General features: G+C 40.2%; 43 protein-coding genes, 1 pseudogene and 1 riboswitch. Of the genes and pseudogenes, 25 read left to right on the top strand and 19 right to left on the bottom strand.

All coding sequences use genetic code 11. The features are described from left to right. Nucleotides 1-506 precede the first annotated feature (506 nt). The 6 genes from AM629_RS09325 to AM629_RS09300 all read left to right on the top strand — a co-directional run bounded on the left by AM629_RS09325 (nucleotide 507) and on the right by AM629_RS09300 (nucleotide 10,487). Nucleotides 507-1,730, top strand: coding sequence for an MdtA/MuxA family multidrug efflux RND transporter periplasmic adaptor subunit (locus tag AM629_RS09325; RefSeq protein ID WP_054478293.1), 1,224 nt, complete (start codon nucleotides 507-509; stop codon nucleotides 1,728-1,730). Continuing rightward, nucleotides 1,730-4,876: an MdtB/MuxB family multidrug efflux RND transporter permease subunit gene (locus AM629_RS09320; protein ID WP_054478291.1), complete on the top strand. Its 3,147-nt coding sequence runs from the start codon at nucleotides 1,730-1,732 to the stop codon at nucleotides 4,874-4,876. Before AM629_RS09325 ends, AM629_RS09320 begins: the two co-directional genes overlap by 1 nt. Beyond that, nucleotides 4,873-7,959: a multidrug efflux RND transporter permease subunit MdtC gene (gene mdtC, locus AM629_RS09315; protein WP_054478289.1), complete on the top strand. Its 3,087-nt coding sequence runs from the start codon at nucleotides 4,873-4,875 to the stop codon at nucleotides 7,957-7,959. Before AM629_RS09320 ends, mdtC begins: the two co-directional genes overlap by 4 nt. Beyond that, nucleotides 7,956-9,344, top strand: coding sequence for an envelope stress sensor histidine kinase BaeS (baeS, locus tag AM629_RS09310; protein WP_054478288.1), 1,389 nt, complete (start codon nucleotides 7,956-7,958; stop codon nucleotides 9,342-9,344). The genes mdtC and baeS overlap by 4 nt, the downstream gene beginning before the upstream one ends. After that, nucleotides 9,341-10,045 carry an envelope stress response regulator BaeR gene (gene baeR / locus AM629_RS09305; protein WP_054478286.1) on the top strand — a complete coding sequence of 235 codons (705 nt, stop codon included), beginning with the start codon at nucleotides 9,341-9,343 and terminating at the stop codon, nucleotides 10,043-10,045. Before baeS ends, baeR begins: the two co-directional genes overlap by 4 nt. A gap of 97 nt (nucleotides 10,046-10,142) precedes the next feature. Then, entirely contained in the window at nucleotides 10,143-10,487 is a 345-nt protein-coding gene (locus AM629_RS09300; RefSeq protein WP_054478284.1) for a YegP family protein, read from the top strand. A gap of 64 nt (nucleotides 10,488-10,551) precedes the next feature. Here AM629_RS09300 and AM629_RS22100 read toward each other — a convergent pair whose 3' ends face one another. After that, entirely contained in the window at nucleotides 10,552-10,689 is a 138-nt protein-coding gene (locus AM629_RS22100; RefSeq protein ID WP_338049377.1) for a hypothetical protein, read from the bottom strand. A gap of 202 nt (nucleotides 10,690-10,891) precedes the next feature. Here AM629_RS22100 and trhP point away from each other — a divergent pair, with 202 nt between their 5' ends. Together trhP and AM629_RS09290 are read left to right on the top strand one after the other, a co-directional pair. Then, nucleotides 10,892-12,268 (top strand): prephenate-dependent tRNA uridine(34) hydroxylase TrhP, encoded by a 1,377-nt coding sequence (gene trhP / locus AM629_RS09295; RefSeq protein ID WP_054478282.1) that lies wholly within the window; start codon nucleotides 10,892-10,894, stop codon nucleotides 12,266-12,268. Nucleotides 12,269-13,496: 1,228 nt separating this feature from the next. Then, complete coding sequence (locus AM629_RS09290) at nucleotides 13,497-14,324, top strand: sce7726 family protein (RefSeq protein ID WP_054478280.1); 828 nt, start codon at nucleotides 13,497-13,499, stop codon at nucleotides 14,322-14,324. 34 nt (nucleotides 14,325-14,358) lie between these two features. On the opposite strand, the gene AM629_RS09285 is transcribed toward AM629_RS09290, so the two are convergent. Beyond that, a complete protein-coding gene (locus tag AM629_RS09285; RefSeq protein WP_054478279.1) occupies nucleotides 14,359-15,450 on the bottom strand; it encodes a beta family protein in 1,092 nt (363 codons plus the stop codon). An 882-nt stretch (nucleotides 15,451-16,332) separates the two neighbouring features. On the opposite strand from AM629_RS09285, the gene fbaB reads away from it, so the two are divergent. After that, nucleotides 16,333-17,382 carry a class I fructose-bisphosphate aldolase gene (fbaB, locus tag AM629_RS09280; RefSeq protein ID WP_054478277.1) on the top strand — a complete coding sequence of 350 codons (1,050 nt, stop codon included), beginning with the start codon at nucleotides 16,333-16,335 and terminating at the stop codon, nucleotides 17,380-17,382. A 117-nt stretch (nucleotides 17,383-17,499) separates the two neighbouring features. Here the strand turns inward: fbaB and thiD are convergent, their stop codons facing one another. Both thiD and cspE read right to left on the bottom strand, forming a co-directional pair. Beyond that, on the bottom strand, nucleotides 17,500-18,297 hold the full coding sequence (thiD, locus tag AM629_RS09275; RefSeq protein WP_054478275.1) for a bifunctional hydroxymethylpyrimidine kinase/phosphomethylpyrimidine kinase: 798 nt from the start codon (nucleotides 18,295-18,297) through the stop codon (nucleotides 17,500-17,502). A gap of 45 nt (nucleotides 18,298-18,342) precedes the next feature. After that, a riboswitch (TPP riboswitch) is annotated at nucleotides 18,343-18,435 on the bottom strand. Between the two features lie 115 nt (nucleotides 18,436-18,550). Continuing rightward, on the bottom strand, nucleotides 18,551-18,760 hold the full coding sequence (gene cspE / locus AM629_RS09270) for a transcription antiterminator/RNA stability regulator CspE (RefSeq protein WP_015833897.1): 210 nt from the start codon (nucleotides 18,758-18,760) through the stop codon (nucleotides 18,551-18,553). Between the two features lie 612 nt (nucleotides 18,761-19,372). Between cspE and pagP the strand changes: the two genes are divergently transcribed. Beyond that, the gene (gene pagP, locus AM629_RS09265; protein ID WP_188093354.1) at nucleotides 19,373-19,996 is read left to right on the top strand and encodes a lipid IV(A) palmitoyltransferase PagP; all 624 of its coding nucleotides are present in this window, start codon (nucleotides 19,373-19,375) and stop codon (nucleotides 19,994-19,996) included. Between the two features lie 61 nt (nucleotides 19,997-20,057). On the opposite strand, the gene AM629_RS09260 is transcribed toward pagP, so the two are convergent. Together AM629_RS09260 and mgrB are read right to left on the bottom strand one after the other, a co-directional pair. Continuing rightward, nucleotides 20,058-21,437 carry an amino acid permease gene (locus AM629_RS09260; RefSeq protein ID WP_054478273.1) on the bottom strand — a complete coding sequence of 460 codons (1,380 nt, stop codon included), beginning with the start codon at nucleotides 21,435-21,437 and terminating at the stop codon, nucleotides 20,058-20,060. A gap of 420 nt (nucleotides 21,438-21,857) precedes the next feature. Further along, complete coding sequence (gene mgrB / locus AM629_RS22090; protein WP_015833892.1) at nucleotides 21,858-22,028, bottom strand: PhoP/PhoQ regulatory lipoprotein MgrB; 171 nt, start codon at nucleotides 22,026-22,028, stop codon at nucleotides 21,858-21,860. A 287-nt stretch (nucleotides 22,029-22,315) separates the two neighbouring features. Between mgrB and AM629_RS09250 the strand changes: the two genes are divergently transcribed. Together AM629_RS09250 and yidA are read left to right on the top strand one after the other, a co-directional pair. Then, on the top strand, nucleotides 22,316-22,699 hold the full coding sequence (locus AM629_RS09250; protein ID WP_054478268.1) for a helix-turn-helix domain-containing protein: 384 nt from the start codon (nucleotides 22,316-22,318) through the stop codon (nucleotides 22,697-22,699). Nucleotides 22,700-22,785: 86 nt separating this feature from the next. Beyond that, nucleotides 22,786-23,592: a sugar-phosphatase gene (yidA, locus tag AM629_RS09245; protein ID WP_054478266.1), complete on the top strand. Its 807-nt coding sequence runs from the start codon at nucleotides 22,786-22,788 to the stop codon at nucleotides 23,590-23,592. Nucleotides 23,593-23,936: 344 nt separating this feature from the next. Here yidA and yddG read toward each other — a convergent pair whose 3' ends face one another. The 6 genes from yddG to icd all read right to left on the bottom strand — a co-directional run bounded on the left by yddG (nucleotide 23,937) and on the right by icd (nucleotide 33,374). Further along, the gene (gene yddG / locus AM629_RS09240; protein WP_054478265.1) at nucleotides 23,937-24,836 is read right to left on the bottom strand and encodes an aromatic amino acid DMT transporter YddG; all 900 of its coding nucleotides are present in this window, start codon (nucleotides 24,834-24,836) and stop codon (nucleotides 23,937-23,939) included. A 29-nt stretch (nucleotides 24,837-24,865) separates the two neighbouring features. Then, nucleotides 24,866-25,366, bottom strand: a complete 501-nt coding sequence (locus AM629_RS09235; protein ID WP_054478264.1) for a DUF2165 family protein — start codon at nucleotides 25,364-25,366, stop codon at nucleotides 24,866-24,868. A 1,177-nt stretch (nucleotides 25,367-26,543) separates the two neighbouring features. Beyond that, nucleotides 26,544-27,371 carry an N-acetylmuramoyl-L-alanine amidase gene (locus tag AM629_RS09225; RefSeq protein ID WP_054478262.1) on the bottom strand — a complete coding sequence of 276 codons (828 nt, stop codon included), beginning with the start codon at nucleotides 27,369-27,371 and terminating at the stop codon, nucleotides 26,544-26,546. Between the two features lie 251 nt (nucleotides 27,372-27,622). Continuing rightward, nucleotides 27,623-29,086 carry an alanine/glycine:cation symporter family protein gene (locus AM629_RS09220; RefSeq protein ID WP_054478257.1) on the bottom strand — a complete coding sequence of 488 codons (1,464 nt, stop codon included), beginning with the start codon at nucleotides 29,084-29,086 and terminating at the stop codon, nucleotides 27,623-27,625. A 2,517-nt stretch (nucleotides 29,087-31,603) separates the two neighbouring features. Next, complete coding sequence (locus AM629_RS09215) at nucleotides 31,604-31,990, bottom strand: hypothetical protein (protein ID WP_054478255.1); 387 nt, start codon at nucleotides 31,988-31,990, stop codon at nucleotides 31,604-31,606. A 130-nt stretch (nucleotides 31,991-32,120) separates the two neighbouring features. Continuing rightward, entirely contained in the window at nucleotides 32,121-33,374 is a 1,254-nt protein-coding gene (gene icd / locus AM629_RS09210; RefSeq protein ID WP_054478254.1) for an NADP-dependent isocitrate dehydrogenase, read from the bottom strand. Between the two features lie 140 nt (nucleotides 33,375-33,514). On the opposite strand from icd, the gene rluE reads away from it, so the two are divergent. The 8 genes from rluE (at nucleotide 33,515) to AM629_RS09170 (ending at nucleotide 41,520) form a co-directional block, all read left to right on the top strand. Next, the gene (gene rluE, locus AM629_RS09205; RefSeq protein ID WP_054478311.1) at nucleotides 33,515-34,144 is read left to right on the top strand and encodes a 23S rRNA pseudouridine(2457) synthase RluE; all 630 of its coding nucleotides are present in this window, start codon (nucleotides 33,515-33,517) and stop codon (nucleotides 34,142-34,144) included. Next, on the top strand, nucleotides 34,137-34,586 hold the full coding sequence (locus AM629_RS09200; RefSeq protein ID WP_054478252.1) for an NUDIX hydrolase: 450 nt from the start codon (nucleotides 34,137-34,139) through the stop codon (nucleotides 34,584-34,586). Before rluE ends, AM629_RS09200 begins: the two co-directional genes overlap by 8 nt. A gap of 84 nt (nucleotides 34,587-34,670) precedes the next feature. Further along, entirely contained in the window at nucleotides 34,671-35,774 is a 1,104-nt protein-coding gene (gene mnmA / locus AM629_RS09195; protein WP_054478246.1) for a tRNA 2-thiouridine(34) synthase MnmA, read from the top strand. 2 nt (nucleotides 35,775-35,776) lie between these two features. Further along, a complete protein-coding gene (hflD, locus tag AM629_RS09190; RefSeq protein WP_054478245.1) occupies nucleotides 35,777-36,403 on the top strand; it encodes a high frequency lysogenization protein HflD in 627 nt (208 codons plus the stop codon). 23 nt (nucleotides 36,404-36,426) lie between these two features. Beyond that, nucleotides 36,427-37,797, top strand: a complete 1,371-nt coding sequence (gene purB, locus AM629_RS09185) for an adenylosuccinate lyase (RefSeq protein ID WP_054478243.1) — start codon at nucleotides 36,427-36,429, stop codon at nucleotides 37,795-37,797. A 366-nt stretch (nucleotides 37,798-38,163) separates the two neighbouring features. Then, on the top strand, nucleotides 38,164-38,832 hold the full coding sequence (phoP, locus tag AM629_RS09180; RefSeq protein WP_054478241.1) for a two-component system response regulator PhoP: 669 nt from the start codon (nucleotides 38,164-38,166) through the stop codon (nucleotides 38,830-38,832). A 19-nt stretch (nucleotides 38,833-38,851) separates the two neighbouring features. Continuing rightward, entirely contained in the window at nucleotides 38,852-40,315 is a 1,464-nt protein-coding gene (phoQ, locus tag AM629_RS09175) for a two-component system sensor histidine kinase PhoQ (protein ID WP_083451909.1), read from the top strand. Nucleotides 40,316-40,398: 83 nt separating this feature from the next. Further along, nucleotides 40,399-41,520: a ribosomal protein uL16 3-hydroxylase gene (locus tag AM629_RS09170; protein ID WP_054478240.1), complete on the top strand. Its 1,122-nt coding sequence runs from the start codon at nucleotides 40,399-40,401 to the stop codon at nucleotides 41,518-41,520. A gap of 224 nt (nucleotides 41,521-41,744) precedes the next feature. Here AM629_RS09170 and pepT read toward each other — a convergent pair whose 3' ends face one another. The 5 genes from pepT to lolC form a co-directional block, all read right to left on the bottom strand. Then, entirely contained in the window at nucleotides 41,745-43,007 is a 1,263-nt protein-coding gene (gene pepT / locus AM629_RS09165; protein WP_054478238.1) for a peptidase T, read from the bottom strand. 56 nt (nucleotides 43,008-43,063) lie between these two features. Beyond that, nucleotides 43,064-43,906 (bottom strand): Sir2 family NAD+-dependent deacetylase, encoded by an 843-nt coding sequence (cobB, locus tag AM629_RS09160; RefSeq protein ID WP_054478237.1) that lies wholly within the window; start codon nucleotides 43,904-43,906, stop codon nucleotides 43,064-43,066. 93 nt (nucleotides 43,907-43,999) lie between these two features. Continuing rightward, on the bottom strand, nucleotides 44,000-45,247 hold the full coding sequence (gene lolE, locus AM629_RS09155) for a lipoprotein-releasing ABC transporter permease subunit LolE (RefSeq protein ID WP_054478233.1): 1,248 nt from the start codon (nucleotides 45,245-45,247) through the stop codon (nucleotides 44,000-44,002). Then, on the bottom strand, nucleotides 45,247-45,951 hold the full coding sequence (gene lolD / locus AM629_RS09150; protein ID WP_054478231.1) for a lipoprotein-releasing ABC transporter ATP-binding protein LolD: 705 nt from the start codon (nucleotides 45,949-45,951) through the stop codon (nucleotides 45,247-45,249). Before lolD ends, lolE begins: the two co-directional genes overlap by 1 nt. After that, the gene (lolC, locus tag AM629_RS09145) at nucleotides 45,944-47,146 is read right to left on the bottom strand and encodes a lipoprotein-releasing ABC transporter permease subunit LolC (protein ID WP_054478229.1); all 1,203 of its coding nucleotides are present in this window, start codon (nucleotides 47,144-47,146) and stop codon (nucleotides 45,944-45,946) included. The genes lolD and lolC overlap by 8 nt, the downstream gene beginning before the upstream one ends. Nucleotides 47,147-47,344: 198 nt before the next feature. On the opposite strand from lolC, the gene mfd reads away from it, so the two are divergent. From mfd to AM629_RS09120, 5 genes are all read left to right on the top strand, one after another. After that, entirely contained in the window at nucleotides 47,345-50,794 is a 3,450-nt protein-coding gene (gene mfd, locus AM629_RS09140; protein WP_054478228.1) for a transcription-repair coupling factor, read from the top strand. Nucleotides 50,795-51,589: 795 nt separating this feature from the next. Next, on the top strand, nucleotides 51,590-52,567 hold the full coding sequence (gene pvcA / locus AM629_RS09135; RefSeq protein WP_054478225.1) for an L-tyrosine isonitrile synthase: 978 nt from the start codon (nucleotides 51,590-51,592) through the stop codon (nucleotides 52,565-52,567). Nucleotides 52,568-52,579: 12 nt separating this feature from the next. Next, nucleotides 52,580-53,425 carry a TauD/TfdA family dioxygenase gene (locus AM629_RS09130; protein WP_054478224.1) on the top strand — a complete coding sequence of 282 codons (846 nt, stop codon included), beginning with the start codon at nucleotides 52,580-52,582 and terminating at the stop codon, nucleotides 53,423-53,425. A 123-nt stretch (nucleotides 53,426-53,548) separates the two neighbouring features. After that, entirely contained in the window at nucleotides 53,549-53,977 is a 429-nt protein-coding gene (locus tag AM629_RS09125; protein ID WP_054478220.1) for an N-acetyltransferase, read from the top strand. 192 nt (nucleotides 53,978-54,169) lie between these two features. Beyond that, nucleotides 54,170-55,837, top strand: a complete 1,668-nt coding sequence (locus tag AM629_RS09120; RefSeq protein WP_054478219.1) for a S8 family peptidase — start codon at nucleotides 54,170-54,172, stop codon at nucleotides 55,835-55,837. A gap of 160 nt (nucleotides 55,838-55,997) precedes the next feature. Here the strand turns inward: AM629_RS09120 and AM629_RS09115 are convergent, their stop codons facing one another. Then, entirely contained in the window at nucleotides 55,998-57,302 is a 1,305-nt protein-coding gene (locus tag AM629_RS09115; RefSeq protein WP_054478218.1) for an NAD(P)/FAD-dependent oxidoreductase, read from the bottom strand. A 256-nt stretch (nucleotides 57,303-57,558) separates the two neighbouring features. Then, nucleotides 57,559-57,671: pseudogene (locus tag AM629_RS23370) on the bottom strand (IS982 family transposase); the annotation flags it as partial.

Raw genomic sequence — 57,671 nt, 5'->3', positions numbered from 1 at the left:
TCACATGACCTTTTTCTACAATAAAGAAGCAAGATGCACAGAGATATATAGCAAATATGTGATCTATTTCACAATGCATCATCAATAAATAAAATGACAAAAAAACAACCTATTAACATAAACAATTAAAGTTGTTCATTAGATTTATCTCTTCCAAACTATACTTAGTTATTAGACAAAAAGGATATAGCTATTTCTATCCTTTCTACTTCACCGGTGTTTTATAATTGGCCTGAATCTTCATCAAAAAATAAATATATGTTCTAATAATTGCGAAAAAATTAAAGCGACCCAATCATCAGTTACACAATTTTTGGAGCCGCCTCGAAAAAAATGACAAAAAACACCTTAATTTACCTTAAAAAGCACTTCCTTGACATAATTTCCACATTTCCTCCATTTTTTAGTCTATCCTCACTGGCTAAACTAATAACATATGATTAAATCGATAATGCAGCCGTACATAAATCAAGTGATACCTTGAGTTTTGAGAGAATGTCGAATAAATGAATAAAAATAATAAACGCCGCCTTTTCCGTGCAATATTAGCCACCGTTACAGTTGCTATTGCTATATTTGTCTGGCATCAATTTAAAACATCTTCTACTCCTCAGAAGAAAAATGCGCAATCCAGTGTGTCTGCTCAATCTTCTGTCTCAAGACGTTCTCCTTTACCCCCAGTTCAAGCTGCCACGGCAAAAAAACAGGCAGTGCCCCGTTATCTGACCGGACTAGGCACTATTCAAGCTGCGAATACAGTCACCGTGACCAGCCGGGTAGAAGGTCAGCTTATGGCACTACACTTTCAAGAAGGTCAACAAATTAAACAAGGTGACTTACTGGCCGAAATTGATCCACGTCCTTTTCAGGTTCAATTAGCACAAGCTGAAGGCCAGCTTGCCAAAGATCAAGCCGTACTGGTTAATGCTCGTCAAGATCTGAATCGCTATCAGAAGCTGGCAAACACCAGACTAATTTCCCAACAAGAAATGGATAATCAACGTGCACTTGTCCATCAACATGAAGCCAGCCTGAAAGTTGATCAAGCGATCATTGATAATGCAAAACTTCAGCTCGCTTACAGCCGTATTACTGCACCAATTTCTGGTCGAGTAGGTCTGAAACAGATCGATGTGGGAAATTTTATCTCCAGTGGCAACAATTCCCCTATTGTGGTTATTACACAAACTGATCCAGTCGATGCGCTCTTTTCACTACCGGAAAACGATATCAACACGGTTTTACAAGCTCAAAAAAGGAATCATGACGTTGTTGTCCGCGCATGGGATCGCAGTAATCAACAACAACTTGCCGAAGGAAAACTGTTAAGTATCGATAATCAAATCGATACCGCTACCGGCACGATTAAGCTCAAAGCCCGTTTTTCTAATCAGGATGAAATTCTATTCCCTAATCAGTTCGTTAATATTCATATCAAAGTCGATACATTGGAAAACGTAGTTGTGATCCCAAATGCCGCGCTGCAAATGGGTCATGAAGGGAATTTTGTTTGGATACTGGATAAAGATAACAAAGTTAGCAAGCATTTGGTCACGGTCAAATTACAGGATGCCCAACGCGTTGTTATCAGCTCTGGCCTGACAGAAGGTGACAAAGTGGTTACTGATGGTATCGACCGCCTGACAGACGGCGATAAGGTAGATATCGTTACTCCGATGGTAAATAAAATTAAAATCCAACCACATAATAACAAGGCGGAGAACTCCTGATGCAGGTAAACGCCCAGATACCGAGGGGCGGGCCATCCCGCCAGTTTATCCTGCGTCCCGTCGCTACCACGTTGTTTATGGTGGCAATCCTACTGGCAGGAATTATCGGCTATCGCATGTTGCCCGTGTCCGCTTTACCGGAAGTGGACTATCCCACAATTCAAGTAGTCACACTCTACCCTGGCGCAAGCCCTGATGTGATGACCTCTGCGGTAACAGCGCCATTGGAACGCCAACTCGGACAGATGTCCGGCCTTAAACAAATGGCATCCCAAAGCTCCGGTGGTGCTTCAGTTATCACATTACAATTTCAACTGACATTGCCATTGGATGTAGCCGAACAAGAAGTACAGGCTGCCATTAACGCTGCCAGCAACTTATTACCCAATGACCTACCCTATCCACCTATTTACAACAAGGTTAACCCCGCTGATCCACCAATTTTAACGCTGGCAATAACCTCCGATGCCATGCCGATGACTCAGATTCAGGATATGGTGGAAACCCGCGTCGCACAAAAAATTTCACAGGTAAATGGTGTTGGATTGGTAACACTTGCCGGCGGGCAGCGCCCAGCAGTCAGAGTGAAACTGAATGCTCAAGCTGTCGCTGCTCAGGGATTAGATAGCGAAACTATCCGTACCGCCATCAACAGTGCCAATGTTAACTCAGCCAAAGGTAGTCTTGACGGACCAACCCGTTCTGTCACGCTTTCAGCCAATGATCAGATGAAATCCGTTGATGATTATCGCAAACTGATCGTTGCCTATAAAAATGGTGCACCCGTACGATTACGAGATGTAGCAACTATTGAGCAAGGGGCCGAAAATATCAAGCTAGGCGCATGGGCAAATGGTAAACCGGCAATTGTGATTAATGTTCAGCGCCAGCCGGGTGTCAACGTAATTGAAACTACAGATAACATTCGTCAGATGTTACCGGAACTCATTAGCAGTTTGCCAAAATCTGTCGATATAAAAATTCTGACTGACCGCACGACAACTATTCGTGCTTCAGTAAAAGATGTTCAGTTTGAGCTGCTACTGTCAATTGTGCTAGTTGTTATGGTGATTTATCTGTTTTTACGTAACGGCATCGCAACACTTATTCCAAGTATCGCAGTTCCCCTTTCACTGGTCGGCACATTCGCAGTAATGTATTTCTGCGGCTTCTCCATTAATAACCTGACACTCATGGCCCTCACCATTGCCACCGGGTTTGTGGTGGATGACGCCATTGTGGTGATCGAGAATATCTCCCGCTATATAGAACAAGGCGAGAAACCGATGGCCGCAGCATTGAAAGGTGCCGGTGAAATCGGTTTCACCATTATCTCTCTAACTTTCTCTCTAATCGCCGTGTTGATCCCGTTATTTTTCATGGGCGACATCGTTGGCCGCCTTTTCCGTGAGTTTGCCATTACTCTAGCCATTGCAATTCTGATTTCTGCCATTGTCTCACTAACATTAACACCCATGATGTGCGCCAGAATGCTCAAATCGGAATCACAGGTAAAGCACAATCGCTTTGAACAGGCCAGTGAACACTTTTTCGAACGGATAATTACTGGTTATACAGTATGGCTGAAAAAAGCACTAAACCACCCGTGGATCACACTTGGTATCGCCCTAAGCACACTGGCACTAACCGCCATGCTCTATGTCATTATTCCAAAAGGTTTTTTCCCATTGCAAGATAACGGGCTGATTCAGGGAACATTAGAAGCACCGCCATCAGTATCTTTTGCGGCAATGGCAGATAAACAGAGACAGGTTTCGTCCTTATTGTTGCAAGATCCCGCAATAGAAAATGTCACTACATTTGTTGGCGTTGACGGTAGTAACCCAACGCTAAATAATGGGCGGCTACAAATTACGCTGAAACCACTCAACCAACGTAACGACAGAATCGCTGAAATTATTCCGCGTTTACAGGAAAAAATTGCGTCCATACCAGACGTAAAACTCTATCTGCAACCCATGCAAGATCTGACGATTGATACTCAGGTTACACGTAACCAATATCAATTCACATTGCAAGCAACTTCCCTAGATGAATTGAGTATATGGGTACCGAAGTTATTGACTGAACTGAAACAGAGATCAGAACTGGTTGATATCAACAGTGACTGGCAAGCACAAGGGCTGATCGCCTATGTTAAAGTAGACAGAGACATTGCTAGTCGGTTAGGTATCTCAATGGCGGCTATCGATAACACCCTCTACAATGCATTTGGTCAGCGACTGATTTCAACAATTTATACTCAGGCCAATCAGTATCGAGTCGTACTAGAACATGATGTGAAATCGACCCCGGGACTGGCCGCATTTGATAACATCCGTCTCAACGGAATTGATGGTAATACCGTACCACTCAGCGCTATCGCTACTGTTGAACAAAGATTTGGCCCGTTAGCAATTAACCACCTGGCACAATTCCCCGCAGCAACATTTTCTTTCAACGTATCGGGAAATGCTTCTCTTGAGCAGTCAGTCAATGCTGTTCGCAATGCAGCGCAATTAATTGAAATGCCCAAAGATATAACCATTAAATTCCAGGGAACAACGCTGGCATTTGAAAGCGCACTCGGCAATACATTATGGCTGATCGCTGCCGCTGTTATCGCCATGTATATTGTGCTGGGAATACTGTACGAAAGTTTTATTCATCCGGTAACAATTCTCTCCACGCTGCCAACAGCGGGAGTGGGTGCACTGCTAGCACTGATGATGACAGGTCAAGAACTGGATGTTATTGCAATCATCGGCATTATCCTGCTGATAGGTATTGTGAAGAAAAACGCTATCATGATGATCGATTTTGCTCTGGCGGCAGAACGCGAACAGGGGTTATCCCCTTATGAAGCGATTTATCAGGCTTGTTTGTTGCGTTTCCGTCCAATTCTGATGACCACCATGGCCGCATTGTTTGGTGCTTTACCATTGATGCTCAGCGCCGGTGTAGGCGCCGAATTACGCCGACCATTGGGAATTTGTATGGTTGGCGGACTGATTATGAGCCAGATCCTGACGCTGTTTACAACTCCGGTCGTCTATTTACTGTTTGACAGACTGGCGCACTATCGTCGTAATCGCAAACCTAGCGAGCAGGATAATTCATCTATTAATAATCAGGAGCTACGGTGAAGTTTTTTGCTTTATTTATCCAGCGCCCTGTTGCCACAACGCTGCTCAGTTTAGCTATAACCCTATGCGGGTTATTAGGATTTACCCTGTTGCCGGTTTCCCCTTTGCCGCAAGTGGATTTCCCGGTAATCACCGTTTATGCCTCATTGCCAGGAGCATCACCGGAAACAATGGCATCATCTATTGCTACTCCGCTGGAACGGGCATTGGGACGAATTGCCGGTGTCAATGAGATGACGTCCAGTAGTTCACTTGGCAGTACAAATATTACGCTTGAATTTGATTTGAGCCGCGATATTAATAGCGCCGCCCGGGATGTACAAGCAGCCTTGAATGCCGCTCAAAATATGTTACCTTCCGGTATGCACAGTAGACCACGTTACCACAAAGCCAATCCGTCCGATGCCCCCATTATGATCCTAACACTGACTTCTGATACCTATAATCAGGGGCAACTTTACGATTTAGCGTCTACTCAACTCGCCCAGAAAATTGCACAAGTCGAAGGAGTCAGTGAAGTTTCTGTTGGAGGAAGTTCTCTACCCGCAGTGAGAATTGAATTGAATCCTAACGCTCTGTTTAATCAAGGGGTTTCTCTAGATACCATACGTAAAGCTATCAGCAACGCAAATGTTCGCCTCCCACAAGGATATGTGGATTCAGATCAGCAACGCTGGCAGATCCAAACCAACGATGAGCTGAAAACCGCTGAAAGTTATCGACCGATAATCGTTCACTACAAAAACGGCTCACCAGTGCGGCTACAAGATGTAGCGAATATAAAAGACTCGGTTCAGAATGTCAGAGCAGCCGGTATGTCTGGCGGTGAACCGGCTATTTTGCTTATCATTCGCCGTGAAGCTGGCGCAAATATTATCGCCACGGTAAACCGTATCCGTGAACAATTACCTGCATTACGTGAATCCATCCCCGCCTCTATTCAACTTAAAGTTGCTCAGGATCGCACACCAACTATTCGTGCTTCATTAGCAGAGGTGGAGCGTGCGTTGGTAATTGCTATCGGACTGGTGATTCTGGTGGTATTCCTGTTCCTACGTTCTGGCCGGGCAACATTGATCCCAGCGATTGCCGTACCTGTTTCACTCATTGGAACTTTTACCGCCATGTATTTGTGCGGTTTTAGTCTTAACAACCTTTCCCTGATGGCACTGACGATTGCAACAGGATTCGTCGTAGATGATGCTATTGTGGTATTGGAAAATATTTCCCGCCACCTTGAAGCTGGCATTAAACCTATGCAAGCGGCGCTGCGAGGTGTTCAAGAAGTGGGCTTTACCGTCCTTTCCATGAGTATTTCGCTGGTCGCAGTCTTTATCCCTCTTCTGCTAATGGATGGGTTGGTTGGTCGGCTATTCCGTGAATTTGCTATTACGCTAACGACAGCAATCGGTATCTCGTTGTTGGTCTCTTTAACATTGACCCCAATGATGTGTGCTCATTTGCTGAAACCCCAACGCACCAAAGCACAGGAAAAAATTCGCGGGTTTGGCAAAGTTCTGCTGAAAATTCAGCAAGGTTATGGCCGCTCCCTAATATGGGTTCTTAATCATAGCCGCTGGGTGCTGTTAATTCTGGCTGGCACTATTGCCCTAAACGTCTGGCTCTATATCAATATTCCAAAAACTTTTTTCCCAGAACAAGATACTGGCCGGTTGTTAGGATTCGTCCGGGCAGATCAAAGTATCTCTTTCCAGTCTATGCGTGAAAAAATGAAAAATTTTATGCAGATAATTAATGCCGATCCTGCGGTAGATAGCGTTACCGGTTTTACCGGCGGCTGGCAGGTAAACAGCGGTTTTATGTTTATCTCTTTGAAGCCGCTAAAAGAGCGCTCAGACAACGCTGAACAAGTTATTTCACGCCTGAGAACCAAACTTGCTAATGAGCCGGGGGCAAACCTGTTTTTAATTCCAGTACAAGACATCAGAGCGGGTGGTCGCCAAAGTAATGCAAGCTACCAGTTTACATTACTGGCAGATGACCTCAATGATCTACGCAAATGGGAACCCGTTATCCGTAAGGCATTAGGGCAATTGCCTCAACTGGCCGATGTGAATTCAGATAAAGAAGATAAGGGAGCTGAAATGGCAATAACTTATGACCGCGATACCATGTCACGGCTGGGAATTAATGTCAGTGAAGCAAATAGTTTACTGAATAACGCGTTTGGCCAGCGACAAATATCTACTATTTATCAGCCACTTAATCAGTATAAAGTTGTAATGGAAGTTGCACCGGAATATACACAAGATGTCAGCGCATTGGAAAAAATGTTTATGATTAACAATAAAGGAGAGGCAATTCCACTTTCCTATTTTGCTCACTGGCAGCCCGCTAATGCGCCGCTAAGTGTGAATCATCAGGGGCTTTCTGCTGCCTCTACCATTTCCTTTAACGTACCAAAAGGTTATACCCTCTCCGATGCTATCAATGCTATTGAAAGGACCATCACTGAACTTGGTGTGCCTCCAACTGTTCGCAGCACTTTTGCAGGCACGGCTCAAATTTTTCAAGAAGCAGTGAAATCACAGTTATTCCTGATTCTGGCTGCAATTATCACCGTTTATCTGGTGTTAGGAATATTGTATGAAAGTTATATCCACCCACTGACCATTCTCTCTACTTTGCCTTCTGCCGGTATTGGTGCTTTGTTGGCATTGGAACTATTTAACACTCCATTCAGCCTGATAGCCTTAATAGGCATCATGTTGTTGATTGGTATCGTGAAAAAAAATGCCATTATTATGGTGGATTTTGCCATTGAAGCCCAACGTAAAGGCAATATCTGTGCCCGTGATGCGATATTCCAGGCTAGCCTGTTACGTTTCCGCCCAATTCTGATGACTACACTTGCCGCCTTGTTTGGTACCCTGCCATTGGTTTTGAGTAATGGTGATGGCGCGGAGTTGCGCCAACCATTAGGAATTACCATTGTTGGTGGTCTGGTCATGAGCCAACTTTTAACATTATATACCACACCGGTGGTCTATCTCTGTTTTGATCGATTAAGAGAGAAATGGCAACAACGACGCACCACCAAACAAATTGCGGGGCAATCATGAAACTCGGTATCAGTGGCAAACTATTTATGGCTATCTTTGCCACTTGTATGCTGGTACTTATTACCATGCACTGGGGTATCAGAAGCAGTTTTCAGCATGGTTTTATTGGTTATATAAAACAAAACATCCAGTTACGCACTTCTATGCTAGCTGAAGCACTAGCTGAACAATATCAACAATATGGTAGCTGGAAATTCTTAAAGAAGAATAATCGGATCATTTTTCAAATCATCCGTTCTATTGAACAAACCAGTGAAAGCCGCCAGGGTCCACCGCCTCGCGGCTGGCGAACTCAGTTTTGGGTCGTGGATAGTGATATGAAACTACTGGTCGGTCACGAAGGTGAAATTCCATCCGATACCTATCGCGAACCAATTAACTATAATAATCAGATAGTCGGTTGGGTCATTGTCAGTACATCTGACAAAATCACCCGCCAGGCTGATATCAGTTTTGATCACCAGCAACAACTGACAAGTTGGATAATTGCGGGCTTATCTACCTTACTGGCAATCATAGCGACATTCTTGTTGTCCCGCGGCATGCTAAAACCCGTTAAACGCTTGGTTGAAGGGACGTATAAACTAGCAGCAGGCGATTTTAGTGTCCGAGTTACACCATCAAGTAGAGATGAAATCGGTCAGCTTGCCCACAATTTTAACCAACTTGCCAGTACGCTGGAAAAAAATGAACAAATGCGCCGTGATTATATGGCAGATATTTCCCATGAACTTCGCACACCTCTTTCTATATTGCGAGGTGAATTAGAAGCTTTACAGGACGGTGTTCGTAAAGCAACACCTGAAACACTCAATTCGTTATTAGCAGAGATCACCACATTGACCAAACTAGTTAACGATTTGCATCAACTATCTCTATCAGATCGCGGAGCACTGGCATATCGGAAAGAATTTATCAATATCAGTGGGTTACTTCAAGCTGCTATAGCATCTTACCGAGGCCGTTTCATTGATAAGCAAATTCAGATGGATGTTAAGCTGCCTGAAATTGTCATGATGTTTGCTGACCCAGGCAGATTAACTCAACTATTTCATAATTTACTGGAAAACAGCCTTCGCTATACCGCTAACAATGGAAAACTGATTATTGAAGGTAACTCTGATGATAACCACTTTATACTGAGCTGGCAGGACAGCGAGCCAGGGCTGTTACCAGAACAATGTCAGCGAGTCTTTGAACGATTCTACCGCAGTGAATCTTCTCGAAACCGTGCCAGTGGTGGGTCAGGGCTTGGGTTGGCTATTGGCTATAACATCGTTGAAGCGCATAATGGTACGATACGTGCTGAACCCTCACCTTTAGGTGGCTTGAGAATTAGCGTAGAATTACCGCTAATTAAATCCCCTGACTGCGAAATGCCATGAATGCAGAATTTGAACATTATACTGTTTTAATTGTTGAAGATGAGCCAAAACTCGGTCAATTACTGGTTGATTATCTAAACGCGGCTGATTACAAGACTCAGTGGCTACTGCGTGGTAATGAAGTCGTTCCTCACGTACAGCAACACAATCCAGATATTATTTTGCTGGATCTGATGCTTCCAGGTTGTGATGGTTTATCTGTCTGTCGTGAAATCCGCCGTTTTTCTGATGTACCTATTATTATGGTCACCGCTAAAACCGAAGAAATTGACCGATTACTGGGGCTGGAAATCGGGGCAGATGATTATATCTGTAAACCTTATAGCCCACGTGAAATTGTTGCACGAGTGAAAACTATTCTCCGCCGCTGTTACCGACCACAGGATATTGTCAAACAAAGTGACCTACAAATTGATGAAGCCTGCTTTCAGGCAAGTTACCGCGACAAAATACTGGATCTAACTCCCGTTGAATTCCGGTTACTAAAAACAATGGCAATCCATCCTAGACGGGTGTTTTCCCGCGATCAATTACTGAATAATTTGTATGACGATCACCGCATCGTTACGGACCGCACTATTGATAGCCATATTAAAAACTTACGCCGTAAATTGGAACAATTAGACAGCAGTAAAACATTCATCCGTTCCATTTATGGGCTTGGTTACCGCTGGGAGGCCGATATATGCCGTTTGTTATAACTGTCACATTTTAATTGAATTAAGTTTCTCTCAACCTCTCACCGGTCAGAAATTCAGCTATATTAAAAATACTCATCTTTAATTGGAGGAATTATCTATGGCTATAGGTCACTATGATCTCAAAAGGACAAAAAACAAGCAGTATTATTTCAACTTAAAAACATCGAACGGTGAAGTTATCCTCACCAGTGAAATGTACACTACAAAGGCAGCAGCGAATAAAGGGATTCGTTCTATTCAGGCGAATTCCCCTGAAGAAAAGAACTTCGAAATCAGGGAAAACAAAGCTGGTAAGTCTTATTTCGTGCTGAAAGCGAGAAACTATCAAGTTATCGGATTCAGCGAGTTGTACGATGATGAAACTGCTGCCAAAAAAGGCATTCAGTCGGCGGTTAAAAACGGCTCCAGTGTGAATGTTCGTGATCTAACAAAGTCAGAGTAATATTTTTTTATAATAAACTGCACCTTATCAGTTGAAATTACTATTCAACTGATAAGGTGCATCTTCATCTTTTAATTGCTTTAATTGCCAGGAATGTCAGCATAAAATGATCGACGACAAAGCGAGGATTGGGTTGCTGATCTTCATAAAAACCTTCGATAGAAAATCCAGCGTTAATCTGACCTCCAATGAAATCTGACATTTATTTGTACTCATTGATATAGTTTCGATTGGTGACATAGTACACAATATTTTTTATTTTAAAACTTCAGTATAAAAATCCATCTCAATCTATTTACCTAATAAATTTGTATCCCCAACAGATTAAGCGTTAGAATCCGTGGTCTTATCCTCACTTTTTGTAGTGAAAACTGACCTGAATTCAGACCGAGAATTTTTTAAACATGTTTATTCCAGAATTACTTTCCCCTGCCGGCTCATTGAAAAATATGCGTTATGCCTTTGCCTATGGCGCAGATGCCGTATATGCCGGCCAACCACGTTATAGCCTGCGTGTTCGTAATAATGAATTTAATCACGAAAATCTGGCACAGGGCATTAAGGAAGCGCATGAGCTTGGCAAACGCTTTTACGTTGTAGTCAATATTGCTCCGCACAATGCCAAACTGAAAACCTTTATCCGTGATCTGAAACCCGTCGTAGAAATGGGACCTGATGCTTTGATTATGTCCGATCCCGGACTCATTATGATGGTTCGTGAAGCTTTCCCAGAAATAGAAATCCACCTTTCCGTTCAAGCTAATGCGGTCAATTGGGCAACAGTAAAATTCTGGCAACAAATGGGACTAACCAGAGTCATTCTTTCCCGTGAACTTTCTCTGGATGAAATTAACGAGATTCGCCAACATGTTCCTGATATGGAGCTGGAAGTGTTCGTACATGGTGCACTGTGCATGGCCTATTCCGGTCGCTGCCTGCTATCCGGTTATATTAATAAGCGTGATCCAAATCAGGGAACATGTACTAATGCCTGCCGCTGGGAATACAACATTCAAGAAGGCAAAGAAGACGATATCGGTAATATTGTGCATATACATGAGCCTATACCGGCAAAAAATATCGAGCCAACATTGGGAAAAGGTGCACCAACAGATAAAGTATTTACGTTCGAAGAGATGAAGCGTCCAGGCGAATATATGTCTGCTTTTGAGGATGAACATGGTACTTACATCATGAATTCTAAGGATTTACGCGCAATTGAACACGTTGAACGATTAACTAAAATGGGCGTTCACTCGCTAAAAATCGAAGGACGCACAAAATCTTTCTATTACTGCGCCCGCACAGCACAAGTTTACCGCAGAGCTATTGATGATGCTGTTGCAGGAAAACCTTTTGATCCAACCTTGCTAACCACCCTGGAAGGGCTTGCTCACCGTGGATATACCGAAGGATTCTTACGCCGTCATACCCATGATGCCTATCAAACTTATGAATACGGCTATTCGATATCCGATACACAGCAATTTGTCGGTGAATTTACCGGTGAGCGAGTCAACGGATTAGCTGAAGTTGCAGTCAAAAATAAATTCATGGTCGGAGATCGCCTCGAATTAATGACGCCATCAGGCAATATCCAGTTCACACTGGAAGCAATGCAGGGTAAAAAAGGTCAGTCAATGGAAGTTGCCCCTGGTGATGGGTATATTGTCTATTTACCAATTCCTAAACAAATTGATATTAATTACGCCTTATTAATCCGTAATCTAAATGGTATTAATTCTCAATCTCTTCACATGAGCCGAGATTCAGACAAATAATCATCAATATACCCTCCTTATGATGGTATATTTCTTTTTTTAGAAACAGATCACATCAATACTATTTTATTTACCGTAGTATTGTTGACGAAAAATAAAAAACTAAAAAAGTATTACAGTAAGACTAGGAACCACCTCCTTGGCCGGCTCAATCTCCCTTGAGCTGGCCTTTTCTTTTCCCCCTGGAATAATAAAATCAACAAGTTGCAGAGTTCATTTACATGATTAATTAAATAGATTAGTTTAACTATTAAATTAATAAATCTTTGTATTAATATGTTTCTTATACCTTATACATTAATAAGAAAATATTTATAGTTACTGAAATATAACACCATCTAAAGAAATGTAATTAAAATTTTTCACTATTCAATAATTCAGAAAATCCATCATATTTAGGCTAAATATTATGCGATTTGATAAAATTGATCGGGTGAAAATTATGAAATAGGATAATTACAATTTACTTATTGTTAAAACTATTAGTTCAACATTTACCTGACTATTCTGGGTATCAACTCCCTCGTCATGGTTCTGATTTACAGACAACGAGAGTCCATGAATTAGCTAGCTGACTATCATTACCCTATCCCGATTAGTTTGACACAGAATTTTTACTGTCTTATATATCCATAATTTGAACAGGGAAAAATGGTTATAATCAATTAATAAAACACCAATGAGTAGTACCGCAGGACATGATTTTATGGAATGCTATTTGCAAAATAGCCAACAAGGAAGCAATGTGACAAGGAAATTATTTTTGGCAAAAAAATAAAATCTAATATCAACATTTGCAATAAAAAAATGGCGAGAAATTTTCTATCTGTGACAAAATCAAACTACATTTATGCATTTATCAATCAATTAATTTATTGAAAAATACAGATTACAGTTAAAAATTTAGAACAATAACTATTTGCCATTATGGCTATTTTTAAAAAAGAACAAATAACTATATAAACTGTCTCCTACAGAATCATATAGCATTAAAAGCATTGATATCCCAGACGATTATTTATCATATATAATGACACTAAATAATAGATAAATTAATAAAATAGAAACTTGATTTATATAATAAAAAATATCAGATATATTTATATCAATATTAAAAAAATAACAACCAATCCTACAGAATTCATTAAAATAAAATCAATATATATTGCATTTCATTATAAATCGCATATAATCAATAGAGATTATTACAATATCATTGGACTATAAAATGGCAAGTTTATCTATAAAAAAAGAAGATAGTATAAAGGCGGCTCTTATTGATTGGTTAATAGAACGAGACGAAATAAATGATAATGCAGTATTAATCAATGAACTCCCTATTGCAAACTTCAGTAGACGCGTTGATCTCGCGGTTGCAAATGGTAAACTCCATGCATATGAAATTAAAAGCGACTCTGACAGTCTAGCCAGACTTGAAGGACAAATATCCACATACAGACTCTACTTTGATAAAGTGACATTAGTTTGTGCACCAAAGTTTACTGAAAAAGCCTTATCAATTCTACCCATGGATATTGAAATATTAGAAATCAAGAAAAACAATAGTGTAGTAACTAACACTTTTATAAAAAAGAGACGCGGACGTACATGCAAAATTTCTGAAGATAGGTTTATTTTTTCCTTTGTCGAAAAAAAAGAAATCGTCAAATTTGTCAGAAAAAATGGTTATACATGTCATCCCTCTGAGATGAGAGAGAATATATATAATTTAACAAAAAACATCTCAATTGAGAAGAAAAGAAATTTCACAATAAATTATTTAAAGATAAAATATAAAATTTCTTTTGAAAATTTCATAAACAATAAGAATTCTAGTTCAACTTCTGCTGAAAATATTTCATTATTGAGCAATAATAAAATCAAAAGGAATCTTAATAAAGTTAACAAAGATGAAAAACTTAAACATATTGATATTTCAGTTTATCAAAAACCCATAAATTCCCATGCTATAGATATATCGAAAAATTTATCACTTATAGGTATTAAATCTCATACTCCTATCTATATTATTCCAAGAAAGAAAATTGCCTCTTAAAGAGGCAATTGCAAAAAATCATAGCAATATATTACTATTCAACAGAATTATATTCATCAGTATCATCATCATTGATATGAGACAATACACCATCTTCTATAAACCTAATCATTCTTTCTATATGTAAATTTACTCGTACCGAAATCCATTTAGATGGCGACTTAAAGCGATTCACATTACCTTCACTAACAGATTTAATAATTTCTGTACCCCAAACCTCCAATGAATCATCCCATCCCTCATCTGTAACAATATCTTTTGCTGCTAATTGATATAGTTCATCTCTCTGATCACTACCAGATCGACGCTCAAAACGCCAAACTCCTGGTGTAGGATAATCTATTCGCGCAACGAACTTCGCATAACTTCCTGGATAAAATTCTCCATGAATACTTGCTGCATCACCATATAAAGCAATTTTTTCACCGCCTACTGCAAGATAGTTTTGCCACTCCAACATGCTAATAGCTCCACTTTCTTTACCATATTCAGCAAATGTACGTGGAAAACTGGTACCAGAACTAACGATTTCTATTCTAGGATCAATATTCCTAAGCATATTAATTCCTCTAATAGTTGCATCTAAACATAGATCTTGACGAGAGCTATCTATTTGCCCAACATCCAATATAAATAATACATTACTTATATCATCAACTACTGATGCTGCCATTGTCGCAGCCAGTAACTCATGCGACTTTAACGGATTAATTTTAACTACAAACCTACCAAAATAAGATTCTAACTTCTCAAGCTGCTTGACATAATCCCGTTGCCCCAAATCCTTATGGAAAATCGCTGCGGGAATAATTTTATTATATTTTCCTTTCTGATTTTTTAAAAAATCAATCCAATTACTACAATGTTTATCAGATAAATACAATGAATCTGAATCGATACATTTCAAAACTGGATCATTTGATATTTCTATAATTGATTCATTATTAAAAGAATCAAACCATTTATCAATAGCTGAATCAGCATCCTGTCTACCTTTAAGCTTTGTCAGAGACACAACCGGTAAAAACTTACTTTTTGTTGACTCACCGATATTACTAACACCCTCTAACTCAGACTGTCTGGTTCTTATAGATGGAAAATACCTATAGTCCGAAAATTTTTTCATGTTAGACTCCTTTTGGATATCGAATATTGATATTAAAAATCACCAAATCACATTATCCTCAAGAAAACTGAGGTGTTTATTTAATAAGATTAAGCTAATAAATAATTAATCTGTGCAAAATAATTCCTTCCTTTTATAATTCATGAAATATCATATTAAATTTCAATCAATTAATAATACATGAGAAAAACCAAATTATTGCACCTTTATGCAATTTATCAGGCAGAAAATATCTTAAGTGTAGTCATACCTAATGATTGCCATTGTATTAACCACACTAAACATCTCAATCTCATAGAATATACCCGTCATCTTTCAAGTTGCTTCTTTGTTGGCTGCACTCTCTCACCCCGGTCACATAGTTATCTATGCTCCCGGGGATTCGTTCCCTTGCCGCCGCAATCCATCTTGAAATCCATAGGGTATATACATTGTTATCATCTCGAAAAAAAATCAATAAAAAAGAATTAACTTAAAGGAAAAAACCTCCTATCTTTTATCGCATTATTTTTCCAAATTTACTATGTTTTTATATCTATAAATTATTTCTTGCGATAAGAATCACAAACATAGTAATTTTCACCTAATGCAAAAGTAATCACATAGTTGAATTAATCATGATAAATTTAAAAACCCATTAATAGATAAATTAATATCATATAAATTTTCAAAAGCAAATAATCCAATGCGTGAATACTTTAGGTTTCAACCGCTAAATATCGATTGAAAACATAGTAATATCTCTCTTACCTTTTTAGGTAATATATTTCACCACAACCCCCCACCTGAAGCGATCCACTCCCCCTTCTCCTTGAATACAACTTGTTATTTTCAAAAGGATAAATGACAATCAATAACATCTTTCAAGAGCTGGAGTAAATCATGACTGATATCGCTAAGTTGTTAGGCAAAGATGCAGACAGTTTATTGCAACATCGTTGTAGTACCATTCCGAGTGAAAATCTTTATCTGCCAGGCTCCGATTTTGTTGACCGAGTAATGATCGACAATAACCGGCCAAATACGGTTTTGCGTTCCATGCAAACACTGTTGAATCATGGTCGTCTCGCAGGCACTGGCTATTTATCTATTTTACCCGTGGATCAAGGCGTAGAACATTCTGCTGCCGCTTCTTTTGCCGCTAATCCACTCTATTTTGATCCGAAGAATATTGTTGAATTGGCTATTGAAGCAGGTTGTAACTGTGTGGCCTCTACTTATGGAGTGTTATCCTCAGTTTCCCGCCGTTATGCCCATAAGATCCCGTTTTTGGTTAAACTGAACCACAATGAAACATTGAGTTATCCTGCTCAATATGATCAGACTTTATATGCCAGTGTTGAACAGGCGTTTGAGATGGGTGCCGTAGCTGTTGGTGCAACGATTTACTTTGGCTCTGTCGAATCACGACGTCAAATTGAGGAAATTTCAGCAGCTTTTGAACGGGCACATGAACTAGGAATGGTAACCGTCCTGTGGGCCTACCTGCGTAATTCTGCTTTCAAAAAAGAAGGGGTAGATTATCACGCTAGTGCAGATTTAACCGGCCAAGCTAACCACCTGGCAGCGACTATCGGCGCTGATATCGTTAAACAGAAGATGGCTGAAAATAACGGGGGATATACTGCTATTGGTTTTGGTCATACAGATAAACGTGTTTATGCCAATTTGACTACCGATCATCCAATCGATCTGGTCCGCTATCAGATAGCTAACTGCTACATGGGTCGTGCTGGCCTTATTAATTCAGGTGGAGCATCTGGTGATAATGATCTAAGTGATTCAGTTCGTACCGCAGTAATCAACAAACGCGCGGGCGGTATGGGATTAATCCTCGGTCGTAAGGCTTTCAAAAAATCTATGAAAGATGGCATTGAACTGATTAATGCCGTCCAAGATGTTTATCTGGATAATCAAGTCACAATAGCTTAATACAGCTTGTCGTCGATGATGGTGATAATGAACAAGATGATCAAGGTGCTATAAATTCTAAGCCAGACGTCTTACTCGTTATCACCTTCTTACCAAACCATCATTCAGCAGCTACTCTCACCACCACTGATGAAAATGATGTACCGGCCCAATTCCCTTTCCTACTTCAAGGGAATCTGCACGCTCTAACGCAGCCTGGAGATAAGATTTCGCTACAGGAAGCGTCGTCTGCCAGTCTGAATAACGTGGGCGCAAAGCAGCTAATGCAGCGGAGAGAGTACACCCTGTACCATGAGTGTGACGTGTGTTGATTCTAGGAGCAGTGAAACGCCATTCTCCATTACCCGTAAATAACCAGTCAGGACTTTCACAGTCTATAAGGTGACCGCCTTTAAGTAGAACCGCTTCACATCCCAACGATAACAATGCACGCCCTTGCTTTTGCATCTCTGTTTCAGTTTTTGCAACTGAACATTTCAGCATAGTTGCAGCCTCTGGCAAGTTTGGCGTAATCAACGAAACCTTCGGTAATAATTGCTCAACAACAGAAGAAACCGCCTCCGGTGCCAGAAGCGGATCTCCACTTTTCGCAACCATTACCGTATCCAGTACAATATAAGGGATTGAGTAACGACTTATTGCATCTGCAACCACTGCAACATTAGCCGCATTAGATAACATGCCTATTTTGGCGCTATCGATTCTGATATCTGACAGCACAGATTCCAGTTGTGCAGCAACGAAAGCGGGATCTATGTTGTAGACAGACTGCACGCCACAAGTATTTTGTGCAACAAGAGCTGTCATTACTGTTGTGCCATAGGCCCCAAGTGCGGAGAAAGTTTTCAGATCAGCCTGAATACCAGCACCACAACTAGGATCAGTGCCAGCAATTGTCAGCGTATTGATTCTCAATATAATTACTCCTTCCAACCAGCAAAAGATAAAGCAGGTATCAGGAAGAAGGCACCATGACTTCCCTACACTGGCATTATCCAGATCAGGTGTTACGGGTTCATCTCAGCTCAGTTAAAAGCGCCACGAGTCAAAACAAAAACACCCTATCAGATAACTAACAGGGTGATATCAGTATGTCATTGTTGCCAATAAACAATAAATCAAACAACAAAATTTACTCTGTCAATCAAAAACGATCGACGAAAAGAAGTTATGCTGTGGTGACATTTGCCGCAGAAGGACCTTTCTGGCCATCTTGAATTTCAAACTCAACCTTTTGACCTTCCGCCAGGGTCTTAAAACCATCGCTCTGAATAGCGCTAAAATGTACAAACACATCTTTGCTACCATCAGCTGGAGTAATAAAACCAAAACCTTTAGATTCGTTGAACCACTTTACAGTACCAGTGATTTTTGCCATTTTAAGAATTTCCTTTGGATCACTTAATTCTAATTCGCCATTTTGGCGCAACATAAAAACCAGAGCGAGTTACTGTTATTAACAGAACCATATAACAGAACTATATAACAGAACCGTACCTCGTTTACCCGAACGATTTATCACATATTCTTAATATGATGGCAAGCCATTTTTTATCAGCTATGGAGCTAACGCACATATTTAAAATTCTTAACAACAATTATTGTTTAACATAACTGCAAAAATTTGAAAATCCAAGGTTATCCTAATTAGATTACAGTTTATCCACTCAACAAAACCGCAGATAACATAAATAATTTTAATTTATTTTGCCGATCTTATTATGAGAATTTTTATCTCTATGCTATGTCTATCTACGCTAACCTCCCCCTTTTGAGTGAAAAAAAATCAACACATCTCCAATATCCATCGGCTAAAATATGAGTATCAAATATAGCCATTTAATACATAGAACATCTTAATATTTATTTTTCGTTTAACTTTTATTAAGAATAGCAAGAGTAGAATTCCTGAATTTAGATGTTTGTCATATTTTATATAACTCGAAGGAATCCCCAATTTATGTCGTCGGGGGGATTGGAGCAATAAATAATGAAGTTTGATTTGACCACAGCTTATACCCTATCAGTAACCCTTTTAGGCTCATCCGGGACAGTGCTTGCAACTACAGCAGATACCGCCAGTAAATCATCAACGATGACTACAGCCAACACATCAACTGGTTATAGCAATCACCCAGATAGCTTGTGGGCAACATTCAACAATAATGTTGCCCTCACCTGGGATGCGCCCAACAATGAATTTTATCTTCCAGTAATTACCTGGCATAACAGATATACCTACGATAAAGAGAAGACCGATAAATATAATGAACGCCCCTGGGGTTTCGGTTATGGTAAATACCGCTATGACAGAGACAATGATTGGCATTCCCTCTACGCAATGGCTTTTATGGATTCTCATAACCGCCTGGAGCCCATTATTGGCTATGGATTTCAGAAAATGTGGATACCGGGTGATTTAGATGGGTTCCGACTGGGTGTTGGTTTTACTCTGAGTGTTACAGCTCGTCACGATTATTACTATGTCCCTATTCCACTCCCATTACCCCTGTTCTCTGTCGAATATGATCGACTATCATTTCAGGGAACATACATTCCGGGCACATATAATAATGGCAACGTATTCTTCGCCTGGTTACGCTGGCAATGGTAACGTCAAAACACCAGACTATTATATCAGTCTGGTGTTTGATAGTGACAATCCGGGTATTACATTATCCTTGGTTCATTGTTTTCAATCTATCCCGATGGGAACGAGATATCAGGAATCCAATCCATAAAACACTAATCCAGAATGGCATCAGAATGACTGAAATACGGATACTTTCTGTCATCAAAATAATGACAAGAATAAAGGCAAGGAAAACTAAACACAAATAATTACTGAATGGGTACCAGAATGCTTTAAACGATGGTTCTACACCCTCTTTAACTTTCTGTGCCCGAAATTTTAAATGAGCCATACAAATCATGACCCAGTTAATAACCAGCGTTGTTACCACCAATGCCATTAGCAATTCAAGGGCTTTACCTGGCATCACATAGTTAATTAATACACCAATTGAGGTTACTAACGCAGATATCACGATAGCCCTGATCGGAACTCCATTCCTATTAATTTTCGTTAAAATCTTAGGGGCATTACCTTGCTTTGCTAAACCATACAGCATACGGCTGTTACAATATACGCCGCTGTTATAAACAGACAATGCAGCAGTCAGAACAACAATATTCAGAATATTCGCCACCCAGAAACTATCCAGATTATGAAAAATCATCACAAATGGACTTTCACCTTCAACAACATAGTTCCACGGATAAAGCGACAGTAGCACAGTCAGAGAACCGATATAGAAAATCAGTATCCTATATACCACTTGGTTAGTTGCTTTAGGAATGCTGATTCGTGGGTTCTCTGCTTCAGCAGCTGTAACACCAACCAATTCCAGTCCACCAAAAGAGAACATAAGCACAGCCATTGCCATAATAAGACCAGAAGCCCCATTAGGCATAAAACCACCATATTGCCAAAGATTAGTGATACTGGCCTGTGGACCTCCATTACCACTGACTAATAGATAAGCGCCAAAAATAATCATACAGATAATTGCAGCAACTTTAATAATTGCAAACCAAAATTCTGTTTCACCATATAATCGAACATTAATTAAATTTACGCTATTGATTAAAACAAAGAATACCATCGCAGATACCCAGGTCGGAATATCAGGCCACCAGTAATGAATATACATTCCCACAGCCGTTAATTCTGCCATTCCGACCAGAGTAAACATTACCCAGTAATTCCATCCCGATAAGAAACCGGGAAACTCTCCCCAATATTTATATGCAAAATGACTAAACGATCCAGCTACTGGTTCTTCAACAACCATCTCTCCCAGCTGACGCATAATCAAAAATGCGATAAAACCTGCAACCGAGTATCCTAAAAGCACGGAGGGACCTGCCATTTTTATGGTTTGTGCAATACCGAGAAACAACCCAGTCCCGACAGCTCCCCCTAAGGCAATAAGCTGAATATGTCGGTTTTTTAAACCGCGTTTAAGTGTTGATTGCTGCGATTGTCCTGCCATCTTGTCCTCTTGCTGCAACTTTTATTTTGTTATGAGTGGGGAAACAACCGATTCCCATTTATACCTGTTATCTTTCAAGTTGCCTCTTTGTTGGCTGCACTCACTCACCCCGGTCACAGAGTTATCTATACCCTTCATCTTTCAAGCTGCTGCTTTGTTGGCTGCGTTCACTTACCCCAGTCACATAGTTATCTATGCTCCTAGGGATGCATTCACTTGCCGCCGCGCTGCAACTTGAAATCTATTGGGTATAGGCTCCCGGGGATTCGCTCCCTTGCCGTCGCGATACATCTTGAAATCTATTGGGTATATCTGCTTTGCTCAAAGCAGATAAAATACTAGCCTTAAAAGGTGGATACTGAACATATATGTTAGCACAGATACAGCAAGGGAGAATGACTGATGAGTATCAACAACTAATCAGAAAGGAAGATATCGGGTCACAAAACAGATACCTGAATCAAACTTTTCACCCTGATCACAGTAACGATCCAAAGCCAACAGGTACAAGAACAGACATATTCCAAGTAATACTAAGATTGCAATGGTTTTTTTTATGTCCAATTCTATTTCCTTAAGCTTAGTCAGCACTCAATACATAAAGAATAAATTCAAGAAATTATATTTTACAGTAATGAAAATAAGAAAAATATCCATCCGGTGCTTCTGTTGTGGAGAAATCACACTGATACCGTACCCTCTGTCAGTAAATGCGCCGAAACGAATTAAACAAGTACTGAATTAGGGATTCTATTCACTAAAACAAAAAAATCAATTGTCACATTTAGTTACAATCTCAACCACGATGCCAACGCTTTGTCATATTTAAAAAAAGTTGTGTATACTTCTTTTCACTTTCAACCAGAACGAAATTGTTAATGCCACAGGATAATCACTTAGCACTTGTATACGCTCTCAGCAAATGGATTGAGAATCACCTTGGCCGGGTAATCCATCTGGAGGAACTGGCAGCTTACTCTGGCTATTCGCTTTGGCATATGCAGAAAATATTCAAGGAAATTACTGGAATTTCTCTTGGCAAATATATCCGCCAACGACGTCTGGCGGGTGCTGTTCACCTTCTAAGAAACAGCTCTTTGTCTATTTTCGATATCGCCCTGGATTTTGGCTTTGGTTCACAGTCTCATTTTACTTACATGTTCCGCAAAGAATATGGCATAACACCTTATGATTTCCGGCAGAACCCAGATATTGAGCTTGAGGTAAAACTACCTCTTCATTTTGCCAATAGCTGTTCATGACACTATCATCAGGAAAGGAAACGCCTTTTAAGCGGGCAATTACACAACAAAGCAACAGTACCTAATCAGGCTTTCAGGAGAGAAAAATGTCAATAAAATTGATCGCCATTGATCTTGATGGCACTTTACTGAACGAAAGTCATCAGATCACTCCCCCAGTCAAGCAAGCTATTCATTATGCCAGAAAACAAGGAATTCATATTGTTCTGGCTTCTGGTCGGCCTTTTACTGGCATCCAGCGATACTTACAGGAATTAGCGCTGAACGAAACTAGCAGTTACTGCATCAGTAACAATGGTAGTGTTGTCCATCAGGCAAATGATGGTGAACATTTGCTAGAAAATTTATTGGATTTTGAAGACTATCTGTTTTTTGAATCACTCTCCCGTGAAATTGGCGTTCATCTTCATGCTTTAGAATTTAATAAAATATATACTGCCAACCGTGATATCAGTCCATATACCGTCAGAGAAGCGTTCCTCACCGACACGCCTCTAATTTATTGTCCTATTAATGAAATGGACAACGAGATGCGTTTCACTAAATTAATGATGATAGATCATCCAAATATCCTCAGTGATGCGATCAATTTCATTCCAGTAGACGCTTATGAACACTATACGTTGATGCAGAGCAGTCCCTATTTTCTAGAAATTCTCAGTAAAGAAGTCAACAAAGGCACTGCTATCAAAGCCATCGCTGATCATCTGGGTATCACCAGAGATAAAATTATGTGTATCGGTGATCACAATAATGACTTGGCTATGATCGAATTCGCCGGTATTGGTGTTGCAATGGGGAATGCCGAACAAAGTGTTAAAGATATCGCTCAATTTATTACCGCAACAAATGAACAAGATGGAGTAGCAATAGCTATAAATAAGTTCCTATAAAGTGGTTTATTTTAATTTGTTACCATGCTTGTTTCATTTTTACTCTGTTTATTGGGCAAAGCAATAAGATCCCGAAGTCTGAATGCATTCTCTGACTGAATAATAAGCAGATTAGATTTTCAGAAATATATGAGGTAGGGGCTTCATCAAGAATTCCCTACCTCATTACCGCCTCTAATACTTCTTCTTGCAAACAACATAATATTGCAACTATACCCAATAGATTTCAATTTGCAGCGCGGCGGCAAGTGAACACATCCCCAGGAGCATAGATAACGATGTGACTGAGGTAAGTGAACGCAGCCAACAAAGCAGCAACTTGAAAGATGAAGGTATAGCAAGTATTACCTCTTTCTGGTCGCTAACCAGCAGGCAATTGACCCTATTGTGACCATCAGCACACCTTGCCAAAATGAAAAAGAGAGTGTAATGCTAAGTAACAACGATGAAAAAGCAGTAGATATAATTGGCGTAAAATAAGATAACGTAGCCAATAATGCAACATGCCCCCTTATGATTGCCACTGTCCAGGCAGCATTCGCCACACCAATAACAATTCCAGCAAACAATAAGATACTGACACTACGAAGAGTTATCACCATTTCAGGGGGAGAGGTGAAAAAGTATTGAACCCATAGCGCTAAAGCCGTTAGGATAAAAAACAATGACATGCCATTTTTACCCGCTGACATTATTTTTGTAATGTTACAATACATCGCCCAAATAATTGCCCCAGCAAAAGCCAATCCATAACTTAATGGATTGCTCTGTATATTCTCCATCATTTGACTAAATGACCAACCATTGTCACCACTCATCACCCAACCAATCCCTAGAACAGACAACAATAAGCCGGGATATAACCACCAGTTCACTTTCTGCTTATTAACAATGACTGACAATAAGACAGTCAAACCTGGCCACAGGTAGTTAACCATACCTAATTCAATTGCCTGGACACGATTATCAGCAAAACCTAATGCGAGTGATAAACAAATTTCATAGCTGACAAACAGCAGACTTCCAAACCATAAATAGGCTTTAGGAAAGGTGCTGATTTTTGGCAAGCCTATTAGCAGAATCAAAAAGATTGAACCAACAGTATAAATAAGAGCGGCACCGCCTACAGGCCCAAAACTTTCACTAACATTTCTTATCAAACCAACGATTGTGCTCCACAGCACAATCGCCAGTACGCCATATACCGTAGCTTTGTATTGTTCAATCCCTGTCTTCACACTCATCCTCACACTTAATCTATCTCAATAGGCAGTTATTCTTCACCTAATTCTCTGTCACGTTGAACCAAATAAATCAATACCAGAATGATAGTGACAAAGAACCGGAAAGCACTGGATACACCATTCCATTGTTTAGACATCCACATTCCAAACCATTCACCTCCAATTGACATAAATGCCACCTGCCAGGTCAGAAAACCCAAAGTCAGGCCAGCTATCGCAATAGCTTTCTTCTTATTAAAAACAGCAGCATTAGATTTTAAATTCGCCAGTAAGAGAATACCACCGATCCAACACAGCACTGCGGTAAGCGTTTCTAAAAAAATAATTCCAATATAACCAATATGATGTAATACAGGTGAATTGATTGCTCGATAAGTAATGGCAGTATCAGGGAAAACAGTATCCATCATGAATACATGCTGTACAAATGCGAAATTAGTACCATAATCCGTAATGTTGCCAAAAGCGACCAATGTAGCAAACAAGGCAATTGCACAGACAGTCAGAACTTTAGATAAGCGAATAATCATTTGCTGAATCCTCAAAAAATAAGAATAACTTAAGCACTACTAAGATCATAAAGCTTACAAACTATGCCCTATGGATTTCAAGATGCATCGCGACGGCAAGGGAGCGAATCCCCGGGAGCATAGCGAACTATGTGACCGGGGTGAACGAGTGTAGCCAACAAAGAGGCAACTTGAAAGATAACGGATATATCATATAATTTAACAATCATCACCTTATTATCACATATTCAATCGTATGATTATCTTTAGGATATTTCTATCCAATTTGGGATTTATATTTTTCTGTTCATACCATCATCAAATCAGTTATTATCTATTTAATATTTATTTACCTGACTATTCTTTATGGATGATTCTCTGTTTGATGCAATAAAAAACTATTTCAGGCAAAAACTGAGTAGAATGGATTATATTATCAGCTTTATCACAGCGGCGGTTATTCTCGGAGCGCTGATTTTTTTCTCTGGTTATCTGGCAGAAAACAATTATGCCTCCTATATGCAATATGAATTATCAGTATGGTTGTACATGATTTCTATTGGCTTATGGGCAATGTGCTCCTTTGCCACTGTTTATTATTTGATCATAAAAACAGCTTTCAGGTTTAATAGTACGGGGTTATATGGCTGGCCAATATCTATTTTTATTTATCTATGCAGTGTCTTACCAAACTATCTTTCTGACAGAATAATCATGTATTCACCACTTATCAGCCTTGTCGGAATCATTCTTGCGTTTACTCTCCCTGCAAGAAAAAACAGTGATAAAAGGTAATCTTGATCCCATATATCATGAATTTTATTTAATTTTACCTATTGGTAATAGTCGTTATAAAATAAGCGACTATTACTTAGATAAAGAAAGCTTATCATCTTATTACTACTGAATATCTGACCATTTAACAATATCCTATTTTTATAACTGCTTATTTTCACCCTTGTTGAAATAATTAACTATTAAAAATAACGAAAGAGATCTGGATTTAATACAGCGGGAGCTGATAATTCTCGATTAAGAATTGTTGGGGTAAACAGTGATAATAGATTGAAACAAAGTGAAGATGAGTTCGAAGAATAAACCATGAAAATTTATAATACTGATTATCAGAAAAACCATGCCACAAAAGCCACTTTTATAAAGTTACTTCTGTGACATGATCTTACTCTGATATCAAAAACTATCTTTTATACTTCTCAACCAACGCCAAAGCTATTGACTCAGTTTGTGCATCAGGATTACCACTGATGTCATCTGGCCTAAAATGCATCTGGAATGCACTGATTGTTTTACGGGTATCTTCATCAAGTACACCCGTTTGTGGAATGGTATAGCCATATTTTTCTAATGTCTTCTGTATTAACTCAACAGAAGCTTTTGCATTCCATTTTCTACCGGCCATGTATTTTTCAACGGTTGTATCATCAGGCCATGCACCAATACCTTGTTCGGCCAACCTCTTCCAAGGGAAAAGTTTACCTGGATCATACTTTCTCAGCGGAGCAATATCACTGTGACCGATGACATTTTTCGGTTCAATGTCATAACGCTGGATAATATCCTTTGCCAAACGCATTAATAGATCGAGCTGTTGCTCATTGAATGGATACCATTCCTTCTCAAGCAATCTTTCCGTGAATCCTTTATTGACAATTTCAATCCCAATAGAGGTGTCATTCAAACCCTTTCGGCCATTCCATTCACTCACACCCGCATGCCATGCCCTTTTATCTTCAGGAACCAGCTGCAAAATGACGGGTTTCCCTTTCACATAATCCGGTAATGACGGAATCAAATAATGAGCACTAACTCCACCCTGAGTTAATATACGTAAAGAATCTTCATCATTGACGGCAGTATAGTGAAACACTAAAAACATTACTCTGTCATTCTGACTTTGTGAAGGAAAAGAACTATCAACTTTATAAGTTCCCCTATCTTCCAGATGACGCTGGCTAGAACACCCGGCTAATAACATAAATAAGCCAACTAATATGAGCTTCTTCATAATTTCCCTGTTCCACCTACTTAATTGAAAACAAGATAATAACACAAAGAAATCAAATTAATACAAAATAAAATTTATGTTTTATATGTTTTTTTTATAAACAATGGATTTTGTTCTTGATGTGGCACATTAAGGAAAATGCCTTATTCCCATAGGCAAATGGGAATAAGGCACACAAATGAAAAGTTAAACGCGAAAGGTAATCGCTTCTACATCATTAAATACCATTAACTACCTTTTGTTCTGGTCTTTCACTTATGGTCAGCCATTTGAGCCAAACGGGCACGATTTGCAGTTTCTTCCCAAATACCAACTTCAACCTTTTGCTGAATTTCAGGATACTGATTGATATCGAACATCGGTAACTTCCCAGCACGTCTCTGCTGGTTATAGTCTCTTGCAAGTTTAAATGCGACACCGGAAAGCAGCAAAATAGCGGTCAGATTAGTAATTGCCATCAATGCCATAGATAAATCAGCCATTTTCCAAACCAAAGGCACTTCAGCCAACGCACCAAACATTACCATACCTAATGCCGCTAAACGGAGGATTATCAAGCCCGCTGTGTGATTACGTTCAAGGAAGACAATATTACTTTCCGCATAAGCATAATTCGCAATGATTGATGTGAAAGCGAAAAAGAAGATAGCTAAAGCGATAAATTCAGACCCCCAATCGCCTACTGCTGAAGATAATGCCCGCTGAGTCAGCTCTATTCCACTTATTCCTGAAATATTGCCATCCAGCACACCCGATGAAAGGATGATGACAGCGGTAGCACTACAGATAACGATAGTATCCATAAAAACGCCCAGCATTTGTACATACCCTTGGGATGCTGGATGAGGAGGATACGGAGAAGCTGATGCTGCCGCATTAGGCGCTGACCCCATTCCGGCTTCATTTGAAAACAACCCACGTTGAACACCCTGCGTCATCGCCTGCGCAACACCATAACCAACGGTTCCTGCAACAGCTTCCTGTAAGCCAAACGCACATTTGAAGATCAATGCAAAAACTTCTGGCATGCGTTCAAAGTTATGACCGACGACCCAAAACGCCAAGATCAGATAAGCCGTCGCCATAAAAGGGACAACCAACTCCGCAACTCTGGCAATCGAACGCAAACCACCAAAAATAATGATCCCGCTCAAGATAACCAGTCCAATACCGACATATAATGGGCTAAAATCAAAGGCAAAAACCGCAGCCTGAACAATTGAGTTTGCCTGAACAGCATTAAATACCAGACCAAAAGCAATAATAAGAAATATGGAGAACAGAATGCCCAACCAGCGTACCCCAAGCCCTTTTTCCATATAATAGGCTGGGCCACCGCGGTAATTCCCCTTATCGTCTTTTGTCTTGTACAGCTGAGCAAGTGTGCTCTCGATAAAAGAGGTCGCCATCCCAATCAGAGCAACAACCCACATCCAAAAAATGGCGCCAGGCCCACCAGCTGTTAAAGCGATCGCCACACCAGTAAGGTTACCGGTACCCACTCGTGCAGCTAAACTGGTACATAGAGCCTGAAATGACGAAATACCTGCACTGTCAGATTTTTTACTATTTTTCAATACTGAAAACATATGCCCAAAATGGCGGATCTGTATAAAGCCTGAACGTATAGTGAAGTAAGCACCAGCCCCAAGAAGAAGATAAATCAACACGGAGCCCCAAAGGATGTTGTTAAAAAAGTTAATCAGTTCCGTCAAGATATTTTTCCCCTTATAATTAGCAAACCCAGTCTGACCATAAAATCGTATCCGACAGAATTCATTGCGCTTAATATGCCTTTATAATTAACAAGTAACACAATGCTGTGTGAAAAGAACACAGAGATACTGGTCAGAAAAACGCTATGAATGTAACACAAGTTTGAAATTGATGTGTAATGTTTACTGACCTTTTTACATTATCCATCAGATTAAATGAATGTTTGATGTACTGCTCTTAGCCGCCAGTTAATAGATTACGTTATTCAATCCACTATTGTCCGTCAGTAACGTCTATACATTCATTAGTCATTAGTGATGCCTCTTGTCGATGGTTGTCAATAAGCTACATATATGAAACTGATTGCTCGCTCCATACAATAACAAGGAGTTGTACCAATGAATCGCTTTTAATTAAATCAACAAGCAATCAATATCAAGAAAAAAAATTCAGAAATAAGATATAGTGATTAATTTTGTGAGCAGATTATCAGCTTTAAGAAAAAAATCGTAATTAATTATAAAAAATTTCACATAATGAGATTCATCATATAAGACACTAAAAAATCAAAAATATAACTCATCACTCCCTATCAGATTACAACGAAATGTCAATGCCATAATGTTAACGCAGGAAATATCATCTCATGAATAACATAACATTCAAAAAACTAATAAAAGGGTAAATGTGTATCAATCTTTCATCCATCGACCTAAAAAGCACAAGGATAAATTATCTTTTTTTAAAATATTTGTGTTAAGTAAATGTTAATATTAAAAAATGCACAATGAATACGCCTCTTTATCTGACTATAATTAATACACACTCGCTTGTTTTGCTATTTTCTGAGCACCTCTAAATATATCCAATATCTCCCCTATGGTATTTCCTGTAAGATTATTATCCAATATTCCCACTAACATATTAAAGTCAAATTACAATAGAATTGACATAACAAGATCTTTCTTATAAAGAATACTCGCTGTTTTCTAGCTGGCCCTTAGAAATAAATAACATTTATCTGACAATTTTCCGGTTGTATATACCCAATAGATTTCAAATTGCATCGCGGCGGCAAGTGAACGCAGCCAACAAAACAGCAGCTTGAAAGATGAAGGGTATAAGTAAAAATTTGATTTCCTACCAGATAGACTGAATACTTTATCAAGTTTGTGAAGAATTCGTCTAATGAACAACAGAAGTCGAATGAAACCAGATATATTACAAACTAAAACCATTACGATAATATCATTACCTAGAGCTTTCCCAAAGCTGAGTCACTAACATATACCCAACGGATTTCGAGATGCATCGCGACGGCAAGGGAGCGAATCCCCGGGGGCATAGAGAACTCTGTAACCGGGGTGAGTGAGTGCAGCCAACAAAGAGGCAACTTGAAAGATAACGGGTATAATTGTACTTTATAAATACAGGCACGAAGTTCAACAGCTCACCATACCAAGATAACCTCATCAAAATCATAGCTGCCATCTGCTGCAACAATTGCTTTACCTTTAAACATCAAAATTTTCCCAAACTAATATTTACACAATTAATTGCAGGCTTCTTAACCTATGAAAACACACACTTAACTCAATTATACATAACTACAATCAATATTTCATTCACCATTTTGTAACAAAATAAATTAATTTCAATAAAAATAATTTACAATTGAAATTATTTTTATGAAAAAATATGAAAAAACTTCTCTTATATGCAACATAAGACTGGATCTTTTATTATCTACTGCTAATATTTTCATTTGTTATCTTTTACAAAAAAAATATGTCTATGAAGTTAATATTGCTTAAATATCTCACTTTTATTCTGAATACATAATTTAAACAATATACGTTGAGGTTATGAATGATGTTAAGAAGAAAAAGGAAGAATCCCACTGATAACAATTTACCTATAAGAGTCTATCGTGGGAGATCTAAATATGAATATCACCCTCCATCGGGAGGTTCAATATCCATTTGCTGTTTAAGTTCACCATTATCTGTCGTTTGGGAGGAATATGAAAAAATCCTTAATAAGGAAAATATGACCAAATAATAAAATTTCAAATATTATACAATAAGTATTATATTTACAGTTATAAAAACAGCGGGAGAACACACTCCCGTTAGCGGTTTTGACCTAGTCACGCTCACAAAAAAGATTTTTACAAGCCATTAAATTAATTATTTAGTTATAACCTCTGATCCCCGTCTATTGCTCATCGGAAAATCTGAAATAAAAATGTCTATACCCAATTGGAAATAATTCACAAAAAACTATTAAAGTAGATAGAGTTCTACCACCAAGATGGCTCTAGACAGCCAGTTAATCAGTAAACGAGGCATCTATGAAATTTAGGTCAGCAGTTTTTTCCAGTCCATATGAAGTCATACACACAGCGACAGTACCGTTCCAGCATAAACTGGAACATACCGTAACAAAGGTTATAAAGAAGAGAAAAAAACAATAGGTGAGAAAATGACTAACCGCAACTTACGAAATTTTGCAAGTTACTGGATCAAAGTTGCCGCCTTAAAAATATACTCTTTGAAAAGCAGCGCTAACGCCGCAGCAACAATAGACCATTGAAGACGGTCAAATTTACCTTCAAGTTTGTCAAAACGTTTATCAACAGATTCAAAGCGCTTATCAACAGACTCGAATCGTTTATCAATAGATTCGAATCGTCGGTTAATAATCTCAAATTGTTTGTTAACAGACTCGAACCGCTGGTCAATATCAGATCTCAGTGACGCAAAGGAAAACTCACTCTCACGGCGCAAATTATCAACACTTTCCTGAGTCGCAAGATGTTGCATATTCTGCCCACGATGCAAAAGAGCGTTCAGAACATCACTTGTACTAAATTCTATTTTTTTATCATTTGAATCACTCATCTTACCCTCCATATCGGACAGAACAAATATTAACCTTAGTATACACCCCGCCATATGTGAGTTGCAAAATTTGAAACGTTCATCCTCCACAGAAGGATTAACTACCGTGGAGGTGTCTGACGATTCCAGATTACATATGCTGGATAATAGCGTCACCAAATTCGCTACATTTCAACAGCTTAGCCCCTTCCATCAGGCGCTCAAAATCATAAGTCACGGTCTTCGCAGCAATCGCGCCTTCCATACCTTTAACAATCAGATCAGCGGCTTCTGTCCAACCCATATGGCGTAACATCATTTCTGCGGAAAGAATAACTGAACCTGGGTTCACTTTATCCTGACCAGCATATTTAGGCGCAGTACCATGAGTGGCTTCAAACAAAGCGCATTCATCACCAATGTTTGCGCCCGGAGCGATACCAATACCACCTACCTGAGCAGCCAGCGCATCAGAAATATAGTCACCATTTAGGTTCATACAAGCGATAACGTCATATTCAGCAGGGCGCAGCAGAATCTGTTGCAGGAAAGCATCTGCGATCACATCTTTGACAATGATCTCTTTACCATTTTTCGGGTTGCTAATTTTCACCCAAGGGCCGCCATCAAGCAATTCACCACCGAACTCTTCACGAGCTAACTGATAACCCCAGTCTTTAAAAGCGCCTTCGGTGAATTTCATAATGTTGCCTTTATGAACCAGAGTCACAGATTCACGGTCATTATCAATCGCGTATTCAATAGCAGCACGAACCAAACGTTTAGTACCTTCTTCAGAGCATGGTTTCACACCAATACCACACTGTTGTGGGAAGCGGATTTTACTCACCCCCATTTCATCTTGAAGGAATTTAATTACTTTATCCGCTTCGGCAGAACCCGCTTTCCATTCGATACCTGCGTAAATATCTTCAGCGTTTTCACGGAAGATCACCATATCCGTCAACTCAGGTTGTTTAACCGGACTTGGCGTTCCCTGGTAGTAACGAACCGGGCGAAGACAAACATACAGATCTAATTGTTGACGCAATGCCACATTCAAGGAGCGGATACCACCACCAACCGGCGTCGTCAGAGGGCCTTTGATGGCAACGCGGTATTCACGGATCAGATCCAGAGTTTCATCCGGTAACCAAACATCTTTGCCGTACACATGAGTAGATTTTTCACCTGTGTAGATTTCCATCCAAGAAATTTTACGCTCACCCTGATAGGCTTTCTGAACCGCTGCATCGACAACTTTCAGCATTGCAGGGGTAACATCAACACCAATCCCATCCCCTTCGATATAAGGAATGATTGGGTTATTCGGAACAACCAGTTTACCTTTAGCGTCGACTGTTATTTTTTTACCTTCCGCCGGAATAACTACTTTGCTTTCCATTAACCTCTCCTTTCAAGTAAGCGTAATACCTTGTTAATTTTTTGTAAGGGACGTGTCAATACTACTTGAATATTCTGCAAACGCCAATCAATAGCAGACTAATGTATAATATCCCTCCCTTATTTGCTCAGTGGCCTATGATGACAAATTTCTCTGTTAAAAAACACAAACTTAACCGATTCAGCCAAAGAAAAATATCAAATTCTGTCAAAAAACTAACAGGACCTCGCCGAGTGCTGATATTTAACAAACCTTACGACGTTTTACCCCAGTTCACTGATGAAATGGGCAGAACCACGCTGAAAGACTTTATCCCGTTTCCTGATGTTTATGCCGCCGGACGTCTGGATCGTGACAGTGAAGGATTATTAATTTTAACTAATGACGGTAAACTTCAAGCACAACTGACCCAACCGGGGGAAAAAACTGCCAAAGTTTATTATGTTCAAGTTGAAGGGATTCCAGATGAAGAATCACTCGATAAACTGCGTAAGGGCATCATTCTAAAAGATGGGCTAACTCTGCCCGCAGGTGCTGAGTTAGTTCGTGAACCAACCTGGCTCTGGGTTCGTCATCCGCCAATTCGTGAACGTAAAAGCATTCCGGTAAGCTGGTTAAAAATCACACTTTATGAAGGCCGAAACCGTCAAGTGCGCAGAATGACAGCTCATGTTGGTTTTCCTACACTTCGATTGATCCGTTTTAGTATGGGAACCTTACAATTAGGCGAAATGAAACCCGGTGAATGGAAGGAGATCAATTTTGTTTAGCCCTCATGTCACAGTTGCCTGCATTGTCCATGCTCAAAATAAATTCCTGGTAGTTGAAGAGACAATTAATGGCAAAGCATTATGGAATCAACCGGCTGGTCATCTTGAAGCCGATGAAACACTATTACAGGCGGCAGAACGTGAATTATGGGAAGAAGCCGGTATCCGGGCTACGCCACAAGCGTTGCTGAAAATTCATCAGTGGGTTGCACCAGACAACACACCATTTATCCGTTTTCTATTTCTGGTTGAAATGGAACAACAAATAGCCACCAATCCACAGGACAGTGATATTGACTGTTGCCACTGGGTTACGGCAGAACAAATACTAAACAGCACCTGTCTTCGTTCTCCACTTGTTGCCGAAAGTATCCGCTGTTATCTGCAAAACAAAAAACACCCTCTTACGATACTGGATAATTATGCCGCGTCGTTCAATTAGCAGTAAAACAGTCATGCGCTTGATGCACCCTCGCTTGCAACGTGTTAAAGTACGGCGCTTGTTTTTTTCTCCAGTGAGATTCCCATGTCAGATAACAGCCAGAAAAAAGTCATTGTCGGCATGTCCGGCGGTGTAGATTCCTCCGTTTCCGCATACTTATTACAACAGCAAGGTTATCAAGTGTCTGGCTTGTTCATGAAGAATTGGGAAGAGGACGATAATGAAGAATACTGTTCAGCCGCGACTGATCTGGCTGATGCCCAATCTGTTTGTGACAAACTGGGCATTGAACTTCATACCGTCAATTTTGCTGCCGAATATTGGGATAATGTTTTCGAGCATTTCCTTTCTGAATATAAAGCGGGCAGAACCCCTAATCCAGATATTCTGTGCAACAAAGAAATTAAATTTAAAGCATTTCTGGAATTCGCCGCTGAAGATTTAGGGGCAGATTACATCGCTACAGGTCATTATGTTCGTCGCAAGGATATTAACGGAAAAAGCCAGTTACTACGTGGACTCGACAATAATAAAGATCAGAGTTACTTCTTATATACCTTGAGCCACCAGCAAATTGCCCAAAGTCTGTTTCCTGTCGGTGAATTAGAAAAACCGGAAGTTCGCCGTATTGCTGAACAAATCGGTTTGGTGACAGCAAAGAAAAAAGATTCCACAGGTATCTGCTTTATTGGTGAACGCAAATTCCGTGATTTCCTCGGCCGTTACTTACCCGCCAAACCTGGCCCGATTGTTACTGTGGATGGTGAAACCCTCGGTGAACATCAAGGGCTGATGTACCATACACTCGGTCAACGTAAAGGTTTGGGAATCGGTGGTACAAAGGACGGCAACGAAGAGCCGTGGTACGTAATAGATAAAGATATTCAGAATAACATGCTGATCGTAGCTCAGGGGCATGAACATCCTCGCCTGATGTCTACCGGCCTTATTGCCCAACAGCTTCATTGGGTAGACAGACAACCATTGACTGAAGAAATCCATTGTGTGGTCAAAACACGCTATCGTCAGCAGGATATTCCTTGTACTGTCACACCAATAAACGAAGATAAAATAGAAGTACGTTTTGCTAACCCCGTCGCCGCAGTTACACCCGGCCAATCAGCGGTCTTTTATCAGGGTGAAATCTGTCTTGGCGGTGGCGTGATTGAACAACGTTTGCAGGAGTAATTGTGGCAAAGAATTATTACAATATTACACTAGCGCTGGCAGGAATTTGCCAGTCAAGTCGTCTGGTGCAACAACTTGCCCATGAAAACCAGTGTGATACCGATGCTGTTGCAACTATGGTGAATAGCATCCTGAACACTAACCCAGCATCTGTTTTAGATGTATTTGGCAATCATGAACACAATCTGCGGATCGGGCTGGACGCAATGCTGGGGATATTTGATGGCGGTAATAATAGTGTTTCCGCCGATCTTACCCGCTATATGTTGAGTCTTATGGCACTGGAACGCCGTCTGAATAAACATCAGGAAGCTTCCGATGCACTTGGTAACCGTATTAATCTGTTAGAACGTCAGCAGGCATATTTTGAGCCAATGTCAGAAGGTATGTTCAACGCATTGGCGGGTATTTACGTCGATGTCGTCAGCCCACTTGGCCCACGTATCCAAGTGACGGGTTCCCCTGATGTTCTACGTAATCCACTTGTACAGGCGAAAGTCCGGGCTATTCTGCTATCTGGAGTCCGTTGCGCCGTCTTATGGCAGCAGGTCGGCGGCGGTCGCCTGCAATTAATGTTTTCTCGTCAACGCCTGGTACAACAGGCGAAAGATATTCTTGCTCATTGTTAAATAAAACCCAGGAGTTGCTACCAATGGAATTATCCTCACTGACTGCTATTTCTCCAATTGACGGCCGTTACGGCAACAAAGTCAGCGTATTACGTGCCATTTTTAGTGAGTTTGGCTTATTGAAATTCCGCGTGCAGGTTGAAGTACGTTGGCTGCAAGAACTGGCAGAATGTGCTGAAATTAAAGAAGTCCCTGCTTTTGATGCAGACGCAAACGCTTACCTGGATGGAATTATCGAAAATTTCAATGAACAGGATGCAATGCGTATCAAAACTATCGAACGCACCACTAACCACGATGTCAAAGCAGTGGAATATTTTCTGAAAGAAAAAATTGCACATATTCCTGCACTACATAAAGTTTCCGAATTTATTCACTTTGCTTGTACTTCTGAGGATATCAACAACCTGTCTTATGCGCTGATGCTGCAAACAGCCCGTGAAGAGGTACTTTTACCGCAATGGCGTCAGATAATTGATACCATCAAAAAAATGGCGGGTGAATATCGAGACTTACCTCTGTTATCTCGTACTCACGGCCAACCGGCTACTCCTTCCACTGTAGGTAAAGAGTTTGCAAACGTCGCTCACCGAATGGAACGCCAGTATCGCCAACTGGAACAAATCGAAATATTAGGCAAAATCAATGGTGCAGTAGGTAACTATAATGCCCATATAGCCGCTTACCCACAGGTTGACTGGCATCAGTTCAGTGAAACTTTTGTGACTTCACTTGGCATCAAATGGAATCCATACACGACTCAAATCGAACCTCATGATTATATTGCTGAATTGTTCGATTCTATCGCTCGTTTCAACACAATTCTAATCGATTTCAACCGTGACACTTGGGGTTACATCGCGCTTAACCATTTCAAACAGAAAACAGTTGCCGGCGAAATCGGTTCTTCCACTATGCCACACAAAGTCAACCCAATTGATTTTGAAAACTCCGAAGGTAATCTGGGGCTGGCAAATGCGGTATTGGGTCATCTGTCCAGTAAATTACCCGTTTCCCGCTGGCAGCGTGATCTGACAGATTCAACCGTCTTGCGTAACCTTGGTGTTGGTCTGGGATACGCTCTGATTGCTTATCAATCGACGATGAAAGGTTTAAATAAGCTGGAAGTCAATAAACAACACCTGCTAGATGAGTTGGATCAGAATTGGGAAGTACTTGCTGAACCCATCCAGACAGTTATGCGTCGCTATGGTATCGAAAAGCCTTATGAGAAACTCAAAGAACTCACCCGCGGTAAACGTGTCAATGCTGAAGGGATGAAGACCTTTATCGATGGACTAGATTTACCCGAAGAAGAGAAAACACGCCTGAAAGCAATGACACCGGCAAATTATATTGGCCGTGCAATTACTCTGGTTGATGAATTGAAGTAATCGATATTCCACAGACGGATAAAACATCCGTCTGTTACTACTCTTATATAAACCAATCCCAAACACACATTAAAGTTATATTCTATATTTCCACTTGACGTCTTGCTGTTACATATCCATGTATCTAACATGTTTGGTGAAGTCTATTGTATTGAATTTTTTGCGAGCAATTTTGTCTATAATACCCAATAGATTTCAAGATGCATCGAGACGGCAAGGGAGCGTATCCCCGGGAGCAGAGATAACTCTGTGACCGGGGTGAGTGAGTGCAGCCAACAAAGAGGCAACTTGAAAGATAACAGGTATATAACAGTCTTAATGACCTGTTATCATATACTGCTTGCTGGAGTTTAGAAGGAATATTCCATGCGGATATTGATTGTTGAAGACAATATGTTATTACGCCACCATTTAACGGTACAACTTCGTGACACGGGTCATCTGGTTGATGCTGCCGCAAATGCTAAAGAAGCTGATTACTATCTGGCAGAGAGCGAACCCGATATCGCTATCGTTGACCTTGGTTTGCCCGGAGAAGACGGTTTGAGTCTGATCCGTCGCTGGCGCCAGAAAGATGAGAAACTTCCTATTCTTGTTCTGACCGCTCGTGAAAGCTGGCAGGAAAAAGTCACCGTTCTTGATGCAGGGGCGGATGACTATGTCACCAAGCCATTTCATCTTGAGGAAATCATTGCCCGTATGCAGGCACTCCTGCGCCGTAATAATGGGCTGGTTTCCCAAATTATTGAATTTCCCCCGTTCAGAATTGATCTGTCACGCAAAGAATTAACAATTTATGGTGAAAGTGTCAAACTGACGGCTTTTGAATATAAAATTGTTGAAATATTGATGTGCAATAGCGACAAAATTGTCACTAAAGAGTCATTAATGCGTCAATTATATTCCGATGCTGAACTGCGCGAAGGCCATTCCATTGATGTTTTAATCGGACGGTTAAGAAAGAAAATACAAGATATTTGGCCTTATGAAGCTATCGTGACTGTTCGCAGCCAAGGCTATCGCTTTGATGTATAAAATTTTAATGTGCAAAAAAGTGCTTAAACGTAAAAAGCAACCTTTTTCACTCCGTACCCGGTTTCTAATGGCGACTGCCGCAGTCATTCTGGCTCTGACAATGTCTTATGGTATTGTTGCTATTGTCGGTTACCTGGTCAGTTTTGACAAAACCGCTTATACACTATTACGTAGTCAGAGTAACTTGTTTTTCAGCCTTGCTCAGTGGAACAACAATAAGCTGGATATTTCAGTACCACCCAATTTCACACTAAATAACCCGTCATTAGTTCTGATTTATAACAACAAAGGCACTATCCTTTGGCGTCAACGCCATATCCCAAAAGTAGAAAGATCTATCCCGAGTGAATGGTTGAAGGAAGATGGTTTATATGAACTGGATACTGACCTGAAAAGCAGCCGAGACTTGTTAAAAGACTCGACCAATATGCAGGGGCAATTAGGCAAACTTAATACTCTCAACGAAAATGAAGATAACGAGCTAACCCATTCCGTTTCCGTTAATAGATATCATTCGACAACACATCTGCCAGAATTGACTATCGTAGTGATTGATACCATTCCACAGGACTTACAGAAAACAGTTCTGGTGTGGGAATGGTTCGGCTATGTATTGATTGCCAACCTTATTCTGGTTATTCCATTAATCTGGCTGGCTGCTCACTGGAGTTTACGGCCAATCAAATCGCTTATTCATCAGGTCGGCTCATTAGAAAAAGGTGAGCGAGAAAAATTGGATGAGAATCCACCGACTGAGCTACGGGGATTGGTTCGTAACCTTAATGTTCTGCTCAATAATGAACGCAACCGCTATACAAAATACCGCACAACACTGGCCGATCTGACACACAGCCTGAAAACACCGCTAGCTGTTTTACAATCAACTCTCCGTTCTTTACGCAGCAGTAAGCAGATGACCATTGAACAGGCAGAACCTATCATGCTTGAACAAATAGGCCGTATTTCTCAGCAGATAGGTTACTATTTGCACCGGGCCAGTATGCGCGGTGATCATAGCATCATTATGCGGGAAGTTTCTTCTGTTCCAGCTTTACTGGATAGTTTGTGCAGCGCTTTAACAAAAGTCTATCAACGCAAAGGCGTCAGTCTCACGTTAGATGTATCGCCGGAAATCACCTGGCTTGGTGAAAAAAATGACTTTATGGAAGTCATGGGCAATGTCCTGGAAAATGCCTGTAAGTATTGCCTTGAATTTGTCGAGATCTCCGCAACTATGGATCATAATTCGGTAATGATCATTGTTGATGACGATGGACCTGGTGTCCATATTAATAAACGGGAAATGATTTTCCAGCGGGGTCAACGTGTCGATACCTTACAACCGGGTCAGGGGCTTGGATTATCCATTGCTTCTGAAATCATTGAGCAATATAAAGGAGATATCAGTATCAGTGACAGTCCGCTTGGCGGCGCCAGAATTTGCGTTATATTCCGTTGCCAGCAAGTTAATGATGACGATTAACCAAATATGCCTGTGTAGTCTGATACTCAATTTAACTATTTCGTTATAATATCCTAAAACTCACCTCAACTCAGGATGTCACTATGGACTATCAGTTGAATCTGGACTGGCAGGCGTTTTTACAAAATCATTGGCAAAAACGACCTCTGCTGATTAAACAAGGTTTTCGTCAATTCATTGATCCCCTTACTCCCGATGAACTGGCCGGCTTGGCTATGGAAAATGAAGTTGATTGCCGCTTGGTCAGTCAGAAAAATGGCCGTTGGGATGTTTCCCATGGTCCATTCGAAAGTTACGATCATTTAGGTGAAAAAGATTGGTCATTACTGGTACAGGCGGTTAACCACTGGCATCATCCCTCCTCTGCATTAATGCAACCATTCCGTGCGCTATCTGACTGGCGCATGGACGATCTGATGGTCTCTTTCTCCGTTCCTGGCGGGGGTGTTGGCCCACATCTTGACCAATACGATGTATTTATCATCCAGGGAATGGGACGCCGTCGCTGGCGCATTGGGGAGAAAGTGCCAATGAAGCAACACTGCCCTCATCCTGATCTGCTACAAGTCGATTCATTTGATGCCATCATCGATGAAGAGATGGAGCCAGGTGATATTCTCTATATTCCACCCGGATTTCCACATGAAGGCTACGCCACTGAAGATTCACTGAATTATTCAGTTGGTTTTCGTGCACCCAATACCCGTGAGCTATTCAGTAGTTTTGCTGATTACCTACTGGCTAATGATTTAGGTGGCTATCGCTACAGTGATCCCAATCTGACTTTACGCGACAATCCGGCATTGGTGCAAAAAGATGAGCTATCCGCACTACACTCAATGATGAGTGAATTATTGACACAACCCGAAACTTTCCAACAATGGTTTGGTGAATTTATCTCTCAGTCACGGCATGAGCTTGATATTGCCCCACCAGAACCACCTTATGAAAGTAATGAAATTTATGAATTAATGAAACAAGGCGAAAATCTCCATCGTCTTAATGGATTACGGGTTATAAGAATCGGTGATCAATGCTTTGTTAACGGAGAATTAATAGATACACCTCATCTTAATGCTGCTGACATTCTTTGCCACCACTATGAAATTAATGCCGAAATGCTTGGTGAAGCGATAGATGATGTTCGTTTTATCAGCCTGCTCACGGCATTAATAAACAGTGGTTACTGGTACTTTAATGATTGATACATCACTACAAGAGGTAAATTTAAACGGAATCGTTCAAAAGTCCATTAATTCTGTTTAACATCTAACCCAATTATTAATTCACTGCCTCTTAATCAAACCTCCTGATTAAGAGGCAATTCCTAAAGGTTGCATTAATTATCTCTATATCAACCCGATGAATATTAAATTTAATTAATTATTTCCATGTTTCTTTTTTGTCTATTCATACTGGGGCAAATTAGCTAATGCTGCAAAACTCCTGAATTTTTCCCAATTTTTTTAGACAACAGAGCGGTCAATTCAGCAATACGCATAACGACACTTACAGCTTGTTCCATTCCTTCCAGCGAAACAAATTCATGTTTACCATGATAATTATATCCCCCCATAAATATATTCGGACAAGGCAAACCACGAAATGACAATTGTGCTCCATTAGTACCACCACGAATAGGCTTAATGATGGGTTCAATATCACAATCCAGCATTGCCTGTTTTGCAATCTCAATAACATGTGGATATTTGATAACTTCATCGTGCATATTGTAATAATTGTCATCGATAGTCAGTTCGATATAACAATCAGGATGTAACCCCTTACCTGCTTTTTCAGCAACTTTGATCATCTTTTTTTTACGTTCTTCGAAATTATTTCGATCAAAATCACGAATGATATAATGCATTTCAGCACGCTCTACCGTACCTTTAATTCGTTGCAGATGATAAAAGCCTTCATATCCATCCGTATGTTCCGGCGTTTCTCCTGATGGCAATTCCTGATGAATGCAGATTGCCAGCGACAAAGCATTAATCATGACCCCTTTGGCATTACCAGAATGAATATTATTGCCAACAATCTTGACTGTTACTACCGCCGCATTAAAATTTTCAAATGCTAATTCACCCACACCACCACCATCAACGGTATACGCCCACTCAGCATCAAATGAATCAATATCAAAATAACGTGCTCCCTTACCTATCTCTTCGTCAGGTGTAAACGCTATTCGAATATCACCATGTAAAATATTGCTATTCTTCAGGCGAACCATGGCCGTAATGATCTCTGCAATACCCGCTTTATCATCGGCACCAAGCAGTGTTCTACCATCTGTGGTAATCAGCGTTTTTCCTAACATACTATGCAATACAGGAAACATAACTGGCGATAACACTTCATCACCGCATCCTAAAGCGATGTCACCCCCCCGATAATTTTCCAACATTTGTGGGTTCACATTTTTTCCAGAAAAATCTGGCGAAGTATCAAGATGGGCAATAAAGCCGATAACCGGTACAGGCCACGGTGTATTAGCCGGTAATGTTGCCATTACACAGCCATGTTCACTTTGTACCACATTAGAGAAACCCAGCTCTATTAGCTCCTGCTTCAATGCCTTGGCAAGTTTAAGCTGACCATTACTGCTAGGAATGGTTTTCGCTGACAGTTTTGACTGAGTATCAAAAGAAATATATTTAAAAAAACGCTCTAATAATCTGTCCATTGTTCTCTTCCCCCCGGGACTTTAGCTGTCCATTATGAGGAAGAGAAACACAATAATTATTGCGTCAAATCAGCTTTAAATTCTTTTATCTTATCAATTAACCTTTGGACATACTCATCCACTATTTTACTGGCTGGTCCATAGTGCTTTTCATCAAATAGGCTTTCTACCTGACTTGGTTCCAGATTCAATTCCACCGTATGTGCGCCTGATAGTTTAGCTTCATGCACAAATCCAGCCGCAGGATAAACATGCCCGGAGGTGCCGATCGCAATGAAAATATCTGCCTGAGCCAGTGCAGAATAGATCTCTTCCATACCCAAAGGCATTTCACCAAACCAAACAATATGTGGACGCAACGGTGATGGGAACTGACAGCAATGACAACGCTCATCTGTAGCCAATGCACCTGTCCATTCAAACACTTGCCCAGATTGGCAGCAACGGATCTTAAGTAACTCACCATGCATATGTACCGTACGACAACTACCTGCCCGTTCATGAAGATTATCAATATTCTGAGTAATCAACAGAAAATGGTCACCCAGTTCGTGCTCCAGCGCGGCTAAAGCATAATGCGCTGTGTTCGGCTTTATGTCCGGTTGTTGTAGTTGACGCCGCCGGGCATTATAAAACGCCTGTACCAAGTCTGGATCTTTCTGAAAACCTTCAGGTGTAGCAACATCTTCCACCCGATGTTCTTCCCACAACCCATCAGAAGAACGGAAAGTCCGAATGCCCGATTCAGCTGAAATACCCGCACCAGTCAATACCACTACATAAGGTTTTTTCATATCAAATGCCAATCGATTATCCCTATAGAAAATTCGGCTACGAAATCGCTGATGCCTCAAACGCTTAACCTTACGAAACCGACAAAGCCGACTACGAACACGCATACTGATTTCCTTTAAGATTTCTCAATAATGCTTAAGTTTCTGTTTCCTTTACACCATAGCGCTTTTGTTCAGCTGATGCCAATAATAGGTTTATTATCTCCCACTTAAAATCTGTGCCGGATCAAGCCTGCTTGCCCGTCTTGCCGGATACCAACTTGCCAGCAAACTCAAAATCAGCGCAGTCGCTAAAACGAACAAAACATCCATGCTATGTAACTCTGATGGTAAGAAATCGATGAAGTAAACATCACCGGAGAGGAATTGATGGCCGATCAGCTTTTCCAGCCCATGGATAAGTGAAGTCAGATTAAGTGATGCTAATATTCCGACTACAGCACCTGCAATACTGCCTGTCATCCCCGTCAGTAATCCGTACCAGAGAAAAACCGCTCTGATTTGTCCATCTTTTGCTCCCAGTGTTCGTAAGATAGCAATATCCCTGCTTTTATCTTTTACCGCCATAACCAAGGTAGAAACGATATTGAAACACGCCACACCAATCACCAGAATCATAGCCAGATACATAATGCTGCGTACCATCTGAATATCCTGATACATATAGCCGTAATTTCTTATCCAACTGCTGATATAGACATATTCCTGTGATGCTTCTCCAGCCGCCCTTACTCGCTGATTGGCAGCAAACACATCATCAACTTTAATAGCAATTCCAGTGATACCTTGGTCATAATCCAGATATTGCTGTGCATCAGCCAAGGGAATCAAAGCCAGACTATGATCAAGTAAGCCACTCAGTTGAAAAATCCCGCTGACCTGTAAACGAATCCGCTTTGGTTGCAACAGTTTCATCTCTGGATCGTTGTTTGGGATCATAACAGTCAGCCAATCACCCTGTTTAACCTTCAAAGCATTAGCAACCCCTTGCCCCAAAATGACCTGCTGATGACCCGCCTGAAAGTGTTGCCATGCATTATCCTGCACAAACGTTGGTAATGAACTAACCTGAGCCTCTGTGACTAAATCAACACCTCTTACCTGAACGGCATGTAGACTAGCGCCTTTTTCCATCAATCCAGTGAAAGTAATATAAGGTGAAGCCGCAACCACACCAGCTGTGTTTTTCACCCGTCCTAATGCAGATTGCCACCGTTCAAGAGGCTGATTAACCGCATAGATTTCACCATGAGGAACAACGGAAAGTATCCGGTTCCTCAATTCCCGCTCAAAACCGTTCATGGCACTCAAGCCAATAATCAAGACCGCGACACCAAGCATAATCCCCAAAGTAGAGATCACCGAAATCAGGGATACCATTCCACCACGACGGCGCCCCCGGCTGAATCGAAGAGCAGTAACTAGAGAAAGAGGCAAATTTGCCATTACAATGCCCTCGTCAGGGTCAATTCATCTTGCAAATAGCCGTCACGCATCTCTACCTGACGATCCAATTTGCTGGCAAGTTTCAAATCATGGGTAACCACCAAAAACCCGGTTCCCTGCTGCCAGTTAAGTTTACCCAGTAACTCAAAAATACTATCTGCATTACGTAAATCAAGGTTGCCAGTGGGTTCATCAGCCAAAACTAAAGAAGGTTCATTAACTAATGCTCTGGCAATCGCCACACGCTGACGTTCACCACCCGATAATTCTGATTGGCGGTGATGAGCACGCTTCTCCAGACCAACCGCAGCCAACATTTCCAACGCTTTCTTCTGTGCTTGATTCCGATTTTTACCGCCAATCAGCAGCGGCATAGCCACATTTTCTATCGCGTTAAAATCTGGCAACAGGTGGTGAAACTGATAAATAAAGCCTAATTCATGATTGCGCAATTCTGCTCTGGCTCTGGAAGACATTTTATTCAGAGACTCCCCTTTAAACAAAACGTCACCGGAAGTCGGTGTATCCAATCCACCAAGCAAATGCAATAGCGTACTCTTACCTGACCCCGAACTTCCTACAATCGCCATCATTTCGCCCTGATTGATAGCAAAAGTGACATTTTTCAGTACTTCGGTCAGTACTTGCCCTTCTTGATATTTTTTACACAGATTATTACACAGCAATAATGGTTGATTATTCATAACGCAAAGCCTCAGCAGGTTGGGTGGCAGCGGCACGCCAGGAAGGATATAACGTAGATAATAGGGCAATAACTATCGCTGAAATTGCAATTGTAGCGACTTGCAATGGCTCAATAGCAACAGGTAACTCAACACCTGAAGTCAACAGGCCAATAAGTGGCATTAAGTTATTAAGCTGGCTCGAAAGCAGAACACCAAGCCCAGTTCCCAATAATGTACCGATAATCCCGGCACCCGCTCCTTGGATCATAAAAATCGCCATGACCTGACGGCGTGTCAGTCCCTGGGTTTGCAAAATCGCCACTTCACCCTGTTTTTCCATCACCAGTAAACCAAGAGAAGTAATGATATTGAATGCAGCCACAGCAATAATCAGACTCAACAATAAACCCATCATGTTTTTTTCCATCCTTACAGCCTGGAAAAATTCACCTTTACGTTCACGCCAATCTTTCCATAACAACCCTTCAGGCATGGTTTGCAAGCTCAAGCGATCCACCGCCAACGGTTCTTTGAGATAGAGACGCCAGCCAGTAATATTATCCTGCGGGTAACGCATCAAACGGGCAGCATCTTGTTGATTCACCAGAATCTGTGTGCCATCTACTTCACTGTTAGAAGCAAAAGTACCCACAATCATAAACAAACGTTGACTCGGAATACGCCCCATTGGTGTCAATTGGCTTGCACCTGGCACCATCAGGCGAACTCGATCTCCGCGTTTTACTCCAAGCTCCACCGCCAACTTTTCGCCCAAAATAGCATGATAACTGCCGGGTTCAAGTTGATAGCGAGCAGTGTTAACCAAGTATTCAGTCAGTGGTTCATACTCATCTGAAGTAATACCCAACATCACACCCACACCGACATTACGGGCGCTTTGCAATACAACGTCGCCCATAACCAATGGTGTAATCCTGTTGACTTGCTCTAGGTTCGAAAGTTCACTAGCAGGATGTTGTACGGGATCTAGAGAACCACTTGCCGACGTCACAACAGCCTGCGGCATCAAGCCAAGAATACTGGTTTCCAATGAACGCTCAAAACCATTCATCACTGACAATACAGTGATTAATGCGGCGACACCAAGAGTAATACCGATTGTTGACAGCCATGAAACAAACCGACCAAATTTGTCAGCCGCACGGCCACGCATATACCGCAAACCTATAAATAATGAGACAGACTGAAACATGAAATCTGTTACGCCCCTGTTGCCAAAGCAAAGTGTTCGGGGATAATAAAGGGTAGCTATACTTTATGGAACCACCAACGCCCAAATCTGTGGTTTTTTTTATTTTTTCTCAACCTGCCAGCGTGTTTATTTTAAGACCATTATAGGTCAAAAAATCTGTTGGGAATGGGCTGAATCATAGAGAACACATTAACGCTTATGTCCTCAAAATACCGTTATGAACTTCCTGAACGCTGCGGTGATAGCCGCCAGTTAGGTCGGCTCACTGGCGCAGCCTATGCTGTAGAGTGTGCTGAAATTGTCGAACGCCATCAAGGTCCTGTCGTACTGATAACCAAGGATATGCAAAACGCTTTACGTCTGCATGATGAAGTCCATCAGTTTACCGACTGTCCTATCAATATACTTTCTGACTGGGAAACACTGCCCTATGACAGTTTTTCTCCTCATCAGGAAATTATTTCCAACCGCCTGTCTACACTTTATCGTCTGCCAACGGTAACCAAGGGTGTTTTAATCCTGCCGGTAAACACCTTAATGCAGCGGGTTTGCCCACATGAATATCTTCACGGGCATGCATTGGTTATGCATAAAGGACAAAAGCTCTCACGGAATAAACTCCGCGCTGAACTGGAACAGGCGGGCTATCGCAGCGTTGAACAGGTTCTCGAACATGGTGAATTTGCCACCCGAGGCGCATTGCTTGACCTTTTTCCAATGGGAAGCGAGCATCCTTATCGTATCGATTTTTTCGATGATGACATTGATAGCCTGCGAATTTTTGATGTTGACAGTCAGCGCACGCTAACTGAGGTCAAGCAAATCAACTTATTACCTGCTCATGAATTTCCAACAGATAAAGAAACTATTGAACTGTTTCGCAGCCAGTGGCGGGAACGTTTCGAAGTCCGTCGTGATAGTGAGCACATTTATCAGCAAGTTAGTAAAGGCACGTTACCAGCCGGGATAGAATATTGGCAACCGCTGTTTTTCAAACAACCCTTGCCCTCGTTGTTTGATTATCTACCAGATAATACCTTGATTATTATCAGCCAAGAAGTCAACAGCTCTACTGAGCGCTTCTGGCAAGATGTTCAACAGCGTTTTGTGAATCGTAAAATTGATCCAATGCGACCGCTTTTACCACCGGAAGAACTTTGGCTTCCAGCTGATAAGCTGTTCTCTGAACTGAAAAATTGGCCTCGTATTCAACTCAAAACGGAAGAACTTAGTAAAAAAGCCAGCCATACAAATCTTGATTATCAACGACTACCTGATCTATCTATTGTCGCACAAAATAAAGCACCGCTGGATAAACTTCGCCGTTTCCTTGAGCAATTCAGTGGCCGTGTTATTTTCTCCGTTGAGAGCGAAGGCCGCAAAGAAACATTGCAAGAATTATTGTCACGGATAAAGATTAAACCAATTAAAATCAGTAAACTGGATGAAGCTCAGGAACCGGGTCACTTTTTAATGATTGGTGCAGCTGAACATGGTTTTATTGATAACAAGAATGAACTTACTCTGATCTGTGAAAGTGATATGCTTGGGGAGCGTGTTGTCCGCCGCCATCAGGATACTCGCCGTACTATTAATACCGATACCCTGATCCGTAACCTTGCAGAATTACGCCCCAGCCAGCCAGTCGTCCATCTGGAACATGGTGTTGGCCGTTATCAGGGATTAACCACTCTCGAAGCAGGTAGCATTAAAGCAGAATACTTGATATTGAGCTATGCTGGTGATGACAAACTCTATGTCCCTGTGTCTTCACTGCATCTGATTAGTCGCTACGCAGGTGGTGCAGATGAAAACGCCCCATTACATAAATTGGGTGGAGAGACATGGAGCAAGGCCCGCCTGAAAGCGGCTGAAAAAGTACGTGATGTCGCCGCCGAACTGCTCGATATTTATGCTCACCGTGCCGTAAAACCAGGATTTGCATTTAAGCATGATCAGGAACAATACCAATTATTCTGCCAAAGCTTCCCATTTGAAACTACGCCAGATCAAGAACAGGCTATCAACGCCGTTCTAAATGATATGCGTCAGCCAATAGCAATGGATCGCCTAATTTGCGGTGATGTGGGATTTGGTAAAACTGAAGTTGCTATGCGCTCCGCATTTCTGGCCGTCCATAATGATAAACAAGTGGCTGTACTGGTTCCGACAACGCTTCTGGCCCAGCAACATTTTGACAATTTCCGTGACCGTTTTGCTAATTGGCCTATACGTATTGAGATGATATCCCGCTTTCGCAGCGCAAAAGAGCAACAGCAAGTGGTTGAAATGGCAGCCGCTGGTAAAGTAGACATTATCATCGGTACTCATAAATTACTGCAAAGTAACCTGCGCTGGAAAGATCTTGGTTTGTTAATTGTCGATGAGGAGCACCGGTTTGGTGTACGTCACAAAGAGCAGATTAAAGCCATGCGTGCGGACGTCGACATTTTGACGCTTACCGCAACCCCCATTCCGCGGACGCTCAATATGGCAATGAGTAGCATGCGGGATCTCTCAATCATTTCAACACCTCCCGCCCGCCGTCTGGCAGTCAAAACATTCGTCCGTGAATATGACAGCCTGGTCGTTCGAGAGGCAATACTGCGTGAAATCTTGCGCGGTGGTCAAGTTTACTATCTTTACAATGATGTTGAGAATATTGAGAAAACCAAACTACGTCTTGAAGAGTTGGTACCAGAAGCACGGATCGCCATTGGCCATGGTCAGATGCGTGAACGAGATTTAGAACGGGTAATGACCGATTTCCATCATCAACGATTTAATGTTCTGATCTGTACTACGATTATTGAGACTGGCATTGATATTCCAAGTGCCAATACCATCATTATTGAACGTGCTGACCATTTCGGCCTTGCTCAATTGCATCAACTGCGTGGACGTGTTGGACGTTCTCATCATCAGGCTTATGCTTATCTTCTGACTCCACATCCGAAAGCAATGACAGTCGATGCCCATAAACGTCTGGAAGCAATCGCTTCGCTTGAGGATTTAGGTGCAGGTTTTGCACTAGCCACTCATGACCTTGAAATCCGTGGAGCCGGAGAACTACTTGGTGAAGAACAAAGCGGCCAGATGACAACTATTGGCTTCACACTCTATATGGAGCTATTGGAAAGCGCTGTCGATGCACTAAAAGCGGGTCGTGAACCTTCACTTGAAGACTTAACAAATAGCCAGACTGATGTTGAATTACGCATGCCTGTCTTGTTACCTGATGATTATATTCCTGATGTTAATATGCGCTTGTCTTTCTACAAACGGATTGCCAGTGCCAGAGACGAATCGGAATTAGCAGAATTAAAAGTTGAATTGATAGACCGATTTGGCACATTACCTGATGCAGGACGCCACTTATTACAATCAGCCACAACTCGCCTGTCAGCTCAGAAATTAGGTATTAAGCGAATAGAAGCCCATGAGAAAGGCGGATTCATCGAGTTTAGTGAAAAAAATAAAGTTGATCCAACTTATCTGATTAGTCTATTACAAAAACAGCCTGAAATTTACCGACTGGATGGCCCTGTAAAACTGAAATTCATTACGGACTTAAACGAAAGGACATCACGTCTGGAATTTATCCAACAGTTACTGAATGCTTTTGAACAGCATCAGGTCAACTCCTAAGTCATTTTTCACTTCCCCCGTCATGATTGATTATCAGTCTGTGGGGGAAGTGCGGCAATTCGCTTTGCAAAACTTAAACTACCCATTTGTTCCATGTAACTCTGTAAAATAAGTGAAACCAATATTGATCTATGGAATATTGGATAATTGTGATGTAACTTATCCATCAGTATCTTTTGAGATTAAAATTATATGCAATATTCATACTTAGGCAGAATTATCACCTTGATTAGATTAAGAAAAAGATTAATTCCCATGAAATACCAATCAGATATAGTCATGCTCGTAATAACAACCCATATTATCAATCCTATTTAACAATGGGCCATTTTAATTTATATTAACTCTATCCTGTTATAATTATTTTTTTTACTTATGTATAAGTAATATTATATAACCCAAGATAATAACTAGAAAAAAGATGCCTCTTAGCCTCATTATTTAAGCGCAATTTTACTAGAACACCGATATAAGACCGTTCAATCATTTCATTCCACGCACCTAAATTTAGCTTAAGTTACCATTCTATTATAGTGATCGTACCAGTTATCTAATAGGCTAATAATATTGTGAAACTGTGCCTTATTGTAACAATCAATCAAATATATTGAGTAATTATAAAAATCATATTCAAACATATTGTTTATTAGAAAATAAATTATTATATATTCCTAAATATTATATTATCTTTTAATTGCATTATCTTACACTTCGTCTATACCAATTAGTTAAACCGTTATTTATCTGTTAAGAAAAAATAATAGACATTTATAACAAATATGAGAAATAGTCATTATGCAAAGTGTCACTAATAATAATATCACTTCCGATAAAATTTCCTCTAAAAGTATTTCGATGCAAATTCTGCATGAGTTGTTGCAATATCGCCGACACCTAACCGATTCAGAAAGAGATTTAGCTCTGGAAGAAGAAATCATTAAAGGTGTACAATTACCTAGAATTGAATATTTTATCAAAAATAAAAAGCCTATAGAATTTATTTTACCCGCATTCCCAACCAAATCGCCAAACAAAAATAAAGTACTTGGTACCGCTCCCGATATGGCAGAACGCTTGTCTTTGAGTTTTCTTAATTCTCTATGCCAACGTATCCAGCTTTATTATCCTCCTGGTGCACGTATTATCATTTGTTCTGACGGACATGTTTTCGGTGATCTAATTCGTGTCAAAGACGACGTTATCAGCCAATATCATGAAGATATTAAACAATTACTCCATGAAATGGGTGCTATCAATTTAGGTACATTTAATCTCAACGATGATAAGGAACTCTGCGAGCATAGCGATAATTTTAACTTACAGAGAGATATGCTAGTAAAACATTACGCCCGCTCTGAAGAATCCATCAAAGATGAATTGTTACAAAATAATGATGGATTGCAACTGTATCGTGCAGTCACCCGCTTTTTATATGAAGACAGCTTATTACCTGGTTATACCGGATCAAACAATGCCTTGCAAAAAGATGCCAAACAAAGAGCTATCGGTGTTATTCAACGAAGCTGGGCATGGGGAAGTTTATTAGATACTCATTTCCCAAAATCTATACGTCTGTCTATTCATCCTCAACCAGCAGACAGTATTAAATTCGGTATTCATATGATGCCAACCCGGGATGACTGGTTAACCCCTTGGCATGGTGTCGCAGCCAATGTAAATGGGCAATTTATACTTATGAAACACAAAGAAGTTCAGATGATGGGCGGAAAATTAGTCAATATTCATGGAAAACCCAGCCATTATGTAATTTAAAGGAAAAAGATAATGACAGAATTAAATAAATTTCAGACAGAAGAGATCATACCTTTTGGTCTAAAAATCACACCGCAATATTCCGATCAACATATTGATTCTCTACCAATAGAACAACTAAGAGAACTGACTAAAAAACATAATCTGCTTATATTGCGTGGTTTCAAATCTAACTTATCCGATCGCGAAAAATACGAAGAATATGCCCGTAGTTGGGGAGAAATAATGATGTGGCCATTTGGTGCCATCTTAGATGTCCGTGAACACCAAGATGCTACCGACCATGTCTTTGATAACACCTATATGCCACTTCACTGGGATGGTATGTATAAACCGACAATTCCCGAATTTATTATGTTCCATTGTGCCCATGCACCTGAAAGTGACCAAGGAGGCAGGACAACCTTTGTCAATACCCGTCGTGTTATTGCTAATGCTACCCAACAGCAATTAGAACAATGGAAAAATATATCTGTTACTTATCGTATTAATAAAGTCACTCATTATGGTGGAGAAGTTCATTCCCCTCTATTAGAAGAGCATCCAGACGGAAACGGATTCGTTATCAGATATAACGAGCCAGCAGTAGATGGTGAAAAATTCCTTAATAAACATGCTATTGAATACCATAATATCAACTCCGATCAGGTAGATAAATTCCAGCAAGATTTTATAAATATACTGTACGACAATCGTCACTTATATGCTCATGCCTGGCAAAAAGGTGATCTCGTGATTGTGGATAATTTCTCTCTACTGCATGGACGTGAAGGATTTACTTCCAAATCAGAACGGCATTTACAGAGAATCCACATTCAATCTGATCCGGTCTTTAATAATCAAGCGTTAAGATCATAATATTTTTATACGGACGAAGAACTGGAAAGATTATTACTTTGACTCCCAACTCCCATTGTAGTACGCTGGCCTTTTGTTTTTGCAATATAATACCAGCCAAAATCAATCTACCGGGAGTCAAGAATGATCCGCCCTTTTAACACACAGGATATGGATTCTATTCTGCACATCTGGCTATCAGCATCATTGATTTCCCACAAATTTATTGATGCTGATTTCTGGAAAAGCAAAGTAGATGATATGCGTGATATTTATATTCCATTATCAGAAAATTATGTATATGAAAATCAAGGTTCTGTAATAGGTTTTTTCAGCCTATATGAAAATAATATTGCTGCGATCTTTGTTGCACCATCAGAGCAAGGAAAAGGTATCGGTAAACAACTTATCAACTATGCAAAAAATCTACGGGATAAGCTGGAATTAGAGGTTTATTGCCAAAATATAAACTCCATCCATTTCTATCTTAACTGTGGTTTCTCAGAAAAAGAAAAAATAATAGATAAAAATACAGGTTACCCTGCGTTATTAATGGAATATATTAGAACCTGACCTTTTCAATCAGATCTCAGGAAATAATAAATTTATTTCCTGATAGATTATAAATTTATTTATAAATCACACTCAGCAATAATCAATATAGATGGTCCGATCACTCTCTATGGACTGAGAAATAATAATAATTTTAAATAACCAACTATAGTTATACTAAGGAGGAAATTAACACTAAAGAGGAAAATAACCATGTCCATATCTCTTGAGTATTTTAAATCTGCAAAATTTGACGGAAATCTATATCTTAAATGTCATGGTGAAATGGATAAACATACAGTAATAAAATATATATTAACCAACTTAACCAAAAAAGAGATATATGAATGTTACAGTGAAGATAATCAACTCGCCTGTTTTACTTCACTTAAACCCGCAAATTATATAATAGAAACTACTATCATGAAAGATGGTAAAACTATTAAAAACCTTACACCAGAAAACATAGAAATAAAAGAATCAGACCTGCTATTTGATATAGATAAAGAAATAGATGAAATAAATAAAAATGTAAGTAATGATATTAATATCAACCATATCCCTCCGAAACAAATTTCATCTAAAGATAGAATTGTCTCTCTAAAAGGAAACAACCATATTCTAAATGATAATTTGAAGTACCATCTTGAGATCATGTTTTCTGCCGATGGATTAAAAAGATTTGAAGCCGAAAGAATGGATATATTACCTATTTTTAATTCATTTAAGCATAAAATAGACATAAGGCCGGTTTTTGATAAAGAAGATTTTGATAAAAAAATATGGAAAACTCCAGAATTTAGTAAATTAACTTATCTTTACAAGATAAACGCAGATATTAGTCATTCTGATTTAGTCAAGTTAGCCAATGAGCTGGAGAAACTGGATTATGTCGAGTTTTGCTCTCTCATTCCTGAGCTGAAAAATATGCCCCCACCTCCTTTGCTTTTAGCACAAAAGATCCCCTCCGAATTCACTATTGATATCACTACACCTGATTTTTCATATCTACAGGGATATTTAAATGAGCACAATGGTATGAATATCCGAAATGCCTGGAATAAAGGTTATAAAGGTCAAGGTATCACTGTACACCACCTTGATTTTGGTGTTTACAGAAACCATGAAGATCTAATTGGTAATATTACAGTTATCAATAGTCGCCCAGAAACACAAGATTGTAATCACGGCACAGCCGCCACCGGCTGTATTTCCGCAAAGGATAATAAATTCGGTGTAACTGGTATTGCTCACGAATGTCAATTCCGTTTTTATGACGTCGATGATTTTGATAGAATTATATATAGCTTTTTACCAGGAGATATTATTAGTTTAAATATTCAAATTGTAGCCAATAATAGATATTATCCTTTTACCTATCTAGCATCTAATTGGCAAAAAATAAAAAGTTGTGCCGACGCAGGGGCAATCATTATTTTTGCTTCTGGTAATAGTGGTATTAATTTAGCCTATGACTTCACTTTCCCTAATTATGGAGATCATGGTGGTATTATGATCGGTGCCTGTACATCAATTAATGGACACAGGTTAGGCTTTTCCAATCATAATCTCTATACCAGTTTAAATTCCTGGGGTGAAAATGTCACAACCACTGGATATTCAAACTTACAACGCCTACCCGGAAATAATAGAAACTACACTCGTAGTTATAATGGGACATCCAGTGCAACACCTTTAGTTTCAGGCGCACTAGCACTCATTCAGTCTTATGCAAAATTAAAATATCATAAATATCTTAATTGCTCTCAAATAGCGACATTGGTTAAAAACAGTGGTTTTACAATAGGAGAACCACAGGGAATCGGCTCGCGTCCGAATGTCGAAAATGCTTTCAAACTAATGGATCGTCTATTTTCTTAATTAAGTAGATTATTTCAAGTAAAAAAGTCATGCCCTATAAAGGCTACCAGCTATCGCAGGTAGCCTTATCAACTATACCTGTTATCTTTCAAGTTGCCTCTTTGTTGGCTGCGTTCACTTGCCGCCGCACTGCAACTTGAAATCTATTGGGTATAAATAATTAATGCAATTTTAATCGTGGACGAATTACACGGTTAATTCCACCCACTAACATCATCAAGCCAGTTTTAACATAACCATGTAAAGCTACCTGATGCATACGGTATAAAGAAATATAGACTGCACGCGCCACACGCCCTTCTATCATCATTGAGCCACGCATCAGATTGCCCATTAGACTACCAACCGTACTGAATTTAGATAATGAAACCAAAGAACCATGATCTTTATAAACATACTCTTTTAACGGCTTGTCATTCAGCAACGCAATAATATTGCTATGACAACGGCTGGCCATTTGGTGAGCCGCCTGTGCTCTTGGTGGAACAAAACCACCCTCTTTCTTCGAGCATGATGCACAATCGCCAATTGCAAAAATATGGTCATCAAATGTCGTTTGCAACGTCGGCTTCACCACCAGTTGATTAATCCGGTTAGTTTCAAGACCAGCAATATCTTTCATAAAATCCGGTGCCTTGATGCCAGCAGCCCACACCATTAGATCAGCTTTAATCAGCTCACCCTCTTTGGTATTCAACCCATACTCATCAGCACTGGTCACCATGGTTTTAGTTAATACGTGAACGCCAAGTTTTGTCAGCTCTTGATGTGCCGCAGCAGAAATACGTACTGGCAATGCCGGCAAAATACGCTCTCCAGCCTCTACTAACGTAACGTTTAGCGCTTCTGAATTAAGCCCCTCAAAACCATAACTATTAAGCTGTTTTACTGCATTATGTAATTCCGCCGACAGCTCAACGCCTGTCGCACCACCACCAACAATCGCAATATTAACTTTATCTTGCTGATTACCGCTGGCAGAATACTTAAGAAACAGATTCAGCATTTCATTATGAAAACGATGAGCTTGTTGTGGGTTATCCAGGAAGATACAGTTATCTTTCACACCCTGCGTACCAAAATCATTAGATTTACTGCCCAAGGCCATAACCAGAATGTCATAACTCAATTCACGCTCAGGAACCAGTATCTCGTTATATTCACCTCGGATCTCAGCCAAAGAAATCTTTTTGGTATCACGGTGAATATCGGTCAAAGTCCCTAATTGGAAATTGAAACAGTGGTTACGGGCATGAGCCAGATAACTCAATGCATCAACACCATCGTCCAATGATCCTGTCGCAACTTCATGTAATAGCGGCTTCCACAAATGGCTTTGGTTACGATCCACCAGCACAATTTCTGCTTTCTTTTTGCGTCCCAGCTTATGCCCCAGACTGGTTGCCAGTTCCAAACCACCAGCACCTCCACCAATGATCACAATTCTCTTCTTTGGTGTTGTCATGACTACTCCACTAAAATGTAAACAAAATGTTATTTAAGGACATTAAAGTAATGCCCTTAAATAACATTTATTTTTATATAAATAACTGATGTGATAGTTACAGAATATCACGACTGGTTAGTTGGTCATACCAAAATTGAGTGACATTAAATTCTTTTGAATAAATAAACATCAATCACAGAAATTGTCAATTTATTTTCAGCTGGTTCGGTTCATCCCTCATTTGTCTCATTTTCCTATTTAACCCGAATTCTGCTTAAGCCGTCATTGAGAAATCTTCTTCTGAGTAGAAAACTTTCAGTGATGGTTTTTTCAATTTAAGGCAGTAAGCAATCAGTCCACCTAAAACGGTCAACATAAATCCTCTTA

It is taken from the genome of Photorhabdus heterorhabditis (genome assembly GCF_001280945.1).
In the GTDB taxonomy this organism is placed as follows: Bacteria; Pseudomonadota; Gammaproteobacteria; order Enterobacterales; family Enterobacteriaceae; genus Photorhabdus; species Photorhabdus heterorhabditis.
This window is presented reverse-complemented; position numbering and strand designations above follow the sequence as displayed.

What these genes read in the sequence shown, in the direction of transcription:
- AM629_RS09325 (WP_054478293.1), top strand. Translation starts at nt 507, where the DNA reads ATGAATAAAAATAATAAACGCCGCCTTTTCCGTGCAATATTAGCCACC.
- AM629_RS09320 (WP_054478291.1), top strand. Translation starts at nt 1,730, where the DNA reads ATGCAGGTAAACGCCCAGATACCGAGGGGCGGGCCATCCCGCCAGTTT.
- baeS (WP_054478288.1), top strand. Translation starts at nt 7,956, where the DNA reads ATGAAACTCGGTATCAGTGGCAAACTATTTATGGCTATCTTTGCCACT.
- baeR (WP_054478286.1), top strand. Translation starts at nt 9,341, where the DNA reads ATGAATGCAGAATTTGAACATTATACTGTTTTAATTGTTGAAGATGAG.
- AM629_RS09300 (WP_054478284.1), top strand. Translation starts at nt 10,143, where the DNA reads ATGGCTATAGGTCACTATGATCTCAAAAGGACAAAAAACAAGCAGTAT.
- AM629_RS22100 (WP_338049377.1), bottom strand. Translation starts at nt 10,689, where the DNA reads ATGTCAGATTTCATTGGAGGTCAGATTAACGCTGGATTTTCTATCGAA.
- trhP (WP_054478282.1), top strand. Translation starts at nt 10,892, where the DNA reads ATGTTTATTCCAGAATTACTTTCCCCTGCCGGCTCATTGAAAAATATG.
- AM629_RS09290 (WP_054478280.1), top strand. Translation starts at nt 13,497, where the DNA reads ATGGCAAGTTTATCTATAAAAAAAGAAGATAGTATAAAGGCGGCTCTT.
- AM629_RS09285 (WP_054478279.1), bottom strand. Translation starts at nt 15,450, where the DNA reads ATGAAAAAATTTTCGGACTATAGGTATTTTCCATCTATAAGAACCAGA.
- fbaB (WP_054478277.1), top strand. Translation starts at nt 16,333, where the DNA reads ATGACTGATATCGCTAAGTTGTTAGGCAAAGATGCAGACAGTTTATTG.
- cspE (WP_015833897.1), bottom strand. Translation starts at nt 18,760, where the DNA reads ATGGCAAAAATCACTGGTACTGTAAAGTGGTTCAACGAATCTAAAGGT.
- pagP (WP_188093354.1), top strand. Translation starts at nt 19,373, where the DNA reads ATGAAGTTTGATTTGACCACAGCTTATACCCTATCAGTAACCCTTTTA.
- AM629_RS09260 (WP_054478273.1), bottom strand. Translation starts at nt 21,437, where the DNA reads ATGGCAGGACAATCGCAGCAATCAACACTTAAACGCGGTTTAAAAAAC.
- AM629_RS09250 (WP_054478268.1), top strand. Translation starts at nt 22,316, where the DNA reads ATGCCACAGGATAATCACTTAGCACTTGTATACGCTCTCAGCAAATGG.
- yidA (WP_054478266.1), top strand. Translation starts at nt 22,786, where the DNA reads ATGTCAATAAAATTGATCGCCATTGATCTTGATGGCACTTTACTGAAC.
- yddG (WP_054478265.1), bottom strand. Translation starts at nt 24,836, where the DNA reads ATGAGTGTGAAGACAGGGATTGAACAATACAAAGCTACGGTATATGGC.
- AM629_RS09235 (WP_054478264.1), bottom strand. Translation starts at nt 25,366, where the DNA reads ATGATTATTCGCTTATCTAAAGTTCTGACTGTCTGTGCAATTGCCTTG.
- AM629_RS09225 (WP_054478262.1), bottom strand. Translation starts at nt 27,371, where the DNA reads ATGAAGAAGCTCATATTAGTTGGCTTATTTATGTTATTAGCCGGGTGT.
- AM629_RS09215 (WP_054478255.1), bottom strand. Translation starts at nt 31,990, where the DNA reads ATGAGTGATTCAAATGATAAAAAAATAGAATTTAGTACAAGTGATGTT.
- icd (WP_054478254.1), bottom strand. Translation starts at nt 33,374, where the DNA reads ATGGAAAGCAAAGTAGTTATTCCGGCGGAAGGTAAAAAAATAACAGTC.
- rluE (WP_054478311.1), top strand. Translation starts at nt 33,515, where the DNA reads ATGACAAATTTCTCTGTTAAAAAACACAAACTTAACCGATTCAGCCAA.
- mnmA (WP_054478246.1), top strand. Translation starts at nt 34,671, where the DNA reads ATGTCAGATAACAGCCAGAAAAAAGTCATTGTCGGCATGTCCGGCGGT.
- purB (WP_054478243.1), top strand. Translation starts at nt 36,427, where the DNA reads ATGGAATTATCCTCACTGACTGCTATTTCTCCAATTGACGGCCGTTAC.
- phoP (WP_054478241.1), top strand. Translation starts at nt 38,164, where the DNA reads ATGCGGATATTGATTGTTGAAGACAATATGTTATTACGCCACCATTTA.
- AM629_RS09170 (WP_054478240.1), top strand. Translation starts at nt 40,399, where the DNA reads ATGGACTATCAGTTGAATCTGGACTGGCAGGCGTTTTTACAAAATCAT.
- pepT (WP_054478238.1), bottom strand. Translation starts at nt 43,007, where the DNA reads ATGGACAGATTATTAGAGCGTTTTTTTAAATATATTTCTTTTGATACT.
- cobB (WP_054478237.1), bottom strand. Translation starts at nt 43,906, where the DNA reads ATGCGTGTTCGTAGTCGGCTTTGTCGGTTTCGTAAGGTTAAGCGTTTG.
- lolE (WP_054478233.1), bottom strand. Translation starts at nt 45,247, where the DNA reads ATGGCAAATTTGCCTCTTTCTCTAGTTACTGCTCTTCGATTCAGCCGG.
- lolD (WP_054478231.1), bottom strand. Translation starts at nt 45,951, where the DNA reads ATGAATAATCAACCATTATTGCTGTGTAATAATCTGTGTAAAAAATAT.
- lolC (WP_054478229.1), bottom strand. Translation starts at nt 47,146, where the DNA reads ATGTTTCAGTCTGTCTCATTATTTATAGGTTTGCGGTATATGCGTGGC.
- mfd (WP_054478228.1), top strand. Translation starts at nt 47,345, where the DNA reads ATGTCCTCAAAATACCGTTATGAACTTCCTGAACGCTGCGGTGATAGC.
- pvcA (WP_054478225.1), top strand. Translation starts at nt 51,590, where the DNA reads ATGCAAAGTGTCACTAATAATAATATCACTTCCGATAAAATTTCCTCT.
- AM629_RS09130 (WP_054478224.1), top strand. Translation starts at nt 52,580, where the DNA reads ATGACAGAATTAAATAAATTTCAGACAGAAGAGATCATACCTTTTGGT.
- AM629_RS09125 (WP_054478220.1), top strand. Translation starts at nt 53,549, where the DNA reads ATGATCCGCCCTTTTAACACACAGGATATGGATTCTATTCTGCACATC.
- AM629_RS09120 (WP_054478219.1), top strand. Translation starts at nt 54,170, where the DNA reads ATGTCCATATCTCTTGAGTATTTTAAATCTGCAAAATTTGACGGAAAT.
- AM629_RS09115 (WP_054478218.1), bottom strand. Translation starts at nt 57,302, where the DNA reads ATGACAACACCAAAGAAGAGAATTGTGATCATTGGTGGAGGTGCTGGT.